Consider the following 57671-nt stretch of genomic DNA (forward strand, 5'->3'; position numbering starts at 1 on the left):
CCCGCCGCCCGCTATGCGCGCGACGAAATCGGCGACCTGGCGCGCACCTTCGACGAGCTGATGGCGCAGCGCCATGTCAGCGAGCTGAGCCTGGCGCACAGCGAGGCGCAGGTGCGCACCATTGCCGACAGCATTCCGGCCATGGTCTCGCACGTGGACGCGTCGCTGCGCTACACCTTCGTGAACGAGCGCATCCGCGCGCTGCACCACCACGCACCGCTGGTGGGGCGCCTGATGCCCGAGGTGCGCGGCGCCGACTTCGCCGTGGTGGAGCCGTATTTCCAGCGCGCGCTGGCCGGCGAAACCGTCATCCTCGAGAAAACCGGCGACCCCGCGCTGGGCATCGGCGAGCGCACTTTCCAGGCGCACTACATCCCCGACGTCGACGCCGACGGCCAGGTGCGCGGCGTGTTCGCCATGACCTTCGACATCACCGACGAAGTGAACATTCGCAAGGCCGTGGCCGAGCAGGAGAAGCGCCTGCGCGACGTGACCGACAGCATTCCGGCGGTGGTGGGCTACTTCGACCGCAACCAGAACTGCCTGTTCGGCAATGTTCGAACGCGGCAGATGGCGGCGGTGGGGGCCGGCCTGGGCGACAAGCCCATCGAGGGCAGCACCCTGCGCGAGGTGCTGGGCGAGGCCATCTACGAGCAGCACCGGCCCTACCTGCCGGTGATGCTGTCGGGCAAGAAGGTGCGCTTTCCGGTGCGCGCGCCGGTGCACGGCAAGCAGGGCTACTTTCAGGTCAACCTGATCCCCGACACCAACGCGCGCGGCGAGGTGGTGGGCTTCTACCTGATGAGCTTCAACATCACCGCCCTGAAAGAAGCCGAGCTGCGCCAGGCCGAGAGCGAGCTGCGCCTGCGCACCATCACCGACAACCTGCCGGCGCTCATCACCTACATCGACCGCGACGAAAAAATCACCTTCGCCAATGCCACCAGCCGCGAATGGCTCGGGCTCGACCCCATGCAACTGCTGGGGCGCCACCTGCAGGACGTGGCAGGGCGCGACGTGTACCTGTCGCGCCGGCCCATGCTGGCGCGCGCGCTGGCCGGAGAAAGGGTGGAGTTCGAAGCGCGCACGCAGCGCAAGGGCTTCGAGCGCATCACCCAGGTCATCTACGTGCCCGACGTGCGCGCCGACGGGCTCACGCACGGCATCTTCTCGCTGGCGCTGGACATCACGGCGCTGAAGCTGGTGGAGCACAAGCTCATCGAACTGGCGCGCATGGACACGCTCACCGGCCTGCCCAACCGGTTGGCCTTCAACGAGCACCTGCCCGACGCCGTGCTGCGCGTGCGGCTCACAGGCAATGCCATGGCGCTGATGTTTCTGGACATCGACCATTTCAAGACCATCAACGACACCTTCGGCCACGCGGTGGGCGACGCGGTGCTGGTCGAGTACGCGCGCCGGCTGCTGGGCAGCGTGCGCGGCACCGACAAGGTGGCGCGGCTGGCGGGCGACGAATTTGTGCTGGTGCTGGAAAACCTGGGCACGCCCAGGGCGGCGGCCACCGTGGCGGAGAAGATCGTCGAGCGCATCGGTTGCACGCCGTTCGTGGTGGAAGGCCAGACGATCGCCGTCACGACCAGCATCGGCGTGACCTTTCATTGGGCCGCCGACGCGGCCGCCACGGCCGAAGAGCTGCTGGCACGGGCCGATGCGGCGCTCTACAACGCCAAGGCAGCGGGGCGCAACCGGTTCGAATTTTTCATGTCGGCAGGCGTGCCTAAAGACCCGCTGCTGCTGGGCGGCGCGCTGGCAGGCCCGGCAACGCCCGAAGAAGAGTGACGCTGCCCGGCCGGGTGGGTCAGGTGCTTCGGGTGCGCCAGCTTCAGGCCGGCTCCGAAAGCTCCGCGCGATTCCGCCCGTTGGCCTTGGCCTGGTAGAGCGCCTTGTCGGCCCGGCGCAGCGCCACGTCCACGTTGTCGTCTTCCATCGTCATCTGCGACACACCGCAGCTGATGGTGATCTGGCCCACGGTATCGAACGCCGTGCCAGCCACGGCCTTGACCAGCGCCGTGGCCATGCGCATGGCCTCCATCGCGCTGGCGCCCGGCATCATCAGCACAAACTCCTCGCCGCCCAGGCGCGCAGCAATGTCCGACTTGCGCAGCATCGAGCGCAGCACCGTGGCCACCGCGCGCAAGGCGATGTCGCCCGTGGCATGGCCGAAGCGGTCGTTGATGCGCTTGAAGTGATCGATGTCGACCATCACCATGCCCAGCGGCATGGCGTCGGGGTGCGTGGCGGGCAGCGTCTGCAGCAGGCGCTCTTCCATGCCGTGGCGGTTCAGCAGGCCGGTGAGCGCGTCGAAGCGGGCCTGCCGGTCGAGCTCGGCGTTGGCGGTTTCCAGGGCCGACGTGCGCTCCTTCACGCGCGCCTCCAGCTCGGCGTTGGCGCTGACCAGCCGGGCCGTCATGCCGGCCAGCGCGACCGACAACTGCTTGACCTCCGAGCTGCCCGCGTTGGTCGGAATGCCGGCATCGAGCCGCCCCGCGCCAATGGCCTTGGCCACCGAGGCAATCTGGCGCAACGGCCGCGTGAGCCGCTCCGCCAGCAGCCAGCCCAGAAAGAAGGCGAGGGCGGCGGCCAGCATGCCCAGCGTGAGCGCCTTGCGCACACCTTCACGCGAGGCGGCGCGCGCCACCTCGGCCGGTTCGCGCGCCACCACCGTCCAGCCCAGGTCGATGGCACGGCCCGTGGCTTGCGTGGCGCCGACCGCGGCGCTGGCTACGAGAAATTCGCCACCCGATGCTTCGCGCGCAAACTTCACCGCCGCGTTCGGGTTCACGCCCGACATGCTCAGCGTGGCCGCCTGGTCCAGGTTGGCGTCGGACGCGTAGATGACGCGGTCCTGCGCGTCGAGCACCAGCACCTCTAGCCGGCGCGACACGGCGTCGTCGGGGAACAGCGATTCGACGACGCTGCGCGTCCACTCCCAGCTGCCGTGCATGCCCAGCACGCCGATCAGCTCGCCATTGCGCTTGATGGGCGACGCAAAGTCCACAAAGCGCTGCGGCCCGCCGTCGCTGCCCTTGGGCAGCAGCGAGGCCAGCAGCTTCGCGGGGTGCACGTCGCCCACGTGGGTGCCGCGCAAGCCGTCCTGAAACCAGGGGCGCTCGGCCACGTTCACGCCAATCAGCAGCTTGCCGGTGGACATCTGCACGATGCCGTCGGGCGACACCACGCCGATCCAGGCGCTGTAGGGCGTGAGCGTCTGCGTGCGAGAGATGGTCTGCACCACGCGGTCGGAAGCCAGGCCGTCCTGCCAGAGCGAGGGCGAGGCGGCGAGCAGCTCGATCTCGCGGGTGCGCGAGGTGAGCCCGTCGGACAGCGCCTTGGCGGCATTCTTCGCGATGGTGCGCAGCGCGGCGGATTCGTCGGCCTCGCTCTTGCGCGCGAACATGGAACCCAGCGCCAGCGACAGCGTGACGACCAGCACCGCAGCCAGAAAGCCGAAGCCCAGCGCAACCTGCGTGCGGAAACTGCGCAGCACGTGGCGCAGCCAGCCGCGCAGGTGAGAAGTCGAGGGGGCGTCAGGCGGTGCGGGGAGGGCGGGGGGTGGGGGAGACATCAGGGGAGCGCCGTGTTCGGTCAGGGTCCGGGGGAGCGCCGATTGTCGGGGGTGCGGCCCCGGGGCCGACCGACGATGTTGTTTCGAATCAGGCCCGCGCCGACGCACACTCCGCAAGGCGCGGCTCACGCCGTTCGAGCGAGCGGCTCCACAGCGCGATCGCCAGGCCCACCAGCGTGAGCAGCGCCGCCACCCAGCCCAGCGCGCGCAGCCCCGGGCCGTGGTCGATCACCACGCCGCCCACCCATGCGCCCAGCGCGTTGCCGAGGTTGAAGGCCGCGATGTTCAGGCTCGACGCCAGGTTCTGGCCCGCGCCCGAGGCCTTCTCCAGCACCCGCAACTGCATCGGCGCCACGGTCGCGAAAGAGGCCACGCCCAGCAGGCCGACGAACACCACCGCGGTGAACGGCGTGCCGATGGTGAACTGCATGGCGCCGAGCACCACGGCCAGTACCGCCAGCGTGCCCAGAATGGCCGCCATCGGCGCGCGGTCGGCCAGCTTGCCGCCCAGGATGTTGCCCACGGCCAGCCCGCCGCCGAACACCAGCAGGATGGGCGACACGGCCGATTCCGACAGCCCCGTCAGTTGCGTGAGCAGCGGCTGGATGTAGGTGAACACCACGAACACGCCGGCAAAGCCGAGCACCGTCATCGCCAGGCCGAGCAGCACCTGCGGGCGCGCCAGCACAGCCAGCTCTTCACGCAGCGGCGCGGGCTGGGCCTCGCCCTTCACGCGGGGCACGAACAGGGCCAGCACGGCCAGCGCGAGCACGCCGATCAGCGTGACCGCCCAGAAGGCCGCGCGCCAGCCGAAGTGCAAACCCAGCCACGCGCCGAAGGGCACGCCCAGCAGCGTGGCGGCGGTCAGCCCGGTGAACATGATGGCGATGGCCGAGGCGCGGCGCTCCGGTGCCACCAAGCCGGTGGCCACCACCGAGCCCACGCCGAAGAAGGTGCCGTGCGCCAGCGAGGTAACGACACGCGCGGCCATCAGCATCTCGTAGTTGGGCGCCAACGCACAGGCGAGGTTGCCCAGCGTGAAGATGGCCATCAGCGCCAGCAGCACGGTCTTGCGCGGCAGCTTGCGGGTGGCGATGGTGAGCACGGGCGCGCCCACCGCAACCCCGAGCGCATAGCCCGAGATCAGCAGCCCGGCGGCCGTGATGGAGACTTGAAGGTCCGTCGAAACCTGCATCAGCAGGCCCATGATGACGAACTCGGTGGTGCCTATTCCGAAGGCACCGGCGGTGAGGGCGAGTAGAGCGATTGGCATGATGCCCTGTACTGTGAAGACATTCGGCTTCGATGACTAGAATGCCGCCAGTACACAGACCTGTGAGTTGAACTCACAAATAGAGGAGGCACGCCGCCATGCCGCGCATCGACGTCAACCGCTCCGGCGAGATGGAAGCCTTTGTGCAGGTGGTGGAGTCCGGCGGGTTCTCATCCGCCGCCCGCCTGCTGGGCATGACGCCTTCGGCGGTGAGCAAGCTGGTGGCGCGGCTGGAGCTGCGCCTGGGCATTCAGCTGGTGCACCGCTCCACGCGCAAGCTGCAGCTCACGCCCGAGGGCACCGAGTTCTACGAGCGCAGCACGCGCGTGCTGGCCGACATGGACGAGGCCGAGCGCTGCGCCGCCGCCGGGGCCGCGCCGCGCGGGCGGGTGAGCATCAACGCCAGCGTGTCCTTCGGCCAGCACAAGCTGGTGCCGCTGGTGCCGCGCCTGCTGGAGCAGCATCCGCAGATCACGCTCGACATTGCCCTGACCGACCGCATCGTCGACCTGATGGACGAGCGCGCGGACATTGCGATTCGCTGGGGTCAGTTGCCGTCGTCGGACCTGGTGGCGCGCCGTCTGGGCGAGACCAGCCAGGCCATCGTTGCGGCGCCTTCGTACCTTGAGAAGTACGGCACGCCGCGCACGCCGCAGGAGCTGGAGGCGCACAACCGGCTGGGCTGGACCCACCGGCGCAGCGCGCCCGACTGGCCGCTGCGCGTGGACGCTCGCACGGTGTGGCTGCCGGTGGCCGGACCGGTGCGCGCGGGCGACGGTGAAACGCTGCGCCAGTTGGCCCTTGCGGGAGCGGGCGTGGCGCGGCTGTCGCTGTATCACATTCAGCAAGACATCGATGCGGGCCGGCTGGTGCCGTTGCTCGAGGAGTTCAACCCGTGCGAGGTGGAGCCGATCCATGCGGTGTACATCGGCAAGGCCGGCACGCTGCCCGCGCGGGTGCGGGCGGTGCTGGACTTTCTGGTGGCGTGTTCGGGCGTGGGTGGCGGGCGTTACACGCTCAAGCGCACCACGCCGATGCCGGGGAAAGCCGCGGTCACCTGATCGCCGCGGCGGCAGGGCAGCACGCCGACCCATGAGCCGGTGGTGACGACGGTGCTCTTGGGGGCCGTGCGGCCGTGGCGTGTGATGTGGCGCAGCCAGAGGGGCAGCAGCCATGCGGGGTCGCCCAGCGGATGGGCGCCTTCGCGCACGACGGTCTCTGCGTTGCCGACTTTGGTTTCGCAGCGTTGGGCGGCCCAGTCGATGGCGGCAAGGTCGGCGGCGGTGCAGGGCACCCATTCGCCGAGCACGAGTGCGCCGTGCACTTGGGAGTCGGACAGGCGAAGCAGGGCGTGCGTAGCGGCCAGGTCTTGCCAACGCGCATCGACTATTTCGACGGAGACGGTGAGGGCGTCGATGAGCGACGTGGCGTTGTCGTGGGTGACCTGGGCGGCTTGTTCGGGGGTGACGTCCTGGCCTAGGCGCAGGGCAATTTCTGCTTCGATGCCGGGGGTGTGGAGCACCAGGTCGCTGAAGTCGGCCGAGTTCGGTCGTACGCCTAATGGCGGCAGCGGCGCATGGGTAAGGGTGGCGTTGCGCGAGCCGCCGCCGGACTTCCAGGTACGGGGCACGGGCTGGTCGTCGAACCAGCCCAGTGCTGCGGCCACGGCGTCCTGCACCTCGTAGGCTTGGGTGTCGGAGGCGAGCGCATCGGTCCAGGGCGAGGCATCGAGGGTGCGGTTGCCGCGGCGGGCGGCTACCAGGGCGTCTGTGAGGGCTGTCTGGGAGGGGGTCATGTTTTGGATCTTCTCAGGTTGCTTTTGCAACTTCGGTTCTTGGGGTGTTTGGGGGGCGTTCGTGGCGTTGTGGGCTCGGCTGTTCAGGGCGTGTGCACAGGCCGCCGGGTACTCCCCTCCGCGAATGTCCCCCGCTTCGCGCTATCGCCTCTCCTCCTTTGTTTCGCTGCGTGGAGTACCCGACGCCCTGTGCACTTGGGCACGCTCTGTGTGCTCGCCGATCAACCCTGACTCTGAACAACAACCACGGTGTTGGTGTGCGGCCAATCAACCAGTGCTCTGAACTCGCTCACGCCGATGGGGTGCTCCCCGCAGCGAAATAAAGGAGGAGGCCGCAGGCCGGGGGACATTCGCGGAGGGGAGCACCCCGTCGGCGTGAGCGCCGCCCTGAACGCCCCCGACAGCCCTCAAACAACAAACACAGTCAACTCTCTACGTGAACGTTCCCGTCTTTCACGACCTTCGCCCACTTGGCGATCTCCGTACTGATGAACTGCTTGAACTTTTCCTGCGAGCCACCACCGTCCTCCGCGCCATAGGTGTCCAGCCGCTCCTGCACGTCAGGCATGGCCAGCACGGTGTTGACGTCACGGTTGACCTTCTGCGCAATGGAAGCAGGCAATTTGCCCGGCCCCGCAAGCCCGTACCACGTCGTTGCCTCGAAACCCTGAAAGCCCTGCTCCTGCATCGTCGGAACGTTGGGGTGACCCTTGGCGCGCTTGGTGCGGGTTTGTGCCACCGCAATCACGCGGCCGTTCTTCACGTGAGGCGTTGCGGCCGTCATCGTCTCGAAGCTGTATTGAATCTGCCCGCCCATCAGGTCGGCCAGCAACGGGCCGCTGCCCTTGTACGGCACATGCAGTGCATCGATGCCGCCCTGCAGTTTGAACATTTCCAGCGCCAGATGCTGAGCCGACCCCGCACCCGCGGAACCGAAGCTCACCGTGCCCGGCGCGGCCTTGCATGCGGCCACGATGTCCTTCACGGTCAGCGCCTTCTGGCCCGGGTTGGCAATCAGCAGGTTGGGCGTGACGCCCACCAGCACGATGGGCACGAAGTCGCGCTCCACGTTGTAGCGCAGTTTGGGCTGCAGGCTGGGCGCGAGCGCATGGCTGTTGATGTGGGCCATCAACAGGGTGCTGCCGTCGGCGGGCTGTTGCGCCACGTAGTCGGCCGCCAGCACGCCGGCCACGCCGCCCTTGTTGTCGACGATCACCTGCTGGCCCCACATGATCGTGAGCTTCTGCGCGACCACACGGGCCAGCGCGTCGGTGCCGCCACCGGGCGGAAAACCGACCACGATGCGCACCGGCCCCGACGGCCACTCCTGCGCGAAAAGCCGGGGCACGCCCAGCGTGGCGGCCGCGCCTGCGGCAGCTTGAATGAGGGAACGTCTTTGCATCGTGCTTGTCTCCGTTGTGCTGATATCGGAATAAGGACTCCAACTGCGATCCCGCGAGCCTGCGATCTCGCATGCCCCGCCACACGTCACCTCCACCGTTCGGGCTGAGCTTGTCGAAGCCGGGCCCTGGCTTCGACAAGCTCAGCCCGAACGGTCAGGGGATGCTTTCGAACCTGCAAGAAGAAGAAAGCGCAGGCGCGCCACGCAGCCGTTCGCTACGCAGCCTGTCTCTACGCAGCCTTCTTCAGCGCGGCCGGTGCCGCATGGTTCGCGAAATGGTCCATCGCCGCGTGCACGCCGCTGCCGGCCAGCTTGATGCCCGTGAGCTTCATGCCCATCTCCACGCCCGCGACCATGGCCACCAGCGTCAGGTCGTTGCTGTCGCCCAGGTGGCCCATGCGGAACATGCGGCCCTTGAGCTTGCCCAGGCCGGTGCCCAGCGACAGGTCGAAGCGCTGGTGAATGAGCCGGCGCAGCGCATCGGCATCCACACCCTCGGGCGTGATCACGCCGGTGAGCACCGGCGAGTAAACGGCTGGGTCGGCGCACTGAATCGGCAGGCCCCACGCATTGACGGCCGCGCGCACGCCGGCGGCCCAACGCTGGTGGCGGGCGAACACGTTGTCCAGGCCTTCGCCCAGCAGCATGTCCAGCGACTCCGACAGGCCGTACAGCAGGTTGGTGTTGGGCGTGTAGGGCCAGTAGCCGTCCTTGTTCATCTCGACGATCTCGTCCCAGGCCCAGAAGGCGCGCGGCAGTTTGGCGTGTTTGGCGGCTTCCAGCGCGCGCGGCGAGAGCGCGTTGAAGCTGATGCCCGGCGGCAGCATCAGGCCCTTCTGCGAGCCGCTGACGGTCACGTCCACGCCCCATTCGTCATGCCTGAAATCGGCACTGGCCAGGCCGGAGATGCTGTCGACCAGCAGCAATGCGGGGTGGCCCGCCGCGTCGATGGCCTTGCGCACGGAGGCGATGTCGGAGGTGGCGCCGGTGGAGGTTTCGTTGTGCACCACGCACACGGCCTTGATCTTTTTCTCGGTGTCCTTGCGCAGACGGGCTTCGATGAGTTCGGCCTGCACGCCGTGGCGCCAGCCGGGCGCGTTGGGCAATTGCGCGTCGGTGCCCGGCCATGCGAGGAACTCGGTCGACAGGCCCAGGCGCGTGGCCATCTTCTGCCACAGCGAGGCGAAGTGGCCGGTCTCGTACATGAGCACATGGTCGCCGGGGCTCAGCGTGTTGGCCAGCGCGGCCTCCCAGGCGCCGGTGCCCGAGGCGGGGTAGATGGCGACCGGGTGCTTCGTCTTGAACACCTGCTGGATGCCGGCCAGCACCTTCAGCCCGAGCGCGCCGAACTCGGGCCCGCGGTGGTCGATGGTGGGCAGGCTCATGGCCCGCAGGATGCGGTCAGGCACCGGGCTGGGGCCTGGAATCTGGAGGAAGTGGCGACCGGTAGGGTGGATGTCGAGTTGAAGCATGGACTGTCCTTTCGCTTTTTAGTTTTGCATTCAAAATGCATTTTTGTTTGATGGTTTTCCCTGAGGCGCTGGTGTTGTGACGTCCATTTTTTGCATTCAAAATGCATTCAAGGGAAAAACCATGACCGCAGAAATCATCGAGATATCCAGGCTCGCCTTGCACGACCAGGTGGCCTCGCGCCTGCGCACCATGCTGGTCGAAGGGCACATCGCGCCCGGCGCCAAGCTCAACGAGCGCGAGCTGTGCCTGCAGCTCAACGTGTCGCGCACGCCGCTGCGCGAGGCCATCAAGCTGCTGGCGGCCGAAGGGCTGGTCGACCTGCTGCCCAACCGCGGCGCGGTGGCGGTGAAGCTCACCGAGGCCGATGTGCTCAACACCTTCGAGGTGCTGGCGATGCTGGAAGGCATGTCGGGCGAGCTGGCGGCCAAGCGCATCACCAACGAAGAGCTGGCCGAGGTGCGCGCGCTGCACTACGAAATGATGGCCTGCTTCTCGCGGCGCGACCTGTCGGGCTACTACCGGCTGAACGCGCGCATTCACACGGCCATCAACGAGGCGGCGGCCAACCCGGTGCTGTCGGGCACCTACCGCTCCATCAACGCGCGCGTGCAGTCGCTGCGCTTTCGCACCAACCAGAACGAGGCGAAGTGGAAGCACGCCGTGCAGGAGCACGAACAGATGATCGACGCGCTGGCCGCGCGCGACGCGCTCGCCATGCGCAAGGTGCTGGTGGCGCATGTGCTGCGCAAGCGCGACACGGTGCTGGAGCTGCTGCGCGCGGGCGAGATCTATCCCTCGGCCAAGTCCAGCTGAGCCAAGCTGAGCCCTCAAAAAAACAAACCCCCACCATGCGCATCGACCCCGCCAGCCACATGCAGCCAGCCGGAACCGTTCTTCCGCCCAACGACACCTGCGAGCTGCTTGCGCGCCGGCTGCGCGCCGACACGCAGGGCGAGGTGCTGTTCGACGACGGTTCGCGCGGGCGCTACGCCACCGACGCGTCCATCTACCAGATCACACCGGTCGGCGCCTTCGTGCCGACCCACGAGCGCGACATTGCCACCGCCATCGACATTGCCCGCGACCTGAAGGTGCCGGTGCTCGCGCGCGGCGGCGGCACCAGCCAGTGCGGGCAGACCACGGGCGCGGCGCTGGTCATCGACAACAGCAAGCACTTCAGGCGCGTGCTGGAGCTGAACGTGGAAGAGGGCACCGCCACCGTGGAGCCCGGCCTGGTGCTCGACCACCTGAACGCGCAGCTCAAGCCGCACGGGCTCTGGTATCCGGTGGACGTGTCGACCAGCGCGCAGGCCACGCTGGGTGGCATGGCGGGCAACAACTCCTGCGGCTCGCGCTCCATCGCCTACGGCAACATGGTGCACAACGTGCTGGGCGCGAGCGCATGGTTGTCGAACGGGGAGCTGGTCGACTTTGGTCCGGTCGGCACGCTGGGCGTGCGCGCGGCGGGCATTGCGCAGTTTGTGCGCGGCCTTGCGCGCCAGCAGCAGGAGCAGATGGCCGCGCACTGGCCCAAGGTGATGCGCCGCGTGGGCGGCTACAACCTGGACATCTTCGACAACCAGAGCGAGAAGCCGTACACCGCCGACGGCTCGGTGAACCTGGCGCACCTGCTCATCGGTTCCGAAGGCACGCTGGCCTACACGCGCAGCCTGAAGCTCAAGCTGGCGCCGCTGCCGCGTGCCAAGGTGCTGGGCATCGTCAACTTTCCGACCTTTCGCGCGGCCATGGATGCGGCGCAGCACATCGTCAAGCTGGGGCCGACGGCGGTGGAGCTGGTCGACCGCACCATGATCGAGCTGAGCCTGTCCAACCCGGCCTTCAGGCCCACGGTGGAAACCGCGCTCATCGGCAAGCCGGCGGCCATTCTGCTGGTGGAGTTCTCGGGCGCGGACAAGGCCACGCTGTTGCCGCAACTCAAGCAGCTCGTGGAACTGATGGGCGACTTGGGCCTGCCGAAGAGCGTGGTCGAAATGCCCGACGACGCGCGCCAGAAAAACCTGTGGGAGGTGCGCAAGGCGGGCCTCAACATCATGATGAGCCTGAAGGGCGACGGCAAACCCGTGAGCTTCATCGAAGACTGCGCGGTGCCGCTCGAACACCTGGCCGAGTACACGGACGCGCTGACTGAGGTGTTCGCCCGGCACGGCAGCCGCGGCACCTGGTACGCGCATGCGTCGGTCGGCACGCTGCATGTGCGGCCCATTCTGGACATGCGCGTGGACGGTGCCGCCAGGATGCGCGCCATTGCCGAAGAAGCCAGCGCGCTGGTGCGCAAGTACAAGGGCGCCTTCAGCGGCGAGCATGGCGACGGCCTGTGCCGCGGGGAATGGATCGAATGGCAGTTTGGTCCGGCCATCAACGAGGCCTTTCGCGCCATCAAGCGCAAGCTCGACCCCATCGACCTGTTCAACCCCGGCAAGATCATCGACCCGCCGCGCATGGACGACGGCGCGCTGTTTCGCTTTGCGCCGCCCACGGCGCCCAGGCCCTACCGCCGCATCGAACTGAAGCCGGTGCTCGACTGGTCGGGCTGGAACGTCAACGCCGACCCCGTCACCGAGGTCACCACCGCGCACGGCACCGGCGGCGACAGCACCGGCGGCCTGGCCAAGGCGGTGGAGATGTGCAACAACAACGGCCACTGCCGCAAGTTCGACGCCGGCACCATGTGCCCCAGCTACCGCGTGACGCGCGACGAGCAGCACCTGACGCGCGGGCGTGCCAACACGCTGCGCCTGGCGCTGTCGGGCCAGCTCGGCCCCGACGCCTTCACCAGCGAAGCCATGCACGACACCATGGACCTGTGCGTCGGCTGCAAGGGCTGCAAGCGCGACTGCCCCACGGGCGTGGACATGGCGAAGATGAAGGTCGAGTTTCTGGACCACTACAAAAAGCGCCACGGCCACACCCTGAAAGACAGGCTGGTGGCCCACCTGCCGGACTACGCGCACAAGGCCAGCCGCATGCCGTGGCTGCTGAACCTGCGCAACAGCGTGCCCGGCGCGGCCTGGCTGGGTGAGAAGCTGCTGGGCTTTTCCGCCAGGCGCTCGCTGCCCGCCTGGCGCAGCGACACCTTCTGGCGCGCCAAGGCCAACGAGCCGGGCCTGTTCGTGGAGCGCGACGTGGCGCTGGCCATTGCGCGGCGCGGCGGCAAGGCGGCGGTGCTGTTCGTCGACACCTTCAACGGCACCTTCGAGAGCGAGAACGCCTTTGCCGCGGCGCGCGTGCTGCAGGCGGCCGGCTACGTGCTGCACACGGTGGAAAAGCGCGGCGGGCACCACTGCTGCGGGCGCACCTTTCTGGCCAGCGGCATGGTCGACGAGGCCAAGAAAAAGGCCGAGGCGCTCATCGACGCGCTGCTGCCGCTGGCGCGCGCGGGCGTGCCCATCGTCGGGCTGGAGCCGTCGTGCCTGCTCACGCTGCGCGACGAGACGCTGGTGATGGGCTTCGGCGAGAAGGCCGAGCTGGTGGCCCGGCATGCGCTGCTGTTCGAGGAGTTCATTGCGCGCGAGATCAAGCAGGGCCGCTTTGCGCTGGCGCTGAAGCCGGCCACGCAACCCATCCTGCTGCACGGCCACTGCCACCAGAAGGCCTTTGGCGCGGTGAGCCCGGTGATGGAGGTGCTCAAGCTGATTCCGGGCGCGCAGCCCGAGCTCATCGAAAGCTCCTGCTGCGGCATGGCCGGCAGCTTCGGCTACGAGGCCAGCCATTACGAGGTGTCGATGCAGATGGCCGAGGCCAGCCTGCTGCCCGCCATTCGCAAGCAGCCGAACGCCGTCGTGGTGGCCGACGGCATCAGCTGCCGGCACCAGATCGGCGACGGCGCGCAGCGCGAGGCGGTGCATGTGGCGGTGCTGCTGGAGCGGCATCTGCTGCACGGCGACACGGTCGGTGCGGCAGACGCGATCTGATGCGGTCTGAAGGGGCCGCATCAGGCGCGGGCAGGATCGGGCAGGCTGCCGCAGAATAGCCCGCGCGTCACCCGCCGCCCGTTCCGATGTCGACTCCCTTCCCATCCTCCATCCCCACGCCGCCCGTGCTGCGGCTCGCCTTCGCGCTGTCGATGGGTGCGGCCGTGTCGCTGGGCATCACGCGCTTCGCCTACGGGCTGCTGCTGCCGCCGATGCGCGCCGACCTGGGCTGGAGCTATGCGCTGGCCGGTGGCATGAACACCGCCAACGCGGTGGGCTACCTGATCGGCGCGCTGGTCACGCCGGCGCTGATGCGGCGCTTCGGCGTCACGCGGCTGCTGGTGGTGGGCGCGGTGCTTGCCAGTGTGTTCATGGCGGGCAGCGGCTTTGTCACCGCCGCGCCGGCCTTGCTGCTGCAGCGGCTGCTGGCGGGCGTGGCAAGTGCGTGGGTGTTCGTGGCGGGCGGGCTGCTGGCGGCGCGGCTCGGCGAGGTCGATGCGGCCCGCGGATCGCAACGAAGCGGCCTGTTGCTCGGCATCTACTACGGCGGCACGGGCTTCGGCATTGCGTTGTCCGCAGTGCTGGTGCCGCAGGTGCTGCGCGCTGCGGCCGACGTGCCGCACGGCTGGGCCTGGGCCTGGTGGGCGCTGGCGGTATCGAGCGCCGCGGCCACCGTGCTGCTGGCCTGGGCGGGCCGTGCGATGCCGGAGCGGCCGGTGCACGCGGCCTCCAAGGCGGCAGCCACCACGGCACCGCCGGTCGCGCTGCGCAGTTTCGGCTGGGCGCTGGCGGGCTATGCCTTGTTCGGCATGGGCTACATCGGGTACATGACTTTCGTGATCGCGCTGCTGCGCGAGCAGGGCGCCAGCGGTGGGTTCGTCACGCTGTTCTATGCCTTGCTGGGCGTTGCCTGCGTGGCCTCTTCGCGGCTGTGGGCCGGGCTGCTCGACCGCTACCGCGGCGGGCAGCCGCAGGCGCTGCTGAACGGGCTGCTGGGCGTGGCCACGCTGCTGCCGGTGCTGAGCCCTTCGGCGCCGGTGGCGCTGGTGTCGGGCGTGTTGTTCGGCGGGGTGTTTCTGTCCGTGGTGGCCTCGACCACCGCGCTGGTGCGCCACAACCTGCCACCGGCGCGCTGGGCGCAGGGCATCAGCGTGTTCACCATCGTCTTTGCGGCGGGGCAGATCGTTGGGCCGACCGTTACGGGCTGGATTTCCGACGGCCCCGGCGGGCTTGCGCGGGGCCTGGTGGCCTCGGCGATGGCGCTTTGGCTGGGCGCGGTGCTGGCGTCGCGCCAGCATGCGCTGCAGGAGCCGCAGGAGCCAAAGTGATGGGCTTTGCGCTGTTCGACACCGCCATCGGCAAGTGCGCTCTGGCGTGGGGACCGCAGGGGCTGGCAGGTGTGCAACTGCCGGCAGACGACGGCGAGCAGGCCACGCGTGCGTGCATGCGACAGCGCTTTACGCAACTGCAAGAAGCCCCGCCCGACGAAATGGCCCAGCAGGCCATTGCCGCAATTCAGGGCCTGCTGCAGGGCGTGCGCGACGACCTGAGCCACATCGCGCTCGACATGCGCGGCGTGTCGGCGTTTCATCAGCGCGTCTACGCCATCGCCCGGCGCATTCCGCCGGGGCAGACGCGCACCTACGGCGACATCGCCCAGGAGCTTGGCGACAAGGGCCTGTCGCGCGCCGTGGGGCAGGCGATGGGGCACAACCCCTTCGCGCCGGTGGTGCCGTGCCACCGTGTGCTGGCGGCGGGCAACAAGCCGGGCGGGTTTTCCGCGGGCGGCGGTGCCTTGACCAAGCTGCGCATGCTCGCCATCGAGGATGCGCGGCCGAACGGGATGGCCTCGCTGTTCTAGCGGCTTGCCTGCAGGCGGCTGCGAACACGCAGCCCTTCGCCTGGGTCCGCCGGGTGAGACCGAAAACGTAAATTTTTCACACTTAGCCGGCCGAGATCAGGCCTGCGGCGGGGTCGCGCCGGTTTTAGGAGTGCTCCTATGTTTGTTAACTAAGGCAAATTTTAAATTCGCGTCCAGCAAACGAAGGGTTCTGTTTGCAGGCCGAAGTCGCATGGTGCGGTGTCGGTTTTCGGAAGTTCTTTTCCATCCCGAACCTGAACATTCTTCGCACCAAGAGATCATGAATCACGTTTACCGCCTCGTCTGGAACTACACCACCCGCATGTGGGCGCCGGCCGCCGAAAGTGCACGCGGACGCGGAAAGTCCGGCACGCGCCGCAACGCCGTCGTGGTGGCTGCCGGCCTTGTGGTTGCTGTGTTGACCTCGCTGGCTGGCGTCGACGCCAACGCTTCCGGCCTCATGCTGTGCGGCCCCGACTACAAACAGACCGGCCGCGCCTTCGGCCACGCCACGGACTCTGCTGCTCTCGACTGCTCGGGCGGTCTCGCCTACGCGTTGTCGAGTGGATCGAACCCCAATGGCGGGGCCAGCAGTGACTGGGGCGACAAGGGGTATGTTCGAACCTGGATGAGCGGTCTGACGGAGTTGGGGGGCGCGTTGAAGGTCGATATCCAGTCCAGTGCGGGCTCGGTTGCAATCAACGGCAGGACGGGTGTGAACATCAACACGTCGATGAACAGCCGCACGACCATCGGCGGCAACGGCCTGGTCGACATGAGCGGCCAGAAGATCGGCGGCGTGCAGGCCGGGCTTGTCAGTTCGTCCAGCACCGAGGCGATCAACGGTTCGCAACTGCAGGCACTGGACACGCGCCTCACCGATTCGACAGCAACCGCCGCCAAGGACGCCGCTGCGGCCAAGGCTGCTGCGAGCGCGGCGCAAACGACGGCTGGTGCGGCGAACACGGCTGCTGGCAAGGCACAGACCACGGCCGACTCTGCGAACACCGCTGCTGGCAAGGCGCAGTCCTCGGCTGATTCTGCAAACACGGCTGCTGGCAAGGCACAGACCACGGCTGACTCTGCAAACACGGCTGCTGGCAAGGCACAGACCACGGCTGACTCTGCGAACACGGCTGCTGGCAAGGCACAGACCACGGCTGACTCTGCGAACACGGCTGCTGGCAAGGCACAGACCTCGGCCGATTCTGCGAACACGGCTGCTGGCAAGGCACAGACGACGGCTGATGCTGCGAGCATGGCTGCCGGCAAGGCACAGACCACGGCTGACTCTGCGAACACGGCTGCTGGCAAGGCACAGACGGCGGCTGACTCGGCGAACACGGCCGCTGGCAAGGCACAGACGACGGCTGATTCTGCGAACACGGCTGCTGGCAAGGCACAGACCACGGCTGACTCTGCGAACACGGCTGCTGGCAAGGCACAGACCACGGCTGATGCTGCGAGCACGGCTGCTGGCAAGGCACAGACCACGGCCGATAGCGCAATGACCACCGCCAGTGCCGCAAAAACCGCTGCTAGCAACGCGCAACGGACCGCCGACGGCGCAACGACCGCCGCTGGCACGGCACAGACCACTGCTGATGCCGCGAACACGGCTGCCGGCAAGGCACAGACGACGGCTGACTCCGCGAGCAGGGCTGCTGGCAAAGCGCAGACCACGGCTGACTCTGCGAACACGGCCGCTGCCAAAGCGCAGACCACGGCCGATAGCGCAATGACCACCGCCACTACCGCAAACACCGCTGCTAGCAACGCGCAACGGACCGCCGACGGCGCAACGACCGCCGCTGGCACGGCACAGAGCACTGCTGATTTCGCGAACACCGCTGCTGGCAAAGCGCAGACCACGGCTGACTCTGCGAACACGGCCGCTTCCAAAGCGCAGACCACGGCCGATAGCGCAATGACCACCGCCAGTACCGCAAACACCGCTGCTAGCAACGCGCAACGGACCGCCGACGGCGCAACGACCGCCGCTGGCACGGCACAGACCACTGCTGATTCCGCGAACACCGCAGCTGGCAAGGCGCAGACCACTGCTGACTCCGCGAGCACGGCTGCTGGCAAGGCACAGACCTCGGCTGATTCGGCGAACACCGCCGCTGCCAAGGCGCAGACCACTGCCGATAGCGCAATGACCACCGCCAGTACCGCAAACATCGCTGCTAGCAACGCGCAACGGACCGCCGACGGCGCAACGACCGCCACTGGCACGGCACAGACCACCGCTGATTTCGCTAGCGCCGCAGCTGGCAAAGCACAGACCACGGCCGATTCTGCGAACACCGCTGCTGGCAAGGCACAGACCACGGCCGATAGCGCAATGACCACCGCCAGTGCCGCAACCACCGCTGCTGGCAAGGCGCAGACCACGGCTGATGGCGCAATGACCGCCGCCGGTAGCGCAAACACCGCTGCTAGCAACGCGCAACGGACCGCCGACGGCGCAACGACCGCCGCTGGCACGGCACAGAGCACTGCTGATTTCGCTAGCGCCGCAGCTGGCAAAGCACAGACTACGGCCGACTCTGCGAGCACGGCTGCTGGCAAGGCACAGACGACAGCTGACTCTGCAACCACCGCTGCTGGCATGGCGCAGACCACGGCTGATGGCGCAATGACCGCCGCCAGTAGCGCAAACACCGCGGCTAGCACCGCGCAACGGACCGCCGACGGCGCAGCGACCGCCGCTGGCAAGGCACAGACCACGGCTGATTCGGCGAACACCGCCGCTGGCAAGGCACAGACCACCGCCGATAGCGCAATGACCACCGCCAGTACCGCAAACATCGCTGCTAGCAACGCGCAACGGACCGCCGACGGCGCAACGACCGTCGCTGGCAACGCGCAAACCACAGCCAATACCGCAAGCGCGGCAGCTGGCAATGCGCAGAGCACCGCAGATCGCGCTGCAACCGCTGCTGGCAATGCACAAACGACAGCGAATGCCGCCAACACCGCAGCTGGCAACGCCCAGCAAACCGCCGACGGCGCAACGACCGCTGCAGGCAATGCACAAACCACGGCCAACACCGCAAGCACCGCTGCCAGCAACGCCCAAAAAACCGCTGACGGCGCAACGACCGCTGCAGGCAATGCACAAGCCACGGCCAACACCGCAAGCACCGCTGCTGGCAACGCCCAAAAAACCGCTGACGGCGCAACGACTGCTGCAGGCAATGCACAAGCCACGGCCAACACCGCAAGCACCGCTGCCGGCAACGCCCAACGAACCGCTGACGGCGCAACGACTGCTGCAGGCAATGCACAAGCCACGGCCAACACCGCAAGCACCGCTGCCGGCAACGCCCAAAAAACCGCCGATGGCGCAACGACCGCTGCAGGCAATGCCCAAACCACGGCCAACACCGCGAACACCGCCGCTGGTGCTGCCCAAACCACCGCCGACGGCGCAGCAACCACCGCCAGCAACGCCCAATCCACCGCCGATTCCGCAAGCACCGCAGCCGTCAAGGCCCAGCGCACCGCCGACTCGGCAAAGGCCGATGTGTCCGCGGTCGACAAGCGTGTCCAAACCATCGCAACCGCAGGTTCATCCGTCGCATCCGACGCCGCCAAGGACGGCCGCGAGGCCGCCAGCGTGAAGAGCGGCAGCAAGGGCGTGGCCATTGGCGCGCAGGCCGCCACGCAAGGGCAGCGCGCGGTGGCGATCGGTGCCGGTGCCCGGGCTTCGGCCGACGGCAGCGTGGCGCTGGGTGCCCATGCCGTGGCCAGCGCACCGGGTGCGGTCGCCATCGGCGAAGGCTCCACAGCCGACCGCGCCAACACGGTGTCCGTCGGCGCGCAAGGCGCGGAGCGCCAGATCACCAACGTGGCGCCGGGCACGCAGCCGACCGACGCCGTCAACCTCGGCCAGGCGATGGACCTGTCTCGTCAAGCGATTGGCCAGGCGGTCGGCCAGGCCGTGCAGCAAGCCAACGCCTACACCGACCAGAAGGTGAACGAGGTGCGCCAGGACGCCAACGCCGGCACCGCCGCCGCCATGGCCATGGCCGGCTTGACCACCAGCGCGCAGCCCGGAAAAAACATGGTCTCCGCCGCCGCCTCCACCTACGAAGGTCAGACGGCGCTGGCCATCGGCGTGTCGACCATGTCCGACGACGGCCGCCGGGTCTACAAGGTCTCGGGCTCCAGCACGTCGCGTGGCAGCGTGGGTGCGACCGTGGCGGTGGGCTTCAGCTGGTAAGGCATCGCCGGTGCTGGAGCTGTCAGGCCGGCGCCACCATGCGGTGGCGCAACTGGTCGGCCACCACGGCCACGATCAGCAGCACGCCCAGCACCACCATCTGCAGGTAAGAGCCCACGCTGGCCAGGTTCATGCCGTTCTGCACCAGCCCGATGAAGATGGCGCCCATCACCACGTTGGGCACACGGCCGATGCCGCCGCGCAGGCTCACGCCGGCAATCACGCAGGCGGCAATGGACTCCAGCGCCACGCTGCCGCCCAGGTTGGCCTCGCCGGTCTCCACGCGCGCCGTCAGCAGCAGCCCGCTCACGGCGGCCAGGCCGGCGCACAGCAGGTAGGCCATCAGCAGCACGCGGCGCGTGTCGATGCCCGAAAGCGCCGCGGCCTTGGCATTGCCGCCCACGGCCAGCAGGTGCGTGCCGGTTGGCATGCGCGCCATGAGCACGCCCATGCCCGCCACGCACACGGCGGTGACCAGAATGGGTATCGGAATGCCCAGCAAGGTGCCAAAGCCGAACAGCTCGCTGAACTGGCTGGGCATGCCCGACACCGGCACGCCGCCCGTGAGGTACAGCGCAAAGCCGAAGCCGATCGACTGCACACCCAGCGTCACGATGAAGGGCGACACGCCGATGAACGCCACGCCAATGCCGTTGACCAGACCCACGCTCAGCCCCGCGAGCAGCCCGCACACGCAGCCGGCAATCACCACCACCCAGGTCGCGTCTGGCAGGGCGGCGCCAAAGGCCTGCATGGCCAGCGCCGACACCACCGACGTAATGGCCATCACCGTGCCCACCGACAGGTCGAACCCGCCCGTGACCAGCGCCAGCATCTGCCCCATCGACACCAGAATCAGGTAGACCGACTGGCGCAGCAGATTCACCAGGTTCTGCACCGTAAGGAACTGGTCCGACAGCGTGCTGAACACGATGAAGGCAATCACCAGCATGAAGGGCAGCACGCCCAGGCGCAGGAACAGGTTGCGCAGCAGCCCGAGGGCACGGCCGCCCAGGCCGGGAGGGGTTGCTGGCGCAACGGCGCTGGTGGAAGACGCGGTCATGGTTTTCTTTCGCTGGAACCGAAGAACAGGTTGAGCACGGCGCTCTCTTGAATGGCGTCGCCCTGCAGCTCGCCGGCCATCTGGCCGCGGCACATCACGTACACGCGGTGGCTCAGGTGCAGCACCTCGGGCAGGTCGGACGAAATGACGACCACCGCCGCGCCGCCTTCGCAGAGCTTCTGAATCACCTGGTACAGCGCGCTGCGCGTGCCGATGTCCACGCCCACCGTGGGCTCGTCGAACACATACAACGCGGCCTCGCGCGTCATGCCCTTGCCGAACAGCACCTTCTGCTGGTTGCCGCCCGAGAGCAGGCCCACGGGCCTGTCAAGGTTGCGCGGCGCCAGCTCCACACGCTCGGCGGCAGTGGCCGACAGCCGCCGGCCCAGGCGATTGCGCAGCCAGCCGCCACGGCCGCGCAACGGTCCGTGCACCAGCGGCAGCGTGATGTTGGCGCGCGAGCTGAAGCCCAGCACCAGCCCTTCGCCCTTGCGGTCGGGCGGCAGGTAGAACAGGCCTTCGTCGAGCAACTGGCGCACCTTGGCACCGGTGCGCGGCTGGCCCTTGAACAGCACACGGCCTTCGCTCACCGCATCGAGCCCGTAGACCGCGCGAAACAGCTCCGACTTGCCACAGCCCACCAGCCCCGCCAGCCCGACCACTTCACCACGCCGCACCGTGAGGCTGGCGTTGCGCACGCCGTTGGGCGAGCTCAGCCCGTCCACCTGCAGCACCACCTCGCCGGGACGGCAGGCAATGCGTGGGTAGATCTGTTCGATGGCGCGCCCGCTCATCAGCTCTATCAGCCGGTCGGCGCTGGTTTCGCTGGCCTGCACCGTGGTCACCTTGCGTCCGTCGCGCAGCACCGTGATGCGGTCGGCAATCTGCGCAATTTCCTGCATGCGGTGCGAGATGTAGACGATGCCCACGCCGCGCGCCTTGAGCCGCGCGACCAGCGCGAACAGGCGCTGCGTTTCGGTGTCGGTGAGCGAGGCGGTGGGCTCGTCCAGTATCAGCACCGACACCTCGCCGCGCAGGCCCTTCGCAATTTCCACCATCTGCTGCTGCGCCCGCGAGAGGCCGGAAACGGACGCGTCGCAGTCGATGTCGAACCCCAGGTCGGCCAGCATTGCGCGGGCCCGTTCGCGCAATGCGGCACGGTCGAGCAGGCCCCGCTTGCACGGCTCTTCGCCCAGGCTCAGGTTCTGCGCCACCGACAGCGTGGGAATCAGCGAGAACTCCTGAAACACCGCGCTGATGCCGTGGCGCCGCGCGTCGTGCACGTTGGAGAACTTCACAGGCTCGCCGTGCAGGCGGATCTCGCCGGTCGAGGGCTGGTTGGCCCCGGCCAGCAGCGAGATCAGCGTCGACTTGCCGGCCCCGTTCTCGCCGAACAGCACATGCACCTCGCCGGCGCGCAATTCGAAGTCGACGCCGTCCAGCGCCAGCACGCCGGGGTAGCGCTTGCCCAGGCCCAGGGTTTGCAGCAGCAGGGGAGGCATGAAGCGGGCTTACTTGACTTCGAACACCGGCTTGAAGCCCGGCGGCGGAAGAATGTCGTCGAGCTTCACGCTCTTGATGTTGCTGCTGTCGACCACAAAGATCTTCGGGCCGACGTGCTTCACCAGCTCCTTGTTCTCCAGCAGGCGCACGGCCTGGTCGACTGCGATGCGGCCCTGAATGACCATGGAGTCCGCCGGCGAGGCAACGATGCGGCCCTTCTGAATGCCCTCGTACACGCCCGGCGTCATGTAGAACGACAGCACCTGCACCTTCTTGTCGAGCCCGCGCGAACGCAGGATGCCGGTGGCGGCCTCGGCAGTCACGGCCGTGCCGGCCACGTAGGCCAGGTCGGGGTTGCCCTGCAGCACGTCTTCGACCAGTTTGCTCTGCGCCTCCTTGCCGGTGTCGCCGTACTTGGGGTCGAGCGCCACCACGGCGCTGCCCTTGATGGCGTCCATGAAGCCCTTGTGCGCGGCCTCGACCCAGCCCGCGCCGGCCGGGCCGGGGAACCAGCCGACCTTCACCGCCGGCGAACCTGCGGGGTGCTTCTTGGCCAGGTAGTCGCCGGTGGTATGGCCCATTGTGTAGAACGACACCAGTGACTTGGCCGACAGCTCGGGCGAGCTGATGCCGTTGACCAGGTCGATCACCGGCACCTTCTTCGCGGCCGTCGCCTTGATGACGTTGTTGAGCCCGTCGCCCGAAATGGCGCCGATGATCACCGCGTTGGCGCCGCGCGCCACGCAGTCCTCGATCTGCGAGACCTGCTTGCTCAGGTTGGTGTAGCCGCCCGCGTCGAGCACCTGCAGCTTCACGCCCTGGCGCTTCGCCTCTTCGATCACGCCGTAGTCCACGCCGAGCCAGTAGGCGTCTTTCATGTGCGGGAAGGACACGCAGATGTCCCATTTCTTCGACGCCTTGGCGAGCGGCGTGTAGTCGATGGGCTTTTTCGTGCCCTCGGCCGAGAAGGCCGGCTCGGTGGCCTCGGCCTTGTAAGGGAACCAGTCGGCGGCAGCGGCATGGCCGTGCCACAGCAGGGCAGCGGCGAGCGAGACGGCGGTCAATGAAACGCGCAGGGACGAGCTGTTCATGAAGAACTCCTTGGGTGAGGGCAGAAAAGGTGGATGGAAACGGGGGACTGACACAAACCGTTCGGGCTCGGCTCTCAACCGTCCGGGCTGAGCTTGTCGAAGCCTCGCGCGGCGCTTCGACAAGCTCAGCGTGAACGGTTTCTTGGCTCCGCGCGAACGGTCTCTTGGGCCTCAGCCCGCAATTGCGGCCCGCAGCCGGTCGATGCGTTGTCGTCGTTCGGCGCGCGCTTCCAGCGCCTGCGCCATGTCGACCTCCACAAAGCGCGCCTTGTGGTTGGGCTGCATCTGCGCGATCAGGTCCATGTCGGCGCTGATGACCGTTCCGACCATGGCGTACCCGCCGCCCGAGACCGCATCGCGGTGCAGGATGATCGGCTCGCGCCCACCGGGCACCTGAATCGATCCGTACGGGTAGCCCGCGTCCACGATGTTCGACGGGTCGTCGCCCGCGCCGAACGGCGGTGTGCGCGCATTGAATTGCAGCGGCGTGCCGTTCTTGTATCGATAGCCGATGCGGTCGGCCTCGGAGCCCACGGTCCAGGTGTCGGCGAAGAAGCTGCGCACCGACACCTCCTGCAGCCGATGAAAGTAGATGCCCGGCAACACGCGCAGCGCCACCTCCTTGCCCAGCACGGGCAGAAGATCGGCAGGCGCGCGCCTGCCCGCCTGCGCAGTTGCTGCTGGCGTGCCCACCGGCAGTCGGTCGCCCGCCAGCAGCTTGCGGCCGTTGAAGCCGCCGAACGCGCCCAGCCCGTAGGTCGAGCGGCTGCCCAGCACCACCGGCACGTCGATGCCGCCGGCCACCGCAATGCACATGCGCGCGCCCAGCTTCATGAAGTCGAAGCCGAGCACGTCGCCGGCCTGCACCGCAAAGGCTTCGTTGCGCGGCACCTCTGCGCCGTTGAGCTTCACCTTGGCCTCGGCGCCGGTGACGGCAACGAGGGCCGGCGCGTCGAAGCGCAGCTCGGGTCCGAGCAGCGTGCTTTCGATGACGGCCGCGCCTTCGTCATTGCCCACCAGCAGATTGGCCAGCAACAGGCTTTGCTGGTCGAGCGCGCCCGACAGCGGAATGCCCAGGTGGTAGTAGCCGGGGCGCCCGGCGTCCTGCACGCTGGTGGCCAGACCGGGCTTGAGCACTTCAATGGCCATGGAGCACCTTCAGCAGTTGTTGGTTGTAGCCGTCCGGGTCGGCCAGAAAGTCGTTCAGCGAGAACGACACCGGCGCCATGTGCAGCGTGTAGGTGCCGGCTTCCACCTGCGCAACCTGGCGGTCGTACTCCGCGCGGTCGATGGGTTTCCACTTCACGATGTCGCCGGGCCGGAAGAACACCATCAGCTCCTTCAGGTACGACAGGCGCTGCGCCGGGTCGAAGATGGGCGCGGGCGTCACGCCAAACATCTGGTAGCCGCCCGCGCCGCGCACCGAGTAGATGCAGCTGAAGCAGCCGCCATGGCCCAGCGTGTGCTTGGGCGTGTCGGTGCGCGGGCTCAGGTACTTGGGCACCTGAATCTGCCGCTCGCGCTCGACCATCTGGAACAGAAAAGGCAGGCCCGCCACGAAGCCGACCATCGACACGAACCACGGCGCGCCCGAATGCGCCGCAATGAAGGCGTCGACAGAGGCATGGCCGTTGATGCGCGTGGCGTATTCGATGTCGGTGCTCGACGGGTCCTGGTGGCGTTCGCGAAAACGCATGAGCGTTTCGTGCGTCCACGGGTCGTTGTAGAGCACGGGCACCTCGACGATGCGGGTCTGCAACTGCAGGTCGGCATCTCCGAGGTTGGCTTCGATTTGCTTCAGCGTGGCGAGCAGCACGTCGGGCACGATCAGGTCGGGGTCGAAGCGCACCAGGTAGGCGGCGTTGGCCGGGCAGATTTCGGTGACACCGGCGATCTCTCCGGCGTCCACGCGGCGGCGCAGTTCATTGCAGATGGCCATGCCCTTGAAGAAGGCGGGCAGCGACATTTCTTCGCTGATCTCGACGAACAGGTGTTCGTCGCCGCCAAAGCTGTAGCGGGCCTGGGCGGGGAGGGTGGTGGTGGTCATGCGGGCACCTTCGAGGGAGAGGGAGCGGCGTCCGCCAACGGGTTCTGCGCCAGCCATGTTTCCAGAAAGCCGGTGTGGAAGGCGGCCTTGGCAACGTCCGCGTCGTCGCATAGCGCGCGGTGCAATGGAATGGTCGTGTGGATGCCCTCGACCCGCAGCTCGCCGAGTGCGCGGCGCATGCGACTCAGCGCACTGGCGCGGTCGGTGTCGTGCACGATGAGCTTGCCCAGCAGCGAGTCGTAGTAGGCCGGCACGGTGTAGCCGGGGAACAGCATCGTGTCGAACCGCACGCCGGGGCCGCCCGGCACCACCAGCTGGGACACCAGGCCGGGGCTGGGCATGAAATTTTTCGCAGCGTTCTCGGCGTTGATGCGCACCTCGATGGCCGCACCGGTCAGGCGAATGTCTTCCTGCTTCAGCCGCAGCGGCTGGCCCAGCGCGATGCGCAGCATCTCTTTCACCAGGTCCACGCCGGTCACCATCTCGGTGATCGGGTGCTCGACCTGAATGCGCGTGTTCATCTCGATGAAGAAAAACTCGCGCGTGTCGTCGTCATACAGGTATTCGAGCGTGCCCGCGCCGCGGTAGGCCACGGCGTTGGCCAGGCGCAGTGCCGATTCGCACAGCGCGGCGCGCGTGGCCTCGCTGATGGCGGCCGAGGGCGCCTCTTCCCACACCTTCTGGCGGCGGCGCTGCAGCGAGCATTCGCGCTCGAAGCAATGCACCACGCGATGCCCGTCGCCGAGTATCTGAACCTCGATGTGGCGCGCCTGGCGGATGAAGCGCTCCAGGTACACCTCGCCGTTGCCGAAAGCGGCCAGGGCTTCGGCCGTGGCGGTGGCGAACTGCTGGCGCAGCTCGGAATCGTCTTGCGCCACGCGAATGCCGCGCCCGCCGCCGCCGGCGGAGGCCTTGATCATGATCGGGTAGCCGATGTCTTTCGCCACCTCGACGGCCGTGTCGGGGTCGGTCACCACGCCGGCGCTGCCGGGCACGGTGGGCACGCCCGCCTTCATGGCGGCGGCGCGCGCGGCGGCCTTGTCGCCCATGGTGCGGATGGCGTGCGGCGTCGGGCCGACGAACACCAGGCCCGCGGCTTCTATGCGTTCGGCGAAGGCGGCGTTTTCTGACAGAAAACCGTAGCCGGGGTGCACCGCACCGGCGCCGCTGTCGGCGGCGGCCTGCAGGATGGCGTCGGCGTTCAGATAGCTTTTGGCGGCGTGCGCCGGACCGATGCGCATGGCCTCGTCGGCCATCTGCACGGGCAGGCTCTGGGCGTCGGCGTCGCTGTACACGGCCACGGTTTTCAGGCCCAGCTCTTTCGCGGCGCGGATGATGCGCACCGCAATCTCGCCGCGGTTGGCGATCAGCAGTTTGTCGAATGCGGCGGGGGAGGCGGCGGGGGAGGCGGCGGTGGATGCGGCGGTGGATGCGGCGGTGGTCATGAGCTCACGCGGTTTCGATGACGGCCAGCACCTGCCCCGGATCGACCGGGTCGGCGTTCTCGACCATGAAGCGCACCAGCCGGCCGGCCGCATCAGCCGTCACCTCGCTGAACTGCTTCATCACCTCGACCAGGCCCAGCACGTCGCCCACGGCCACGGTGTCGCCTTCGGACTTGAAGAGCGGCGCGTCGGGCGCCGCGCGGCGGTAGAAGGTGCCCGGCAGCGGGCTCAGAACTTCATGGGTAGCGGACATCGGGGCACTCCTGGAACGGGACCAACAAGAACTAAAACGAAGAACTCAAGCTGTTTCAGCCAGCCCGGCAATCTGGATGCCGTGCGCTGCCAGCACGCGCCGCGTGGTCTGCACCAGCGCCAGCGCACCGGGCGTGTCGCTGTGGATGCAGACCGAATCGAAACCGATAGCAACATCCTTGCCTTCGACCGTGCGCACCACGCCCTCGGTGCAGGCGCGCAGCACCTTGGCGGCCACGGCGTCGGGGTCGAGCGCGCCCACGCGGCGGGTGAAGACGATGGCGCCGCTCAAGTCGTAGTCGCGGTCGGCATACAGCTCGCGCACCACCGGCTGGCCCATGTCGCGCGCCACTTGAAAGGTGAGCGAGGCTTCCATGCAGAACAGCTTCAGCGTGGGCTCGATGCGTTGCAGCGCCGTAACCAGCGCGCGCGACAGCGCCTCGTCGCGCGCCGCATGCATGTACAGCGCACCGTGCGGCTTGATGTGCTGCAGCTGCAGTCCTTCGAGCCGGGCAAATTCGCGCAGCGCGCCCAGCTGGTAGACCATGTCGTTCACCAGCTCGTCGGCCGGCGCGACGATGTGGCGGCGGCCAAAGCCGACCAGGTCGCGAAACCCCGGGTGCGCGCCAATGGCCACGCCGTGTTCACGCGCCAGCCCGACCATTCTTCGCATGATGTTCGGGTCGCCGGCATGAAAGCCGGTGGCAATGTTGGCCGAGCTGATGAGCGGCATGAGCTGCGCGTCGACACCGTCGCCGATGGTCCAGGGGCCGAAGCCTTCGCCCATGTCGGAGTTCAGATCGATCAGCGTTTTCTTCACGGGTCTCAGCCTTTGGTGGGTGTGCAGCGCCGAAGGGCGTTGCAGGACGAAGCGAAGATTAGTGAGCCGCAATCAGACTGAAAAGCATTGTTTTCAGGCGGTGCGGTATCTGAAAAACAGATGCTGCGGTGCAACGGGTTGGGCGCTACGCTGGAGGGGTTCGGGCTTGCGGTATCGGGTTTTCGCCTGCCGAAGGTCTTTCGAATGCCTGTGCACGCGCCGTGTGCACCACCCTGAAAAACCGCCACCATGTCCCTGACCCTTCGCCAGCTCAAGTACTTCTCGGCCGTGGCCGAGGCGGGGCGCATTTCGCATGCGGCGCTGCAGCTCAACATTTCGCAGTCGGCCGTCACCACGGCCATCCGCGAGCTCGAAGAACTGATGGGGCAGCAGCTGTTCGACCGGCATCCGCACGGGGTGGAGCTCACCAAGGCGGGGCGGCGCTTTCTGAGCCATGCGTATGCGGTGCTGGGCGCTGCCGACGAGGCGCTGCGCATGCCGCACGAGGGCGCCAACGTGGAGGGATCGATCACCGTGGCCGCCAGCTACACGGTGCTGGGCTACTTTCTGCCGCACCACCTGCAGCGCTTCGAGCAGCTGCATCCGCAGGTGACGGTGAAGGTGCACGAGGTGGCGCGCGAGGCCATCGAGGAGGGGCTGATCACGCAGCGCTACGACATTGGCGTGATGCTCACGTCGAACGTGGTGCTGCGCGAGCTGTCGCTCGAAACCTTCTTCGGCTCGCAGCGCCGGCTGTGGGTGCCGGCCAAGCATCCGCTGCTCGACAAGGCCGAGGTCACGCTGGCCGACGTGGCGGCCGAGCCCTACATCATGCTCACGGTGGACGAGGCCGCGGCCACCGCGCTGAAGTACTGGAGCAAGACGCCGCTGCAGCCCAAGGTGCGGCTGCGCACCAGTTCGGTGGAGGCGGTGCGCAGCACGGTGGCCAACGGGCTGGGCGTGACGGTGCTGTCGGACATGGTGTACCGGCCCTGGTCGCTGGAGGGCAAGCGCATCGAAACCATCAACCTGCGCGACGCCGTGCCCACCATGAACATCGGGCTGGGGTGGAAGCAGGGCGTGGCCTTTTCGCCGGCGATGACGGCGTTCAGGGAGTACTTTCGCCAGCTGTTCCTGGAGCCGGCGTCGGCGCGGCAGGTGCGAAGCCGTGGGGCGGAACGCTAGGCAGTGGGCTGCACGGTGTGCAGCGGGGAATCAGTGGGAAATGAAGAGGGGAAGGGGGGCAGCAGCTGAAACGCCTCGCCGCCCTCGCCGCCCTCGCCGGTTTTCCGTTTTTACGGGCAGCGGCAGCGTGTCAGTGCAGCTCGATGGTGTGGCGGATCTTGAACAGCCCGTTGTTCGACGTCACGCCCAGCTTGCGAAAGGCGGCCGCCTTCTGCGTGCTGATGGTCTTGATGCTGCGGTTGAACTTCTCGGCGATCTCGGTCACGGTCATGCCGGCAAGGTAGCACCGGATGACCTCCTGCTCGCGCACCGACAGCGATGCGATATGCAGGCCGCTGTCGCCGCCCGTGCCGTCCTCCGTTGCGTGGTCGGTGGTCGCGTCCGCCACGCGGTAGGACATGTCCGGGCTCAGGTAGACGGCGCCCGTGGCCACGGTGCGAATTGCCTTCACCAGTTCGGCCGTGTCCTGGGCCTTGCCGACAAAGCCGCGTGCGCCCATGCGCAACGCCAATGCCACCGTGGCGGACTCGTGGTGGGCCGACAGCATGAGCAGGAGGCAATCCGGGAACTTGACGCGCAAGGCCCGGATGAGCGAAACGCCGTCGAGGTCGTCCGCGCCCAGGGTGAAGTCGAGCAGCAAAAGGTCTGCCGGGTTCTTGCCCAGGCCCGCGATGGCATCGCGGCTGGTGCTGTAGGTGCCGACCAATTCGAAGTCGACTTCGATCTGAAGGCGGCTGACAAGGCCGTGCCGCACGATCGCGTGATCGTCGAGCAGGGCAATACGCAATCGTTTCATGGGTGAGGTACCGTGGACGGTTGGTTGCGCAAGCCCTGAGGCCTGCAGTCGTGCGACAAGAGCCCGGTCAATTGAGTCGAACGGCGGCGGGTTCGAACGGCACCGAGAAAAGCTGGTAGCCACGCCCATACACGGCGCGCAATACAAAGCCGTTTTCTTCGCGCAAGTCGAGTTTGCGTCGCACATTCGATGCACAGACGTCGATGGTGCGTGAGCCGCGTGCAATCTGGGTTTCGCCGCCCCACAACCGAAAAAGGCGGTCGCGCGTCACGACGCAGCCGACATTCCTGAACAAGGCCAGCGCAAACAGAAACTGGCGGCGCTGCAGCCGAATTTCCTGGTCGTCTTGGACAACGACGGTGTTGAGCGCATCGATGAAACGATAGTTTCCCCAGACGAATTCTCCGGAATCGGGCGCAACCTGCTCTTTTTTTGACGCCTTTTGCAGCAGCGATTTGATGCGCCACATCAATTCGTCGTATTTGTCCTCGGCGTACGAAAAAACGTCGCGAACAGAAGCGCTTGCCGACATGGAAGACACCTCGTCCCATTGATTTTCCTGAACCAGGAAAATTGCGGGAATTGAAGCCGCCGAGCATATTTTTTCCAGAAAGCGCCAATCAATTTCGGAGCTGATTGGAAGCAAAAGCAATGAAACCTTCTGCCCGCCCGCAAAAGCCGTGACAAATTCTTCGGCATTGCTGAAATCAATGGCCGAATAGCCGGTGCCGGAAACTTCGTTCAGCAATGAAATACGCTGAGAGAAATTGCTGCCGACGACGCAGATGGGGGGCATTTCCTGGATGGTGTTCACGGTTTTATCTCCGAAAAAGTCGAGGGGGGTGTTACTGCGACAAGCAGAACTTGTTGAAAAAAACATCCGCTTCCAGCGGGCGGGACAGCAGGTAGCCCTGTCCCGTGCGGCAGCCAAGGGCAACCAGGAGCGACGCCGTGGCTTCGTCCTCGATACCTTCGGCCACCAATCGAAGAGAGAGTCGATCGGCGAGATCGATGATTTGCTTCACGGTGTCGCATTCCGACGCCGAGCGCGAAATGCCTTGCACCAGCGCGGCATCGATCTTCATTTCGTCCAGCGGCAAGCTGGAGAGCGTTTCCAGCGTGGCCCAGCCGCTGCCGAAGTCGTCGAGCGACACCGCAAAACCCTTCGAGCGGAAAGCGGCGAGCGAGGCCGACAGCGCAAGCTGGCAAGGGGGCTGCACGTCTTCCGTCAATTCGAGCTTCAGCAGTCGTGTCGGCAGCCCGACCGAGCGCATCTGGTCGCTCAATTGATCGGCCAGCCAGGGCGTGCACAGCGTTCTGGCGCAGGCATTCACGGCATTGGGAATTTGAATGCCCATTTGGTCGAGCGAGAGCAGCATGTCGACGGTTTGGCGTTGCACCAACCTGAACAGAAGCAAGCCCAGCCCGAGTTGGTTCACAAGGGGGATCAGCACGCTGGGCGACACCTCTCCGTGTTGCGGGTGCGTCCAGCGAACGAGGGCTTCGGCGCTCACGATGCGTCCGGTGCGAAGGTCATGCTGCGGCTGAAACACGACCCTCAGGCCGTCGCCGGAGGCCACTGCGGCCACCACTTCTTGTGGGGTCGGCGTGACGGTTGAGTGGCCTGCGGGAGCTGAGGGAGCCGTGGGCCCCAGCTTGGCGCGTTGCTGGGCCGCGGTGTGCGCGCGGAGCTTGGCATTGAGGCCATCAAGGTAATCAAAGCCACTGACGCGTGGGGCGTGCCGAGTGTCACCACCTTGCGTACGCGTTGCGAATGCATTGACGCTTGCATGCGTGGACGGCGGATTGGCGGTGAAGACGATTGCACGCGAATTTGTAAATTCTTCGGCATGTCGGTTTGCAGATTCAATCAATTTTTCACTCGGCCTGTTGGACTGGGTGCGATCTTTATCGATGATTGAAAACAGAAAAATAGGAGAAAGACTAAAAAACAAACGAGCGAAGAATTCGGAATTACGTCACGAATTCATCGCTTGAGTTGATTTTTTAGGATAAATCCTATTTTTGGCGCACTGCGCTGGAAACGCCTGAAGAACAGGCTTGCACCCAGCACGTGGGCGCGACGCATCGCCCGGTCGCCCACCGCAATGGCCGCTTCGCGCTTGCTGAAGTGGCATATGCCATCCGGCCTACACGCATTTGGGGTGTTTCCATTCCTGCGGCAACGGCTTACATTGCGCTGCGTTGCCTGTCCCAGTTGCACCAGAGTTCACTGCTTTGTATCCAAAGCCCAGCTACAAGCTGCCGGCCTGATCTCAAGGGAGTCCAGCAAGCGCCGTTCATCGGCGCTGCGGTCGAGCCTGAAAGAAGGGTGACGGTATGAACAAGGTTTTTCGCAGCAATTGGAATTCGTCGCTGGGCGCCTGGGTGGCGGTTCCGGAAACCAGCGTGGCGCGAGGCAAGCCGGGGCGCGCCGGGCGGCGTCACCCAGTCCTTTTTGCGGTGGCGGCGGCCGCACTGGTCGTGATGCAGGCGTGGCCCAAATCGGCCCTGGCCGACCTCATCCTGATGAGCACGACCTGCACGACGGGTGGCAGCGCGACACCGGGGCGGATCAATCCCGGCTCGACAGTCGACGGACCTTCCGGCGTCGGTTCTCCCGCGCAAGACGGGTCGGGCTCCTATTCGGTGGTTGCGGGCTGCAGTGCGAGCGGCGGTGGTAACAATGCGGCGGTGGTGTACGGTACCTTTGCCAAGGTCACGGGCATCGGAGGCGCGGCCTTCGGCTTTCTTGCAACGGCAGGGCATTGGAGTTCGGCCTACGGCCTCGAATCGTCGGCCGGCGGCATATCGAGCATTGCCATGGGTTTCGGGGCCAACGCCTCGGCGCTGAACTCGGTCGCGATTGGCGGGTCCGGCGGGGACGGCACCACGCCGCTGAGCGTGGCGAACTCCACCACGGCTTCGGGCGCCGGGGCCGTTGCGATCGGCAGCAATGCGGTCAAGGGCGCGCAAGCGGCTGCGAGCGACTCCATCGCCATTGGCGGCCAGTCCAGCGTGACCGCCGCCGCGGCTGGTGGCATTGCCATTGGCCTGAGCGCGAATGTCAGCGCACAGAATGGCGTTGCTCTTGGCAATTCCTCCAACGCCCTGTCAACCAACGACATTGCGCTGGGCGTAAGTGCAACCGCCGGTTCGGCAGGTTCCTCGGCGGCCGGGCGAAATGTCGCGATTGGTTCAGGCGCAAACGCCACCGGCGGTGAAGCTACCGCAGTCGGCCGGCTGGCGAACGCCAGTGCAACGGGCTCCACGGCGATCGGCGGCAATTCGGTCAACGGGGCGCAAGCGGCTGCGAGCGACGCCATCGCCATTGGCGGGGAGTCCAGCGTGGCCGCGGCGGCGACCTCCGGCATTGCCGTCGGCCGCGGTGCGACCGTGAATGGTGCCTTCGGCATTGCGCAGGGCGATGGCGTTGTCAGTGGCGCGACTGGCCAGAACGTGGCCATCGGTTCGAGCGGAACCATCGCCAACAGCGGCACGGCCACAGGCGGCGCCGTGGCCATTGGGCGCAAGCAGACGGCCACCGGCGACGGCGCCGTTGCCATCGGCGACCCCGACACCGCCACCGGCACCGGTGCGGTGGCGGTGGGGGCGAACAACACCGCCACCGGCAATGGCGCGGTCGCCCTGGGCAACAACTCGCAGGCGCTGGGCAACAGCGCGGTGGCGCTCGGCGACACCGCCACGGCGCAGACCACGAATGCGATTGCCATCGGCGCCAACGCCAATGCGCAGTACGCGAACAGCGTGGCCATCGGGTCCGGGTCGGTCACGGGCGCTGCGGCACCCACGGGCACGGGCTTTCTGACGGGCACGGCCGCGCCGACATCTGAAGTCTCGGTGGGTGCGCCGGGGGCACTGCGCCGCATCACCAACGTGGCCGACGGCTCCGCGCCGCAGGACGCGGTGAGCGTGGCGCAGCTGAGCACCAGCGGCACGAGCCTGTCGACGGCGATCAGCACGGTGTCGAGCAATGTGACGAGCTTGTCGACCTCGACTTCGACGGGGTTGAGTACTGCGACGAGTGGCATCACGAGCCTGTCGACCGGGCTGAGCACGACCAACAGCAGTGTGGTCAGCTTGTCGACCTCTACATCGACGGGACTGAGCACGACGAACAGCAACGTCGGCAGCTTGTCGACCTCGACTTCGACAGGGTTGAGTACTGCGACGAGTGGCATCACGAGCCTATCGACTGGGCTGAGCACGACGAACAGCAACGTCGGCAGCCTGTCGACCTCGACATCGACAGGCTTGAGCACTGCGACGAGTGGCATCACGAGTCTGTCGACGGGCCTGAGCACGACGAACAGCAACGTCGGCAGTTTGTCGACCTCGACATCGACGGGCTTGAGCACTGTGACGAGCGGCATCACCAGTCTCTCTACGGGCCTGAGTACGACCAGCAGCAACGTTGGCAGTTTGTCCACAGGCTTGAGTACGACCAACAGCAACGTCGACAGCCTCTCAACCTCGACATCGACGGGGCTGAGCACAACCAACAGCAACGTCGGCAGTTTGTCCACGGGGCTGAGCACGACGAATAGCAATGTCGGCAGCTTGTCGACGGGCTTGAGCACCGCGACGAGCGGCATCACGAGTCTGTCGACTGGGCTGAGCACGACGAACAGCAACGTCGGTAGTTTGTCTACGGGCTTGAGTACGACCAACAGCAACGTCGACAGCCTCTCAACCTCGACTTCAACGGGGCTGAGCACGACGAACAGCACTGTCGGTAGCTTGTCTACCGGGCTGAGCACAACCAACAGCAGCGTGGGTAGCTTATCGACCTCGACGTCGACGGGCCTGAGCACAACGAACAGCAACGTCGGTAGTCTGTCCACGGGCCTGAGCACAACGAACAGCAACGTCGGTAGTCTGTCCACGGGCCTGAGCACAACGAACAGCAACGTCGGTAGTTTGTCTACGGGCCTGAGCACAACGAACAGCAACGTTGGCAGCTTGTCCACGGGCTTGAGCACGACCACCAGCAACGTCGGCAGTCTGTCCACTGGCCTGAGCACGACCAACAGCAACGTTGGCAGCTTGTCCACTGGCCTGAGCACGACCAACAGCAACGTTGGCAGCTTGTCCACTGGCTTGAGCACAACCACCAGCAACGTCGGCAGTCTCTCCACAGGCCTGAGCACGACGAACAGCAACGTTGGCAGCTTGTCCACGGGCTTGAGCACAACCACCAGCAGCGTCGGCAGTCTGTCCACAGGCTTGAGCACGACAAACAGCAGCGTCGGCAGTCTTTCCACAGGCTTGAGCACGACAAACAGCAACGTCGGCAGCCTGTCCACTGGCTTGAGCACAAACACCAGCAACGTCAGCAGCCTCTCCACCGGCTTGAGCACCACCAACAGCAGCCTCAGCAGCCTCTCCACCAGCGTCATCGGCGCGACCACCGGGTACAACAGCCTGTCGACCGGCCTGAGCACCGTGAGCAGCAACGTCGGCGATGTGACCAGCACGGTCAACAACATCAACAACAACGGCACCAAGTACTTCCACGCCAATTCGACCTTGCCCGATGCCACGGCCACCGGGCAGGCGGCGGTGGCGATCGGGCCGCAGTCGCTGGCCAGCGGGGCCAACTCCTTTGCGGCCGGCACGGGCGCGCAGGCCACGGCGGACGGTGCGGTGGCCGTGGGCTTCGGCGCGCAGGCGACCGGCACCAATGCCATTGCCATCGGCTCGGGCGCGCTGGCCACGGGCTCGCAGGCCATTGGCGCCAACGCGCGCGCGGGCGGCGGCGGCGTGGCGCTGGGCGACAACGCAGATGCGGGCGGCACGCCGCTGAGCAAGGCGAGCGGTGTGTCGCAGGGCACGGCCATCGGCTTTGGCGCGGTGGTGCAGCAGACGGGCGGCGTGGCACTGGGCGCGAACGCGGTGGCGTCCACCGCGGCGGGCGTGGCCAGCTATGTGCCGACCAGCGCCACGCCGCAGCAGGCGGCGTCCATTCGAGCGACCAACAGCACGCAGGCTGCGGTGTCGGTGGGCGACCCGGCGAGCGGGCAGTTCCGCCAGATCACCGGGGTTGCGGGCGGCACGGCCGACAGCGACGCGGCCAACATCTCGCAGCTGAAAGCGACGGCCAATGCGGTGGTGGCCGGTGGCGTGCAGTACGCCACCAACCCCGACGGCTCCATCAACTACAACCAGGTGACGCTGGGCAACGGCCAGGCGCCCAACGGCACGCGGCTGAGCAACGTGGCGCCGGGCGTGCTGCCCAACGACGCCGCAACCGTCGGCCAGGTGCAGGGCATCCAGAGCCAGTTGCAGGGGCAGATCGGCGACCTTGCGCGCATTGCCTACTCGGGCGTGGCGATGGCCACGGCCATGAGCTCGCTGCCGCAGTCGATGACGCCCGGCAAGAGCCTGATGTCGGTGGGCGTGGGCTACTACTCGGGCTACAGCGCGCTGGCCATCGGGTTCTCGCAGCGCTCCGACGACGGCAAGTGGGTTTACAAGATCAACGCGGGCATGAGCGCGCAGCGCTTCAACGTCGGGCTGGGCGTGGGCTACGAGTTCTGAACGAGCGAGCGGGTGGGTGAGCGGATGAGCGAGCGGCCGGGTGGGTGATCGAGCGAGCCGGCCGGCCAGCCAGCACCTCCCTTCAAGCCGCCGCCACCGGCAGCCTGTGCAGCGTTGCGATGCGCGACGCGAAGATGATCGCGGCCTGCAGCACGAAGCCGGCCAGCGCCAGCAGCAGGCAGGCCGGCTCGCCCCATGCCGCGCCCACCGCGCCGCCCAGTGCGGCGCCAAGGGGTCGGGCGCCCGCGTTCACGGTGAGGAACACGGCCGACACGCGGCCCAGCATGTGCGAGGGCGTCATGCTCTGGCGCAGCGTGGTCGACGTGATGACCCACACCATCGGCCCCGCGCCGAACAAGAAGAACGACAGCGCGGCCAGCCAGGCGCTCGGCACGCGCAGCGTGGCCACCATGGTCGCGGCTGCCAGCACCGCAACCGCGGGCCCGACCTGAATCGCCCGGCCGAACGGCAGGCGCGCCACCACGCGCGCGGTAAGCAGCGCGCCAACGACCATGCCCGCGCCATACATCGCCAGCGTGAAGCCGACCGCCTGCGCGCCCAGCCCCAGCACGCGCACCGCATACGACACATAGCCGGCCTGCAGCACGAACCACGCGATGTTGAAGACCGCGCCGGTCATCAGCATGGGGCTCAGCAAGTCGCTGTGCCAGACGAAGCGCGCGCCGTCGCGCACCTCGCGCCACGGCTGGCGGTCCGATGCTGATGCTGATGCTGATGCCGAGAGGGCTGCACGCGGTGCCTCGACAAGTCGCAGCAGCAAGCCCACCGCCACCACCGACAGCACAGCGGCCAGCACGAAAGCGGCCGGTGCGCCGGCCCATGCCACCAGCGCGCCCGCCAGCGCGGGGCCGGCGGTGAAGGCCGCGCTGCGCGCCAGCTCCAGCCGCGCGTTGGCCCGGGCCAGCGCGTCGCGCGGCACCAGGGTCGGCACCAGCGCGGGCGCCGCCACGCTGAACCCCACGGTGCCCACCGCGCCCAGAAACCCGAGCACCGCCAGCCACGCCATGCCGAGCGTCGATGCGCACACCATGCCCAGCAGCACCAGCAGAGAAACCGCCCGCAACCCTTCGGCCCAGAGCATCAGCTTGCGGCGCGACATGCGGTCGGCCAGCACGCCCAACGGCATCGACACCAGCAGGAAGGGCAGCGTCTGCACCGCGGCCAGCAAGCCGATGTCCCCAGGGCCCGCGCCCAGCGCCAGCACGGCGACCAGCGGCACGGCCGCAAGGCTCAACTGCTCGGCGGACTGGGCCGCCAGATTCGACCAGGCAAGGTGAATGAAGGGGCGTGGAAGTGTGGCGTGGGGAGGGGGCGAAAGCATGGGGCCAGCGTCGAGTGAAAACCCCATCTTGCGAGCCCACAGCCCGCGGCGCTGGCCGTTTACGGACCTTCGATCACGCCTCAGCGCGCTGGCTTGCCGTTGCCTTTGGGCCGACGCTTTGGCACGGCCGCAGGCGCGATCGCGTCCATCACGAAGTCGATCAACGCGCGCACCTTCGCCGCCGGCAGGTGCCGCGACGGGTACAGCGCGTACAGAGGCAGGCGCTCGTCGGGCCAGTCGGGAAACAAGTCGACCAGCGCGCCGCTGTCCAGCTGCGGCTGAATGCCCACGGCCTTGATCTGCGCCACGCAGATGCCGGCCAGCGTGGTCTCCAGGATAGTGCCGGGGTCGCTCAGCAGCAGCCGTCCGCCGGTCGGCACTTTGGCCAGCTTGCGCCCGCGCTGAAACTCCCACGCAAAGGGCTGCCCCGTGACGGGGTTGCGCACCTGCAGGCAGGCGTGGCCGATCAGGTCCACCGGGTTGGCAGGCCGCCCGTGTCGCGCGATGTAGGCCGGTGTGGCCACGGTGACCACGCGCGAATCCATCAGCTTGCGCGCCACCAGCGAAGACGAGGGCGGCTCACCGAAGCGCAGCGCGATGTCGAAGCCCTCGGCCACCAGGTCGCCGAGCTGCTCGCGCGCGATCAGCTCCAGCGTGAGCTCCGGGTGCAGCGCCAGAAAGCGCGGCAGGTGCGGCGCCAGCAGCAGCCGCGAAGTGAAGGCGTCGGTGTTCACGCGCAGCCGGCCGCGCACCACGCCGGACGCGCCCGAGGCGATGGTCACCGCGTCTTCGATGCCCAGCACCAGCGGGTTGATGTTGGCGTAGAGCAGCCGGCCTTCGTCGGTGAGGTTGAGCGAGCGGGTGGTGCGGTTGAACAGCCGCACGCCGATGCGTGCCTCCAGCCGGGCGATGGCGCGGCTCACGCCGGAGGGGGTGAGGCCCAGCGCGGTGGCGGCGCTGGCAAAGCTGCCGCCTTCGACCACTGCGGCCAGCACGCTGACGTTGGAGAGCAGGCGTCCGTCGAGAGTCATGTTGTTCTTCGTGATTTGGTGTCATGAATGATATGCATTGAGGTCGCTTTACTCAAAGGTGATGCGTTTCTACGATTCGCTCCATCGGATCAATAACGCACTGAAAAAAGGACAAGCTCATGTACGCCATCACCGGAATCACAGGCCAGGTCGGGGGCGCCGCGGCGCGGGCCCTGCTGTCGGCCGGGCGGCCCGTTCGCGCCATTGTTCGCAGCGCAGACAAGGGGTGGCCGTGGGCCGAACTCGGCTGCGAAGTGGCGGTGGCCGAGATGACCGACGCGCCAGCCTTGGCGCGCGCCTTCGCGGACACGGCCGGTGTCTTCGTGCTGCCGCCGCCCAACTTCGACCCCGCGCCGGGCTTTCCCGAAGCCAGGGCCGAGAACGCCGCGTTGCGCCAGGCGCTGGAAGCGGCGCGGCCGGCGCGCGTGGTGTGCCTGTCGACCGTGGGCGCGCAGGCCGCGCAACCCAACCTGCTGAGCCAGCGCACGCTGATGGAAGCCGCACTGCGCACGCTGCCCTTGGCCATCACCTTCTTGCGGCCCGCGTGGTTCCTGGAGAACCTGCGCTGGGACCTGGCGCAGGCGCGTTCGCAGGGCGTGCTCTCCAGCTATCTGCAGCCGCTGGAGCGCGCCTTGCCGATGGTGGCGACGGCCGACGTGGGCCGGGTGGCGGCCGAGCTGCTGATGCAGCCCGAGGACGTTCGACCAGAGGTGCCGCACATCGTCGAGCTCGAAGGCCCCGAGCGCCTGACCCAGCACGCGATTGCCGCTGCGTTGTCGCAGGTGCTGGGCCGGCCGGTGCACGCCGAGGCGGTGCCGCGCGAGACCTGGGGCGCCATCTTTCGTGCGCAGGGCATGCGCGACCCGGTGCCGCGCATTCAGATGCTCGATGGTTTCAACGAAGGTTGGTTGTGCTTCGAGGGCGCGGACGCCAGCGTGCGCAAGGGCACGGTGGGCGTGCTCGACGTGATCCGCTCGCTGCGCGACTGAGCCGCTTGCCGCCAACTGCTGGCCGCCCGCTGCTAGCTGGCCTCGGCCCGCATCTGCTCGAACCACTCCGCCACATACGCCGCCTCCGGCGCGGCGTCGGGCGCCAGGCCGTAGTAGTAGCGGTCGAGCGTCATGCGCAGCGTAGGCAGCGGCGACTGCAACCGGCCGGAGGCCAGGTCGTGCGACACCAGCGAGGTCGGGGCCAGCGCAATGCCCAGGCCGTCGACCGCGGCCTGCAGCACGAAGTGCAAGTGGTCGAACTGCAAGCGCCCGGCGGGCTTGGTGCGCGGCGCGCCGACCTGCTTCTTCCACGCGTCCCAGTCGTCCTTGCGCGTGCGGGCCGACAGCAGCACATGCGAGGCGAGCGCGCGCAGGTCGCCCAGCGGATGCACCTGGAACAGCGCGGGCGCGCCGACCACCAGCACCTCGTCTTTCAGGAAGGGCCGCAGCTTGATGGAAGGCGGCCAGCCGTCGCGCCCGCGTCGCACCGCGATGTCGAAGCTGTCGACGGCCTGCTCGGGCATCACCGTGCTGGTGACGACCTGCGGCTCAATGTCCGGAAAGCGCTCGACAAAAGAGGGCAGCCGCGGAATGAGCCAGCGCACCGCAAAGGAAGGGCGCACGTTGATGCGCACCGCGCGCGCCGGGCCTTGGGCCTGCAGCGCCCGCGCCGCAGTGCCGATTTGCGCCAGCGCGGGCTCCACCTCTGCAAAGAACTGTTGGCCTTCGGCCGTCAACGCGACCTGGCGGATGCGCCGCTCGAACAGCGCCACGCCAAGGAAGGCTTCCAGGCTCTTGATCTGCCGGCTCACCGCGCTGTGCGTCACATGCAGCTCCAGCGCGGCCCGCGTGAAGCTCAGGTGGCGGGCGGCTGCGGCAAAGGCGCGCACGGCGTTCAGGGGAGGCTCTCGAAGCGGCATGCGTGCAATTTTCTCACGCATGGCCGGTCGTTAATGTCGTTTGTCGGTGCGCGAGAGGGCGGCGCACCATCGGGGCGCGATGCACCCCAGCCCCGACCCCACCCCAAAGCCCACCGACCTCGACTCGCGCCACGCCGCCATCGCGCTGGGCCTTTCGTTGCCCGCCGACGTGGTGCTCTACCTGCTGCTGCCGATGTACGCCAGCCAGTTCGGCGTGACGCTGGCCGAGGCCGGCCTGCTGCTCGCGGCCAACCGGCTGGTGCGCATTGCCGGCTACGGCCATGTGGCGCGCTTCTATGCGCGCCATGGCGACCGGCTCACCTGCGGCATCGCGGTGGTCGCGGCGGCGGTGTGCGGGCTGGGCTATGCCACGCTGTCGGGCTTCTGGGCGCTGCTGCCGCTGCGGCTGGTGTGGGGCCTGTGCTTTGCGGCACTGAACCTGTCGACACAAGCGCTGGCCACGGCCGACCCACTGGGCGCCGCGCGGCGCAGCGGTCGCTCGCGTGCCTTCATCGCGCTGGGGCCGGTGCTGGCGTTGCCGCTGGGCGCGCTGCTGGCGCACTGGAGCGGGCCGCGTGCGGTCTTCGGCATCCTGGCGGTGTGCTCGCTGCTGGCGTGGTTCGTCACGCGGCGGTTGCCGGCCGCTCCGCACGCATTGGGCAAGCCCACGCGCCGCTTCAAGTGGCCCAACAGCCTGGACAGCTGGTCGTTCATGGAAGGGCTGACGCTCGACGGGCTCTTCATCGTCGGCCTGGCCTACCTGGGCAAAGACCTGATGCCCGGCGGCGCGGTGATCGTGGCCGGCCTGCTGATGGCGCTGCGCTACCTGGCGGAAATTGTGCTGAGCCCCGTGGGTGGCCGCATGGCGGAGCGCTTTGGGGCGGAGCGGCTGCTGGTGGGGCTGTCATTGGTGACGGCCATTGCGCTGGTCGGCTTCGGGCTGGGCTGGCTGTGGAGCTGCGCGGCGCTCATCGTGGTGCTGCGTGCGCTGCAACTGCCGCTGATGCCGCCCATCGTGGCGCGCCGCACACCCGGGCCCGAGCGCTTGCAGGCGCTGGCCGCGCGATCGGTGTGGCGCGACATCGGCGCGGGCACCGGCCCGTTGATCGCAGGGCTGTTGCTGCCCGTGGCGTCGCCGGCCTGGATCTACGGCGTGGCCGCGTTGCTGCTGGGGCTGGCGGCGCTGGCCTGCGGCTGGAACGCGGCACCCACTGCCGACGCTGTGAGACCGGCTGGCTGAAGCGCCGAGAATTTTTTCGAACCCAGGAGCCATCGCCCATGACCACACCGCACGCCATCGACACGCTGGCGCAGCTCGAAGCCCTGTTCGGCCAACCCGGCGAGGCTTCGCTGAAGAAGGAGGTGCCGTACCTGCACCCGGCCTACCAGGCGCTGATTGCTGCCTCGCCCTTCGCGGCGCTGGCCACGCTAGGCCCCGGCGGGCTGGACGTTTCGCCGCGCGGAGACCCGCCGGGCTTTGTGGCGGTGCAGGACGAGAAGACGCTGCTCATGCCCGAGCGGCGCGGCAACAACCGCATCGACAGCCTGCGCAACATCGTGGCGGATCCGCGCGTGGCGCTGCTGTTTCTGATTCCCGGCGTGGGCGAAACGCTGCGGGTGAACGGCAGGGCACAGATCACCGTGGAGCCGGAGCTGCTGGCGCGCTTTGCCATGGACGGCAAGCCGCCGCAGTGCGTGATTCGAATCGCCGTGGAGACGGTGTTTTTTCAGTGCGCCCGCGCCATTCAGCGATCGAAGCTGTGGGCGCCGTTGCCGGCCGATGCAAAGCGCGAGGTGCCGACGCCGGGCGCGATTCTGTCGGCGCTGACCGAAGCGGCCTTCGACGGCGCCGCCTACGACAAGGAACTGCCCGCCCGGCAGCGCGCCACCCTGTACTGACCATTGAAAAAGCCCGCTTGCGCGGGCTCCTGGAGGGCGGTTGCCGGGGCGATCAACGCACCCAGTGGCACACGCGGTGGTGATGGCGTGCGTCCCACTTGCACACCTTGTGTGCGCGGTGGTTGGGCGCTGCCGAGGCAATGCTGGGGGCCAGCACGGCAAGGCCGGCAAAAGCGAGGATGCTGGAGAGGATGAGCTGCTTGGTCTTCATGTGTTTCTTTCTAAGCAATGGCATCGAAGAGATGGAATGCGTCGTTCAAGGGCGCCCTGTGAGAACGGGCAGGGCACGCGTTCGGATGACGTCTTGCAACATCTTCGTGTGTAAAGACGTCAGGTGGCTGCAACGCCACGGAAGGCCCGGCTCGATATGGCCACCGAGTTGCCGTCCGGGTCCTTCGCATTGGCAAAGGCATAGCCGTTGGCCTGGTGCGTGGCACCGAAGGCCAGGCCCTGCGCCGCGGCCTTCTGCTTAAAGCCTTCGATGTCCTGCACGTCGAACATCAGCTTCACGCCCACCTGGCCCAGCTTCACGCTGCTGGCGGCCTGGTGAATGAGCAGGCTGGCACCGCCGCTGCTCGACCTCAGTTCGATCAGCCCCTCGACCACCTCCAGGCTCGACGCAAAACCGAAGTGCGTGCAATAGAACGCGGCGGTGGCGCGCGTGTTCCGGGCGTAGAGGATGAGGGTCTGCAGTGATGAGGTCATGGGCGGGATTTTGCTTCGGTCGGCATCAAGCTCTTCCCGTGGCCGCCGCCTGCTCGGTGCGCGCGTCGTGGCCGATGATCAGCACCAGCGCAAACGCCACCACCGACAGCAGCGCCAGAAACACCACCGCATACACGTCGTTGCCCATGCGGTCCTTCAGCGCGCCGAAGATCGTCGGGCCGATGTAGCCGCCCAGGTTGCCGATGGAGTTGATCCATGCAATGCCGGCCGCCGCCGCCGTGCCGCTCAGCATGGCCGTGGGCAGCGTCCAGAAGGTGGGCAGGGCGCTGAAGATGCCGAAGGCCGCAAGGGTAACGGCGGCCATCTTCGGCACCGGCGCGCTGGTCTGCGACGCCAGCACCAGCCCCACGAAGATGCAGGCCAGCGGAATCAGCAGGAACCACTTGCGCTCCTTGCGGGCGTCGGAGGCGCGGGTCCAGAACAGCATGGCAATGGCGCCCACCAAATAAGGAAAGGCGTTGATGAAACCGATCTGCACATTGCTCAGCCCGCCAAAGCCCTTGATGATCTGCGGCAGAAAAAAGCTCAGGCCGTACAGCGGCACGGTGATGCCCATGTACACGAAGCCCAGGCCGATGACGCGCGGGTTCAGCAGCGACTGCTTCCACGAAATCTTGTGGATGGACTCGCGGTTGCGGCGCTCTGCGCTGAGCGTGTGCTGCAGCCAGTTGCGCTCTTCGTCGGTGAGCCACTTGGCGTCCTTGGGGCCGTCGGGCAGGTACGCCAGGATGAAGAAGGTCAGGAACAGCGCGGGCACCGCCTCCAGAATGAACAGCCACTGCCAGCCGTGCATGCCGCCCATGCCGTCCATGTTGAGGATGTAGCCCGAAATGGGCGAGCCGATGACGGTCGAGATGGGAATGGCGAACATGAACCACCCCACGATGCGCGCGCGGTACGCCGCCGGGAACCACAGCGTGATGTAGAAGATCACGCCCGGAAAGAACCCCGCCTCCGCAATGCCGAGCAGAAAGCGCACAGCGTTGAAGCTGGTCGCGCCGCCCACCCAGGCCTGCGCCGCCGACAGAATGCCCCAGCTGAACATGATGCGAGCAATCCAGCGGCGCGCGCCAAAGCGCTCCAGCGCCATGTTGCTGGGCACCTCGAACAGAAAGTACGCCAGAAAGAAGATGCCGGCCGCGCTGCCGAACACGGCGGCGGTGAAGCCCAGGTCCTTGGACATGGCCGCGCCGGCAAAGCCGAGGTTCACGCGGTCGAGGTAGGCGATGAAGTAGCTGATCATCAGCAGCGGCAAAAGCCGCCAGCTCATCTTCGAGATGGTTCTCTGTTCGACGGGGTTCATGGGTTGTCTCCGGTGTTGGATGGTTTTATGGAGTTGTCGGAAAGGTCGGGCCGGTCAAGCCTTGCAGCGCACCGACCTGCCGCTGAGCAAGGTCATCTTTATTGCGTCGTTCCACCCCCGTGGCGGCGGTATAGCCTTTGCGTTGCGCGCCTTCGCCCGAGGCATGGACCGCCGGCACCGCACCGGTCGGCTTCACCCTCCGGCATCAACCTTCTTGAGGAGTCAAACCGCATGAGCGTGGGACCGAATGGCCAGATGCTGGCAGCAACGCTGCCCGGAGTGGAGGCCGAGCTGAACTATCTGAAGGCCGCGACTGGAGATGCGGCGCAGGCCCGCCCGGTGCGCTACACCTTCGAGCCGCCGCCCGGCACGCCGTGGGACAGTGGTGCGCTGGCGCCGCGCCGCGTCACCATCCGCGACGGCCGTCCGCTGGTGGCGCTGAACGAGCTGTCGCTGGAGCGCAGCGGCTTCACGCAGATTTCGCACCGCAGCGTGCTGGCCGACTTTTCGCACGACGCGACCATCCGCGACATCTACTACCGCGAGTGCGAAGCCTTGCTGCGCGACGTCACCGGGGCCGAGAAGATCGTGGTGCTCGACCACACGCTGCGCGACAGCCCGCAGGGCGCGCGCGGAGCTCCCGAGCCCCTGCCGCCACTCCCGCCGTTGCAGCGCGTGCACAACGACCAGACAGCGCACGCCGCCGAGCGCCGCGTGCGCGAGCACCTGCCGCCCGAGGAGGCCGAGCAGCGCCTCGCGCACCGCTTTGCCATCGTCAACCTGTGGCGCCCGCTGGCCACGGTGGAGCGCCTGCCGCTGGCCCTGTGCGACGCCCGCTCCATCGCGCCCGAAGACGTGGTGCCCACCGACCTTGTCTACCCCGACACAGTGCGCGAGACCTGCCTGTTCACCTACAACCCGCGGCACAGCTGGTACTGGTTTCCGCGCCTGCGCCCGGACGAGGCGGTGCTGTTGAAAACACACGACTCGCGCCAGAGCGGCGTGGCCCGCTTCTGCGCGCACACCGCCTTCGAAGACCCGACCGGCACCCGCGAAGCGCCCGCGCGCCGCAGCATCGAGCTGCGGGCGCTGGTGTTCTGGCCCGCGGGCAAATAGGGGGTGGCTGCGCATCGCAGCCTTGTTCTAACGCCTCGCGGGGCGCGATTCTTTCGCCAGAATTAGCGTCGCTCCTTCGGCCTCCCTCGCACGCCCTCGCTCCCGACCCCACGCGGGCAGCGATCGCCCGGCTTGGCGACAATCGGGCCAATGCGTTCTTCTCCTTTCTTCAAGATGGCCCTGTTGCTGGGCCTGCTCTCGGCCATCGGGCCTTTCGCCATCGACATGTATCTGCCGGCCTTGCCGGCCATCGGGCAGAGCCTGCATGCCGACATCGGCGCGGTGCAATTGAGCCTCACGGCGTTCTTTCTTTCACTTGGCGCGGGGCAACTGCTCTACGGCCCGGTGTCCGACATGGTCGGGCGCAAGCCGCCGCTGTATGTCGGGCTTGTGCTGTTCGCGCTGGCCAGCGTGGGCTGTGCGATGGCCACCGACATCCACACGCTGATCGTGCTGCGCTTCGTGCAAGGCCTGGGCGCGGCGGCCGGCATGGCCATTCCGCGCGCGGTGGTGCGCGACCTGCACACCGGCACCGACGCGGCCCGGCTCATGTCGCTGCTGATGCTGGTGTTCAGCGTGTCGCCCATCCTGGCGCCGCTGGTGGGCAGCGTGGTGATTTCCTTTGCGGGCTGGCGCGGCGTGTTCTGGGCCGTGACCATTGCCGCGGTGGCGGGCCTGGCCATGACGGTCAAGCTGCTCGACGAAACCCGCCCCGCCTCGCAGCGCGTCGAAAGCAGCCTGGGCAGTGCGCTCGCGGCCTACGGCCTGCTGCTGCGCGACCGGCACTACCTGGGTCTGGTGTTCATCGGCAGCTTTGCCATGGCGGGCTTTTTCACCTACCTGGCCAATTCGTCGTTCGTGATGATCGACCACTACGGCCTGTCGCCCGCCATGTACAGCGTGGCCTTCGGCGTGAACGCGGCGGCCTTCATTGCGGCCTCGCAGTTCACCGGTGCGCTGGGCGAGCGCTATGGGCTGGTCAATCTGGTCAAGTTTGGCGTGGTGTGCTGCGGGCTGGCCATGGTCGCGATGTTCGTGTACTTCGCGGCGGGCGGCGACAGCATGTGGGTGCTCATCGTTCTGTACTTCATTGCCTCGGGCTTCATGGGCCTGGTGATTCCGACCACCGGTGTGCTGGCGCTCGAAATGCACGGCGCCATTGCCGGCACCGCTTCGGCGCTGCTGGGCACGCTGCAGATGCTCACGGGCGCGCTGGCCATGGCGGTGGTGGGCCTGTTCACCGACGGCCGCCCGCTGCCGATGGTGGCCGGCATGGCCGCCGGGGCGCTGATTGCGCTGGTGCTCACCTGGCTCACGCTGGGCAGCGTGCGCTCCGAGCCCACCAGAAAACCCCAACGCACCCAACAAGCCTGATGAACACGGCACGCGCAGGCGCCACGCTCCCGGTGGCCGCAGACAACAACCCGGCCCCGCAACCGCTCGACGGGCTGGCCCAGCCAGAGCGTGCCTGGGCGATGCTGGTGATCATCCTCGGGCTGATCGTGGCGGTGCTGGACGGCACCATCGTCAACCTGGCGCTGCCGGGCATTGCGCGCGAGCTGCAGGCCAGCCCGTCGCAGGCGATCTGGGTGGTCAACGCTTACCAGATCGCCACGCTGGTGATGCTGCTGCCGTTGGCCTCATTGGGCGACCTGGTGGGCTACCGGCGCGTGTACCTGGTGGGCATGGCGGTGTTCACGTTGTCGTCGCTGGCGGCCACCTTCGCCAATTCGCTGGGCACCTTGATTGCGGCGCGCGCCTTCCAGGGGCTGGGCGCGGCCGGCATCATGAGCGTGAACGCGGCGCTGGTGCGGCTGACCTATCCGTCGTCGCAACTGGGCAAGGGCATGGCGGTCAATTCGCTGGTGGTGGCCACGTCGTCAGTCGCCGGGCCTTCGGTGGCGGCGGCCATTCTGTCGGTGGCCTCGTGGCCGTGGCTCTTTGCCATCAACGTGCCGCTGGGCATCATCACCTTTGCGCTGGGCATGAAGGCGCTGCCGTTCAACCGCGTGGCGCCGGCGGCCGGGCTGCGGTTTTCTCCGGTGGACGTGGCGCTCAACATCCTGATGTTCTCGCTGGTGTTCCTGGGCGTGGACCGGCTGGGTGTGCGCGAAGGCCCGGTGCAGGGCGCCGCGGGCTCGCAGGCTTCGGCCTGGGGCATTCTGCTGGCGGGGGTGGCGGTCGGCTTCGTCTACCTGAGGCGCCAGCGCAAGCAGGCGCTGCCGCTGTTTCCCATCGACCTGCTGCGCATTCCGGTGTTCGCGCTGTCAATGAGCACGTCGGTGGCGGCGTTCTGCGCGCAGATGCTGGCGTACATCGCGCTGCCGTTTCTGCTGCTGGAGGTGTACGGGCGCAGCCACATCGAGGCCGGCCTGCTCATCACGGCCTGGCCGCTGGCCATTGTGGTGATGGCTCCCATTGCCGGGCGGCTCATCGGCCGCTACCCCGACGGCCTTCTCGGCGGCATCGGCCTGGCGCTGATGGCGGCCGGCCTGGGGCTGCTGGCGGCGCTGCCGGCGCACCCGGGCAATGCCGACATCGCCTGGCGCATGGCGCTGTGCGGCCTGGGCTTCGGGCTGTTCCAGTCGCCCAACAACCACACCATCGTGACCTCGCCGCCGGCGCACCGCAGCGGTGCGGCCAGCGGCATGCTGGGCACGGCCCGCCTCACCGGGCAGACGCTGGGCGCGGTGGTGCTGGCGGCGGTTTTCAGCTTCTGGAGTCCGCATGGCGGGCAGGGGCCGGTCGTGGCCCTGGTGCTGGCCGCGAGCTGCGCGGCGGTGGCGGCGGTTTTCAGCACGCTGCGGCTCAGGACGACAGGCCACGGCGGCTGAATGAGGTAGGGTACTTGGCTATGCAAGAAGTACCCGACACCGTGGTCTGCACGGGCTGCGACGCGCTCTACAGCCGTGCCCCGCTGCACCCGCGCGACGTGGCGCGCTGCCCGCGCTGCGGCACGGAGCTCGACCGCCACCCCGGTCAGCAAGAGCGCCGCATCCTGCCGCTCACGGTGGCCAGCCTGATCATGTTCGCCATTGCCAACCTGTTTCCCATCGTGGAGATCGAGCTGCGCGGCCTTACCAGCCAGACCACGCTGGCCGGCGCGGTGATGGCGCTGAGCGCGGAGGGCATGTCGCTGGTGGCGCTGCTGGTGCTGGCCACCACCATTCTGTTTCCGCTGCTGCAGCTGTGCATCCTGGCGTACCTGCTGGTGCCGCTGAGCCGCGAACATCGCCCGGTGGGCTTTGCGCTGCTGGTGCGCTCGATGCAGTCGCTGCGGCCCTGGGGAATGATCGAGGTGTTCTTGCTGGGCGTGCTGGTGGCCATCGTGAAGCTGTCGAGCATGGCCACCGTGGTGCCGGGGCCGGCGCTCTGGGCCTTCGTGGCGCTCACGGTGCTGCTCACCGCGGTGCTGTCGTTCAACCCCGGCGCATTCTGGGAAATGAAGTTTCGCCCGAAGGAAGAGGGCGCCGACAGCGGGCGTGACACCGACCGCGACGGAGAAAGCGAAGCCGAGGCCTCCGCATGAAGCTGTTCGGCCTTCTGCGCAAGCGCGAAGCGCCCGTGCACGACGACAACTACGAGGACGAAGAAGACGCCCCCGTCCCCACCGCCGCCTCGCTCGGCCTCATGGCATGCCCACATTGCGCCGCGGTGTGGCAAGACGCGCAGGAAGGCGACGCCTGCGGGCGCTGCGGCACGCGCCTGCACACGCGCAAGCCGCAGAGCCTCACGCGCACCTGGGCGTTTCTGATTGCGGCCTGCGTGATGTACATCCCGGCCAACCTGCTGCCGGTGATGATCACGCGCACGCTGTTCGGCGCGCAGTACGACACCATCCTGAGCGGGGTGATCTATTTCTGGGTGTCGGGCGCCTACGGCCTGGCGGCCATCGTTTTCATTGCAAGCTTTCTGGTGCCGCTGTTCAAGCTGGCAGTGCTTTTCTTGCTTGTGCTGCTGGCGCAGCGCCGCAGCAGCTGGCGCCAGCGGGAGCGCTCCAAGCTTTATCACATCATCGAAATCATCGGCCGCTGGTCGATGCTCGACGTTTTCGTGGTGTCGCTGCTGACCGGGCTGGTGCAGATCCAGGGCTTTGCGGTGATCACCGCGGGCGTGGGCATTGCAGCCTTCGGGTCGGTGGTGGTGCTGACGATGCTGGCCTCGCTGAGCTTCGACCCCAAGCTCACCTGGGACAGCCAACCGGCGCAAGCCACCCTGCAAGACAACGAGATGGCGCAGGCACATGACAACAGGGACCGGAAACCAGCATGAGTGACGAAGACCAACCCCAGCACAAACCGGCGCAGGCGCCCCCGTCGAGCGCGTCTGCCCCTGCTGCGCTGCCCAAGCCGCGCGTGGTGCGACGGCGCGAGTGGCTGCCCTCGCTCATCTGGCTCATCCCCATCGTGGCGGCGCTGGTCGGCATCACGCTGGTGGCGCGCATCCTGATGGAGCGCGGCCCCGAGGTCGTGCTCACCTTCAAGACCGCCGAAGGCCTGGAGGCCGGCAAGACGACCGTCAAATACAAAGACGTGCAAATCGGCCTGGTCACCCACCTGCGACTGGCGCGCGACCGCTCGCATGTGCGCGTGCTGGTGCAGTTCAACAAGGACGCCGAAGGCTTCACCGCCTCCGACTCGCGCTTCTGGGTCGTGCGCCCGCGGCTGGACACCTCGGGCATCTCGGGCCTGAACACCTTGCTTTCGGGTGCCTACATTGGCGCCGACGCGGGTGTGTCCAAGGAAACATCGGGCGAGTTCACCGGGCTGGAAACCCCGCCCATCGTCACGCGCGACGACTCGGGCAAGCAGTTTCTGCTGCGCGCCACCGACGTAGGCTCGCTCGACGTGGGCTCGCCGGTGTACTTCCGGCGCATCAAGGTCGGCCAGGTGGCGGCCTACGAGCTCGACGGCGACGGGCGCGGCGTGACCATGCGCGTGTTCGTCAATGCGCCCTACGACAAGTTCGTGGGCATGAACACCCGCTTCTGGCAGGCCAGCGGCATCGATGCGCAACTGAGCGCCAGCGGCTTCACGCTGCGCACCCAGTCGCTGGCCACCATCCTGCTGGGCGGCATCGCCTTCCAGGCATCGGAAAACGCCATGGGCCCGGTCGCCACGGAGAACGCTTCCTTCGCGCTGGCGCAGGACGAGGCCACCGCCATGAAGGAGCCCGACGGCCCTTCGCAAACGCTGCTGATGTACTTCAACCAGTCGCTGCGCGGCCTGACGCCGGGCGCGCCGGTCGACTTCCGCGGCGTGGTGATCGGCGAGGTCAAGTCCATTGGCGTGGAGTTCGACCGTGCCGAGCGCGAGTTCCGCATGCCGGTGCTGGTGCAGGTATACCCAGACCGCCTGCGCCGCCGCGAAACGCCGGGCGCAAGCCAGCCCGAGTCGCGCGCCACGCAGCAGGAGCGGCTGCGCTTCCTGGCGGAAAAGGGCCTGCGCGCCCAGCTGCGCAACGGCAACCTGCTGACCGGGCAGGTGTATGTGGCGCTCGACTTCTTCCCCAAGGCGCCGGCGGTCAAGGTCGACGTGACCAAGAACCCGATCGAGCTGCCCACGGTGGCCAACAGCCTGGACGAGATCCAGTCGCAGGTGCAGGAAATTGCGACCAAGCTCAACAAGGTGCCCTACGAGCAGATTGCGAACGACCTGCGCACCACGCTGGCCACGCTCAACAAGACGCTGACGGCCGCCGAGCAAACGGTCAACCGCATCAACACCGACGTCACGCCGGAGCTGGCCGCGGCCATGAAGGACGTGCGCAAGACCGTCAACACGGCCGAGCGCACGCTGGCCGACGACTCGCCCCTGCAGCAGGACATGCGCCAGACGCTGCAGGAGCTCACGCGCGCCGCCGGCTCGGTGCGCGTGCTGACCGACTACCTGGAGCGCCACCCCGAGTCGCTGTTGCGCGGCAAACCGGACGACAAGAAATGAAGACGAACAACGCACTCCTGGCACCCTTGGCCTCCTTGCTTTTGGTGGCAGGGCTGGTCGGCTGCGCCAGCAAGCCCGACAGCTACTACACGCTGGCCAGCCCGGTGGCGGCAGCCGATGCGGCGCCCTCCACCTTGGGCAGCGCCGCTCCGCTGTACATCGAGCTGGCACCCGTGGCCGTGCCGGAACGTTTTGCGCGCCCGCAGATGTTGGTGCGCCAGCCCAACGGCAGCGTGCAGGTGGAGGTGCTCGAGCAGCACCGCTGGGCTTCGTCTTTCGAGAACGAGCTGCGCGATGCGCTGTCCAGCGGCATATCGGGCCGGCTGGGTGCGCTCGACGTGACCAAGGGCGGTCGGCAGACCTCGCAGCCGGTGTGGCGCATCGCGGTGCAACTGCGGCAGTTCGACGCGGTCGACGGCGGGCGGGTCGATGCCAGCTTCAGCTGGACGCTGCGCCGCTCCGACGAGGCGCGCACTGTCGTGTGCCAGATGAACTTCGGCGAGGCCGTGGGCGGCGGCATGGACGCGGTGGCGCAGGGCGCGCAGCGCGTGACATCAGCAGCGGCTGCGGCGATGGCGCGCAGTGTGAGCGCGGCGCGGGCGAACCCCACGGCCACTGCCTGCGCGACGTGAGTATTTTTCCCTCCCCCGCTGGGGGAGGGCCGGGGTGGGGGCACGGCGGCGCTTGAACGGGCACGGCGTATGGTGCGGGGGCAGCCCCCATCCCAACCTTCCCCCAAAGGTGGAAGGAGCAATACAGGAATCCCATCGCAAGGAGACCCCCAATGGCACAGATCGGCACCACGCCCGGCGCTTGCCCTGAAGCCTCCAAACCCTGGGTGCTGGCCGCGGCCATCGTCGGCTCCAGCATGGCCTTCATCGACGGCACCGTGGTCAACGTGGCGCTGCCAGCCATCCAGGCCGACCTGCGCGCCACCGCCTTCCAGGCGCAATGGGTGGTCGAGTCGTATGCCTTGCTGCTCGCGGCGCTGTTGCTGGTGGGCGGCGCACTGGGCGACCACTACGGGCGGCGGCGCATCTTTGCCATTGGCGTGGGCATCTTCGCCGTGTCGTCCGTGGGCTGCGCGCTCGCGGGCAGCGTGCAGCAGCTCATTGCGGCGCGCGCAGTGCAGGGCGTGGGCGCGGCGCTGCTGGTGCCGGGCAGCCTGGCGCTCATCAGCGCGTCGTTCCCGGAAAAAGAGCGCGGCAAGGCCATCGGCACCTGGTCGGGCTTCAGCGGCATCACCGCGGCCATAGGGCCGGTGCTGGGCGGCTTTTTGGTCGATCACTTCTCGTGGACCTGGGCCTTCCTCATCAACGTTCCGATGGCCTTGCTGGTGCTGTGGATCGTGTGGCGCCATGTGCCCGAAAGCCGCGGCGCCTCGGCCGGCGGCGGGCTGGACGCGTGGGGCGCGCTGCTGGCGACCGCCGGGCTCGGCGGCATCGTCTACGCATTCATCGAGGCACCGACGCAGGGCTGGGGGGCGCCGGCTGTGCTCGCGGCCGTGGCCATCGGCGTGGCGGGCAGCGTGGGCTTCGTGGTGGCCGAGCGCAACGTGCGCTCGCCGATGCTGCCGCTCGGGCTGCTGCGCATCGGCAACTTCAGCGGGGCCAACCTGCTGACGCTGCTGCTGTATGCGGCGCTGGGCGGCGGGCTGTACTTTTTTCCGCTCAACCTGATTCAGGTGCAGGGCTACTCGGCCACGGTCGCGGGCGCGGCGCTGCTGCCGTTCATCTTCATCATGTTCGCGCTGTCGGGCTGGGCCGGGCAGTTGGTCGACCGCTTCGGGCCACGCATACCGCTGGTGGCGGGCCCGTCCATTGCGGCGGTGGGCTTCGCGCTGTTCGCGGTGCCCGGCGTGGGGGCGAGCTACTGGAGCGGCTTTCTGCCCGCGGTGGTGGTGCTGGGCCTGGGCATGGCGGTAACGGTGGCGCCGCTCACCACCACGGTGATGAACGCGGTCGGGCCCGACATGGCGGGCGTGGCCTCGGGCGTGAACAACGCGGTGTCGCGCGCGGCGGCGGTGCTGGCGATTGCGGTGTTCGGCGCCATCATGGCCTGGGCCTTCGACACCGCGCTGGCCGGCCACCTGCGCGACATGGGCGCGTCGGCGCAGCTCACGGCCTTTCTGCAAGGCGAGCGCAGCAAGCTGGCCGGCGCGGTGGTGCCACCGGGGCTGGACGCCGCCACCGCAGCGGCGGTGAAGAAGGCCGTGGCAGAGTCCTTCGTGGCGGGCTTTCGCTGGGTGATGCTGCTGGGCGCGGGGCTGGCGGTGCTGAGCGCGGCCAGCGCGTGGCTGATGATTCGCGGCGGGCCTGCCGCCGCACGCGGGCCCGGCCCGACATAAGCATCGGGGCCGAGCCCGACTCAAGGAGACGACATGCCCCAGCCGCAAGAAGAACACGTCGATGTGCTGATCGTCGGTGCCGGCCTTTCGGGCATCGGCGCGGCGTGTCACCTGCAGGCGAAATGCCCCGGGCGCAGCTACCTCATCTTCGAAGGGCGCGAGCGCAGCGGCGGCACCTGGGACCTGTTTCGCTACCCCGGCGTGCGCTCCGACTCCGACATGTACACCCTGGGCTACCGCTTCCGCCCATGGACCCAGGCCAAGTCGATTGCCGACGGCCCGGCCATCCTCGACTACCTGCGCGAGACGGCGGCACAGCATGGCGTGAATGAAAAGACGCGCTTCAACCACCGCGTGGTGCGCGCCGCCTGGTCCACGGCCGACGCCTGCTGGACGGTCGATGCAGAGCACGGCCCCAACCGGCTGCCGGTGCGCGTGCGCTGCAACTTTCTTTTTCTGTGCAGCGGCTACTACCGTTACGACGCGGGCTACACGCCCCCATTCAAAGGCACCGCCGACTACACCGGCCGCATCGTGCACCCGCAGCACTGGCCCGACGGCTTGGACGTGAGCGGCCAGCGCGTGGTCGTCATCGGCAGTGGCGCCACCGCCATGACGCTCGTGCCCGCGCTGGCAAAGACGGCCGCGCACGTCACGCTGCTGCAGCGCTCGCCCACCTATGTGGTGGCGCGCCCGGCCGAAGACCCGATTGCCAATCGGCTGCGCCGCGTGCTGCCCGCAAGGCTGGCGTACGGCCTCACGCGCTGGAAGAACGTGTTGCTGGCCATGTTCTTCTTTCGCCTAGCGCGGCGCCGGCCGGAGCGGGTGAAGCGGCTCATCGTCGGTGGCGTGCGGCATGCGATGGGCCCGGGCTACGACGTGGCCACGCATTTCACGCCGCGCTACAACCCGTGGGACCAGCGCGTGTGCTTGGTGCCCGACGGCGACCTGTTCGCCGCGCTCAAGTCTGGCCGCGCCGAGATGGTGACGGACCACATCGACACCTTCACGCCGCGCGGCATTCGGCTGCAATCCGGCAAGGAGCTGGAGGCCGATCTGGTGGTGACCGCCACGGGCCTCGAACTCGAAGTGCTGGGCGGCGTGCAGATCGAGGTGGACGGCCGCCGCGTCGAGCCCGCCAGCACTTTCAACTACAAGGGAATGATGTTCAGCGACGTGCCCAACCTGGCATCGTCCTTCGGCTACACCAACGCCTCATGGACGCTGAAGAGCGACCTGACCTGCGCGTATGTCTGCCGGCTGCTCAACCACATGCACAAGCACGGCTGGGCGCAGTGCACGCCTCGCAACGACGACCCCACGCTGGCGCCCGAACCGTGGCTCGACTTTTCATCGGGCTACGTGACGCGCGCGGTCGGCAAGTTTCCCAAGCAGGGCGCGCGCACGCCGTGGCGGGTGCATCAGAACTACGCGCGCGACTTGCTGAGCCTGCGCTTCGGCGCGGTGGATGACGGGGTGATGGTGTTTTCGAACCCCTTGCCGAAGGGGCGCACCGCTTAGGCCGATGCGTTGTCCGGCGCGTTGACCGGAGAGAGCAGCGTGTCCAGCTCCGCCCACAGCGGGTCGCATTGCCCGGGTCGGAACGCCGCCGCGCGAAAGGTCGGCTGCTCGCCGTGGTACGTGTCCCAGAGCCTGCGGTGCCCGTCGGCCACGCAGGCGCGCACATTGGCCAGCCGGTCGGCCGCCTTGACCACCAGCGCCAGTTCTTCGTCGCCGGTTACCAGCGCCAAGGCCGCATAGGTCTTGGCCTTGCGCTCTTTGCGGGTGTCGCCGGGCGCATCGGTCAGCAGCGCCACGCAGCGCGCGACCAGGTCGCCAAAACGTTCCTGAACCTGCGAGACCGTGGCATCGGTGTCTTCCACCACGTCGTGCAGGTAGCCGATGACCTGGGCCGTGCGGTCATAGGGCTGGAGCAGGGCGACGACGGCGTCCAGGTGGTGAACGTAAGGGTGGGGGCCGTACTTCTGGTCGCCGTGCATCGCGATGGCATAAGTGCGTGCGAGAGCGCGAGCGTCTTCGGGTGGGGTTGAAGTGGTCATGCTGACGACATTCTGAATGCGGTCGAGCAAAAGTGCGCGGAGGCAGGCCGTGCGTCCGCGCACAAGACCGCACGCGATGGCGGTCTTTGGGTGGAAAGAATTAATTTTCAAAAATCATTGCATTTTTCTTGAATATTTCAACAAAGTCTTCAATGCTGATTTCGGAAACAAGGCAATGCTTCGGCGCGCCGGGAAGCGCATTGCTTTCTATTTTTGCACCTGCTTTCTTCAAGATTGCCATGTCGACCGCCGTGATCTTGCTGTGCGCGCAGCCCTTGGCAATTTCCCAAACCGGCCCCGGCGTTCTTTTGTCGAGGCTTTTGACCTCTCCGCAATAGACACTGAGCGAGGTCGCCTTGCCGCCGGTTGTGTATTCATTGGGACGGCTTTGAATGGAAGCCACGGTGATATTGCCACCGCGTATGACGATTTGTTTGGCCATGGTCAGATCCGGCCTTATCAATTATTCGGCCGCTGGCCGTGCTTTTCCTGGTACGCGCGGCATTGCGTCAAGAGCCGGCCCGCAGCCTCCCGGATTTCTTCCTTGAACTCCTCGCCGATGCCGACCATGACCCGGGTTGTTTCGGTTTCGGTCTTGAGGACGCCAATTCGAGAAATTTCTTCCTTCAGTTGGTTCTTTGCCTTTTCAATGTCGACGTGAGAGCCAGCGACCGTGTGCGAAGGTGTTCGAATTTTTCTCGGTGCAGGTTGAGTTGAAAATTAGAATGCCATGAAAGTATTCACCCGTCTCGATGCTGAAAATTAATTCTCGAGACCGCGCTACGGTATGCAGAATCTCTAAATTGTGAAATAACCGAAAACTGTTAGACGAAGATATTTCGACGGCCTTGAGTAATTTTGTTTTCACCCAGCACTGCGCAATTGAAAAGGCGGCGCCCATGCAAATGGCCGCCTGTGTGCCCATAGGAATGCGCGAAACCCGCCAAGCCCGGGCAAGAACGCAGGGATAATCCCGGCTTCCCGTTTTCTGAATCGCATCAGGTCAGCCACGCCGTGTCGAAGCCAACCTGCCCCTGGACTTCGACCCGCCTTCTGCGGCGGTGGTGCACCTGTGTTCGAACGCTATTACCGCGAACTGCTGAGTTTTCTTTCCCGCAAGGTGTCCGACCGCGCCACGGCGGCCGACCTGGCGCAGGAGAGTTACGCCCGCGTGTACGAGGCGCAGCGCACCGGCAGCGTGGTGCGCGACCCGCGGGCGCTGCTGTACCGCACCGCCCGCAACCTGGTCACCGACCACCATCGCCGCACCAGCGTGCGCGCGGGCGGCGAGGTAGCCGGTGCGGACGAAGCGCCGGTCGAGCTCGACGACTTTATCGGCCCCGAGACCTTCGAGCCCGACACCATCCTGTCGTCCAGCCAGGGGCTGGCGGCCATGGTGGAAACCATCGACAAGCTGCCCCTGCGCTGCCGCGAAGCCTTCGTGCTCTACAAGTTCGACGGCCTCTCGTATGCCGAGGTGGCCGAGCGCATGGGCATTTCGGTGCGCACGGTGGAGATGCAGCTGCGCATCGCCATGGACGCTTGCTGGGCGTGCCAGGAGCGCACGCATGGCCCGCAAGGCCCCCGATGAACAAGAAGCGAGAACGCGCGCTACCGGGTTTTGCACCGCTCGCGCGTCTACATCCATAGGAGCGCTCGCCGAGCATGACCCCACCATTG

46 protein-coding genes and 3 pseudogenes (2 of these 49 running past the window's edge) are annotated in these 57671 nt (G+C 67.4%); 25 read left to right on the plus strand and 24 right to left on the minus strand.

Going from position 1 to position 57671, the window contains the following annotated elements; all coding sequences use genetic code 11:
* Positions 1–1800: the 3' portion of a diguanylate cyclase domain-containing protein gene (locus tag VLK31_RS08545; RefSeq protein ID WP_409167944.1), read on the plus strand. The gene continues 1020 nt to the left of window position 1, outside the view; only the last 1800 of its 2820 coding nucleotides appear in the window; its start codon lies beyond the left edge, outside the window; the stop codon is at positions 1798–1800.
* Positions 1801–1843: 43 nt separating this feature from the next.
* Here VLK31_RS08545 and VLK31_RS08550 read toward each other — a convergent pair whose 3' ends face one another.
* Entirely contained in the window at positions 1844–3586 is a 1743-nt protein-coding gene (locus VLK31_RS08550) for a diguanylate cyclase (RefSeq protein WP_409167945.1), read from the minus strand.
* An 88-nt stretch (positions 3587–3674) separates the two neighbouring features.
* A complete protein-coding gene (locus VLK31_RS08555; protein WP_409167946.1) occupies positions 3675–4859 on the minus strand; it encodes an MFS transporter in 1185 nt (394 codons plus the stop codon).
* Positions 4860–4957: 98 nt separating this feature from the next.
* On the opposite strand from VLK31_RS08555, the gene VLK31_RS08560 reads away from it, so the two are divergent.
* On the plus strand, positions 4958–5920 hold the full coding sequence (locus tag VLK31_RS08560; protein WP_409167947.1) for a LysR substrate-binding domain-containing protein: 963 nt from the start codon (positions 4958–4960) through the stop codon (positions 5918–5920).
* Here VLK31_RS08560 and VLK31_RS08565 read toward each other — a convergent pair.
* From VLK31_RS08565 to VLK31_RS08575, 3 genes are all read right to left on the minus strand, one after another.
* Positions 5869–6654 (minus strand): fumarylacetoacetate hydrolase family protein, encoded by a 786-nt coding sequence (locus VLK31_RS08565; protein ID WP_409167948.1) that lies wholly within the window; start codon positions 6652–6654, stop codon positions 5869–5871. The two genes, VLK31_RS08560 and VLK31_RS08565, sit on opposite strands and share 52 nt — an antisense overlap.
* A gap of 424 nt (positions 6655–7078) precedes the next feature.
* Entirely contained in the window at positions 7079–8056 is a 978-nt protein-coding gene (locus tag VLK31_RS08570) for a tripartite tricarboxylate transporter substrate binding protein (RefSeq protein WP_409167949.1), read from the minus strand.
* A 230-nt stretch (positions 8057–8286) separates the two neighbouring features.
* A complete protein-coding gene (locus tag VLK31_RS08575) occupies positions 8287–9528 on the minus strand; it encodes a pyridoxal-phosphate-dependent aminotransferase family protein (RefSeq protein ID WP_409167950.1) in 1242 nt (413 codons plus the stop codon).
* Between the two features lie 121 nt (positions 9529–9649).
* On the opposite strand from VLK31_RS08575, the gene VLK31_RS08580 reads away from it, so the two are divergent.
* From VLK31_RS08580 to VLK31_RS08600, 5 genes are all read left to right on the plus strand, one after another.
* Positions 9650–10342: a GntR family transcriptional regulator gene (locus tag VLK31_RS08580; protein WP_409167951.1), complete on the plus strand. Its 693-nt coding sequence runs from the start codon at positions 9650–9652 to the stop codon at positions 10340–10342.
* 35 nt (positions 10343–10377) lie between these two features.
* On the plus strand, positions 10378–13461 hold the full coding sequence (locus VLK31_RS08585) for an FAD-binding and (Fe-S)-binding domain-containing protein (protein WP_409167952.1): 3084 nt from the start codon (positions 10378–10380) through the stop codon (positions 13459–13461).
* Between the two features lie 86 nt (positions 13462–13547).
* Positions 13548–14789, plus strand: coding sequence for a YbfB/YjiJ family MFS transporter (locus VLK31_RS08590; protein WP_409167953.1), 1242 nt, complete (start codon positions 13548–13550; stop codon positions 14787–14789).
* Positions 14789–15322 (plus strand): methylated-DNA--[protein]-cysteine S-methyltransferase, encoded by a 534-nt coding sequence (locus VLK31_RS08595; RefSeq protein WP_409167954.1) that lies wholly within the window; start codon positions 14789–14791, stop codon positions 15320–15322. The genes VLK31_RS08590 and VLK31_RS08595 overlap by 1 nt, the downstream gene beginning before the upstream one ends.
* A 280-nt stretch (positions 15323–15602) precedes the next feature.
* A complete protein-coding gene (locus VLK31_RS08600; RefSeq protein WP_409167955.1) occupies positions 15603–19553 on the plus strand; it encodes an ESPR-type extended signal peptide-containing protein in 3951 nt (1316 codons plus the stop codon).
* Between the two features lie 22 nt (positions 19554–19575).
* Here the strand turns inward: VLK31_RS08600 and VLK31_RS08605 are convergent, their stop codons facing one another.
* The 8 genes from VLK31_RS08605 to VLK31_RS08640 form a co-directional block, all read right to left on the minus strand.
* Positions 19576–20616 (minus strand): ABC transporter permease, encoded by a 1041-nt coding sequence (locus tag VLK31_RS08605; protein ID WP_409167956.1) that lies wholly within the window; start codon positions 20614–20616, stop codon positions 19576–19578.
* Positions 20613–22118, minus strand: coding sequence for a sugar ABC transporter ATP-binding protein (locus VLK31_RS08610; protein ID WP_409167957.1), 1506 nt, complete (start codon positions 22116–22118; stop codon positions 20613–20615). Before VLK31_RS08610 ends, VLK31_RS08605 begins: the two co-directional genes overlap by 4 nt.
* A gap of 9 nt (positions 22119–22127) precedes the next feature.
* Positions 22128–23210, minus strand: coding sequence for a TMAO reductase system periplasmic protein TorT (gene torT / locus VLK31_RS08615; RefSeq protein ID WP_409167958.1), 1083 nt, complete (start codon positions 23208–23210; stop codon positions 22128–22130).
* A gap of 171 nt (positions 23211–23381) precedes the next feature.
* Entirely contained in the window at positions 23382–24359 is a 978-nt protein-coding gene (locus tag VLK31_RS08620; RefSeq protein WP_409167959.1) for a biotin-dependent carboxyltransferase family protein, read from the minus strand.
* Positions 24349–25257 (minus strand): 5-oxoprolinase subunit B family protein, encoded by a 909-nt coding sequence (locus tag VLK31_RS08625; RefSeq protein ID WP_409167960.1) that lies wholly within the window; start codon positions 25255–25257, stop codon positions 24349–24351. The genes VLK31_RS08620 and VLK31_RS08625 overlap by 11 nt, the downstream gene beginning before the upstream one ends.
* Entirely contained in the window at positions 25254–26702 is a 1449-nt protein-coding gene (locus tag VLK31_RS08630; RefSeq protein WP_409167961.1) for an acetyl-CoA carboxylase biotin carboxylase subunit, read from the minus strand. The genes VLK31_RS08625 and VLK31_RS08630 overlap by 4 nt, the downstream gene beginning before the upstream one ends.
* A gap of 4 nt (positions 26703–26706) precedes the next feature.
* Entirely contained in the window at positions 26707–26955 is a 249-nt protein-coding gene (locus VLK31_RS08635) for an acetyl-CoA carboxylase (RefSeq protein ID WP_409167962.1), read from the minus strand.
* Between the two features lie 45 nt (positions 26956–27000).
* On the minus strand, positions 27001–27774 hold the full coding sequence (locus VLK31_RS08640) for a 5-oxoprolinase subunit PxpA (RefSeq protein ID WP_409167963.1): 774 nt from the start codon (positions 27772–27774) through the stop codon (positions 27001–27003).
* A 249-nt stretch (positions 27775–28023) separates the two neighbouring features.
* On the opposite strand from VLK31_RS08640, the gene VLK31_RS08645 reads away from it, so the two are divergent.
* Positions 28024–28959, plus strand: a complete 936-nt coding sequence (locus VLK31_RS08645) for a LysR family transcriptional regulator (protein ID WP_409167964.1) — start codon at positions 28024–28026, stop codon at positions 28957–28959.
* 130 nt (positions 28960–29089) lie between these two features.
* Here VLK31_RS08645 and VLK31_RS08650 read toward each other — a convergent pair whose 3' ends face one another.
* The 3 genes from VLK31_RS08650 to VLK31_RS08660 all read right to left on the minus strand — a co-directional run bounded on the left by VLK31_RS08650 (position 29090) and on the right by VLK31_RS08660 (position 31629).
* A complete protein-coding gene (locus tag VLK31_RS08650) occupies positions 29090–29755 on the minus strand; it encodes a response regulator (RefSeq protein ID WP_409167965.1) in 666 nt (221 codons plus the stop codon).
* A 67-nt stretch (positions 29756–29822) separates the two neighbouring features.
* On the minus strand, positions 29823–30569 hold the full coding sequence (locus tag VLK31_RS08655; protein ID WP_409167966.1) for a helix-turn-helix domain-containing protein: 747 nt from the start codon (positions 30567–30569) through the stop codon (positions 29823–29825).
* A gap of 31 nt (positions 30570–30600) precedes the next feature.
* Positions 30601–31629: an EAL domain-containing protein gene (locus VLK31_RS08660; protein ID WP_409167967.1), complete on the minus strand. Its 1029-nt coding sequence runs from the start codon at positions 31627–31629 to the stop codon at positions 30601–30603.
* A gap of 466 nt (positions 31630–32095) precedes the next feature.
* Here VLK31_RS08660 and VLK31_RS08665 point away from each other — a divergent pair.
* From VLK31_RS08665 to VLK31_RS08675, 3 pseudogenes are all read left to right on the plus strand, one after another.
* Positions 32096–32224 (plus strand): annotated as a pseudogene (locus tag VLK31_RS08665) (ESPR-type extended signal peptide-containing protein); the annotation flags it as partial.
* A 258-nt stretch (positions 32225–32482) separates the two neighbouring features.
* Positions 32483–35668 (plus strand): annotated as a pseudogene (locus VLK31_RS08670) (beta strand repeat-containing protein); the annotation flags it as partial.
* Positions 35669–35818: 150 nt separating this feature from the next.
* Positions 35819–36316: pseudogene (locus VLK31_RS08675) on the plus strand (YadA-like family protein); the annotation flags it as partial.
* A gap of 82 nt (positions 36317–36398) precedes the next feature.
* Here VLK31_RS08675 and VLK31_RS08680 read toward each other — a convergent pair.
* The gene (locus tag VLK31_RS08680) at positions 36399–37658 is read right to left on the minus strand and encodes an MFS transporter (protein WP_409167968.1); all 1260 of its coding nucleotides are present in this window, start codon (positions 37656–37658) and stop codon (positions 36399–36401) included.
* Between the two features lie 80 nt (positions 37659–37738).
* On the minus strand, positions 37739–38689 hold the full coding sequence (locus VLK31_RS08685; protein ID WP_409167969.1) for a LysR substrate-binding domain-containing protein: 951 nt from the start codon (positions 38687–38689) through the stop codon (positions 37739–37741).
* 119 nt (positions 38690–38808) lie between these two features.
* On the opposite strand from VLK31_RS08685, the gene VLK31_RS08690 reads away from it, so the two are divergent.
* Complete coding sequence (locus VLK31_RS08690; RefSeq protein WP_409167970.1) at positions 38809–39678, plus strand: NAD(P)H-binding protein; 870 nt, start codon at positions 38809–38811, stop codon at positions 39676–39678.
* Between the two features lie 32 nt (positions 39679–39710).
* On the opposite strand, the gene VLK31_RS08695 is transcribed toward VLK31_RS08690, so the two are convergent.
* The gene (locus VLK31_RS08695; RefSeq protein WP_409168053.1) at positions 39711–40598 is read right to left on the minus strand and encodes a LysR substrate-binding domain-containing protein; all 888 of its coding nucleotides are present in this window, start codon (positions 40596–40598) and stop codon (positions 39711–39713) included.
* 79 nt (positions 40599–40677) lie between these two features.
* Between VLK31_RS08695 and VLK31_RS08700 the strand changes: the two genes are divergently transcribed.
* Together VLK31_RS08700 and VLK31_RS08705 are read left to right on the plus strand one after the other, a co-directional pair.
* A complete protein-coding gene (locus VLK31_RS08700) occupies positions 40678–41838 on the plus strand; it encodes an MFS transporter (protein ID WP_409167971.1) in 1161 nt (386 codons plus the stop codon).
* Positions 41839–41876: 38 nt separating this feature from the next.
* Positions 41877–42497, plus strand: a complete 621-nt coding sequence (locus VLK31_RS08705; RefSeq protein WP_409167972.1) for a pyridoxamine 5'-phosphate oxidase family protein — start codon at positions 41877–41879, stop codon at positions 42495–42497.
* Positions 42498–42549: 52 nt separating this feature from the next.
* On the opposite strand, the gene VLK31_RS08710 is transcribed toward VLK31_RS08705, so the two are convergent.
* From VLK31_RS08710 to VLK31_RS08720, 3 genes are all read right to left on the minus strand, one after another.
* Positions 42550–42708 carry an HHHH-motif protein gene (locus VLK31_RS08710; RefSeq protein ID WP_409167973.1) on the minus strand — a complete coding sequence of 53 codons (159 nt, stop codon included), beginning with the start codon at positions 42706–42708 and terminating at the stop codon, positions 42550–42552.
* A gap of 119 nt (positions 42709–42827) precedes the next feature.
* Positions 42828–43202 carry a VOC family protein gene (locus tag VLK31_RS08715; protein ID WP_409167974.1) on the minus strand — a complete coding sequence of 125 codons (375 nt, stop codon included), beginning with the start codon at positions 43200–43202 and terminating at the stop codon, positions 42828–42830.
* 25 nt (positions 43203–43227) lie between these two features.
* A complete protein-coding gene (locus VLK31_RS08720) occupies positions 43228–44526 on the minus strand; it encodes an MFS transporter (RefSeq protein WP_409167975.1) in 1299 nt (432 codons plus the stop codon).
* A 231-nt stretch (positions 44527–44757) separates the two neighbouring features.
* On the opposite strand from VLK31_RS08720, the gene VLK31_RS08725 reads away from it, so the two are divergent.
* The 9 genes from VLK31_RS08725 to VLK31_RS08765 all read left to right on the plus strand — a co-directional run bounded on the left by VLK31_RS08725 (position 44758) and on the right by VLK31_RS08765 (position 55452).
* On the plus strand, positions 44758–45642 hold the full coding sequence (locus VLK31_RS08725) for a CmcJ/NvfI family oxidoreductase (RefSeq protein WP_409167976.1): 885 nt from the start codon (positions 44758–44760) through the stop codon (positions 45640–45642).
* Between the two features lie 150 nt (positions 45643–45792).
* Positions 45793–47016: a multidrug effflux MFS transporter gene (locus VLK31_RS08730; RefSeq protein WP_409167977.1), complete on the plus strand. Its 1224-nt coding sequence runs from the start codon at positions 45793–45795 to the stop codon at positions 47014–47016.
* Positions 47016–48476 (plus strand): MFS transporter, encoded by a 1461-nt coding sequence (locus VLK31_RS08735; RefSeq protein WP_409167978.1) that lies wholly within the window; start codon positions 47016–47018, stop codon positions 48474–48476. The genes VLK31_RS08730 and VLK31_RS08735 overlap by 1 nt, the downstream gene beginning before the upstream one ends.
* Positions 48477–48496: 20 nt before the next feature.
* Positions 48497–49171, plus strand: a complete 675-nt coding sequence (locus tag VLK31_RS08740; RefSeq protein WP_409167979.1) for a paraquat-inducible protein A — start codon at positions 48497–48499, stop codon at positions 49169–49171.
* The gene (locus VLK31_RS08745) at positions 49168–49914 is read left to right on the plus strand and encodes a paraquat-inducible protein A (protein ID WP_409167980.1); all 747 of its coding nucleotides are present in this window, start codon (positions 49168–49170) and stop codon (positions 49912–49914) included. Before VLK31_RS08740 ends, VLK31_RS08745 begins: the two co-directional genes overlap by 4 nt.
* A complete protein-coding gene (locus VLK31_RS08750) occupies positions 49911–51584 on the plus strand; it encodes an intermembrane transport protein PqiB (protein ID WP_409167981.1) in 1674 nt (557 codons plus the stop codon). The genes VLK31_RS08745 and VLK31_RS08750 overlap by 4 nt, the downstream gene beginning before the upstream one ends.
* Positions 51581–52216: a membrane integrity-associated transporter subunit PqiC gene (locus VLK31_RS08755; RefSeq protein WP_409167982.1), complete on the plus strand. Its 636-nt coding sequence runs from the start codon at positions 51581–51583 to the stop codon at positions 52214–52216. Before VLK31_RS08750 ends, VLK31_RS08755 begins: the two co-directional genes overlap by 4 nt.
* Before the next feature lie 152 nt (positions 52217–52368).
* The gene (locus VLK31_RS08760; protein WP_409167983.1) at positions 52369–53931 is read left to right on the plus strand and encodes an MFS transporter; all 1563 of its coding nucleotides are present in this window, start codon (positions 52369–52371) and stop codon (positions 53929–53931) included.
* Between the two features lie 33 nt (positions 53932–53964).
* The gene (locus VLK31_RS08765; RefSeq protein WP_409167984.1) at positions 53965–55452 is read left to right on the plus strand and encodes a flavin-containing monooxygenase; all 1488 of its coding nucleotides are present in this window, start codon (positions 53965–53967) and stop codon (positions 55450–55452) included.
* Here the strand turns inward: VLK31_RS08765 and VLK31_RS08770 are convergent.
* Entirely contained in the window at positions 55449–55991 is a 543-nt protein-coding gene (locus tag VLK31_RS08770; RefSeq protein ID WP_409167985.1) for an HD domain-containing protein, read from the minus strand. The genes VLK31_RS08765 and VLK31_RS08770 overlap by 4 nt on opposite strands.
* A gap of 100 nt (positions 55992–56091) precedes the next feature.
* Positions 56092–56433 carry a hypothetical protein gene (locus VLK31_RS08775; RefSeq protein WP_409167986.1) on the minus strand — a complete coding sequence of 114 codons (342 nt, stop codon included), beginning with the start codon at positions 56431–56433 and terminating at the stop codon, positions 56092–56094.
* Positions 56434–57063: 630 nt separating this feature from the next.
* Between VLK31_RS08775 and VLK31_RS08780 the strand changes: the two genes are divergently transcribed.
* Together VLK31_RS08780 and VLK31_RS08785 are read left to right on the plus strand one after the other, a co-directional pair.
* Positions 57064–57582, plus strand: coding sequence for a sigma-70 family RNA polymerase sigma factor (locus tag VLK31_RS08780; RefSeq protein ID WP_409167987.1), 519 nt, complete (start codon positions 57064–57066; stop codon positions 57580–57582).
* Positions 57583–57656: 74 nt separating this feature from the next.
* Positions 57657–57671, plus strand: partial view of a FecR family protein gene (locus VLK31_RS08785; RefSeq protein WP_409167988.1) — the 5' portion only. It continues 1047 nt past the right edge of the window; the window shows 15 of its 1062 coding nt (coding positions 1–15); it begins with the start codon at positions 57657–57659; its stop codon lies off the right edge, out of view.

Source organism: Variovorax sp. H27-G14 (assembly GCF_046156345.1).
GTDB lineage: Bacteria > Pseudomonadota > Gammaproteobacteria > Burkholderiales > Burkholderiaceae_C > Variovorax.

Bases quoted from the DNA above. Each gene is read 5' to 3' on its own strand.
- VLK31_RS08760 (WP_409167983.1), top strand. From the start codon at position 52,369: ATGGCACAGATCGGCACCACGCCCGGCGCTTGCCCTGAAGCCTCCAAA.
- VLK31_RS08705 (WP_409167972.1), top strand. From the start codon at position 41,877: ATGACCACACCGCACGCCATCGACACGCTGGCGCAGCTCGAAGCCCTG.
- VLK31_RS08735 (WP_409167978.1), top strand. From the start codon at position 47,016: ATGAACACGGCACGCGCAGGCGCCACGCTCCCGGTGGCCGCAGACAAC.
- VLK31_RS08745 (WP_409167980.1), top strand. From the start codon at position 49,168: ATGAAGCTGTTCGGCCTTCTGCGCAAGCGCGAAGCGCCCGTGCACGAC.
- VLK31_RS08585 (WP_409167952.1), top strand. From the start codon at position 10,378: ATGCGCATCGACCCCGCCAGCCACATGCAGCCAGCCGGAACCGTTCTT.
- VLK31_RS08700 (WP_409167971.1), top strand. From the start codon at position 40,678: ATGCACCCCAGCCCCGACCCCACCCCAAAGCCCACCGACCTCGACTCG.
- VLK31_RS08730 (WP_409167977.1), top strand. From the start codon at position 45,793: ATGCGTTCTTCTCCTTTCTTCAAGATGGCCCTGTTGCTGGGCCTGCTC.
- VLK31_RS08590 (WP_409167953.1), top strand. From the start codon at position 13,548: ATGTCGACTCCCTTCCCATCCTCCATCCCCACGCCGCCCGTGCTGCGG.
- VLK31_RS08570 (WP_409167949.1), bottom strand. From the start codon at position 8,056: ATGCAAAGACGTTCCCTCATTCAAGCTGCCGCAGGCGCGGCCGCCACG.
- VLK31_RS08720 (WP_409167975.1), bottom strand. From the start codon at position 44,526: ATGAACCCCGTCGAACAGAGAACCATCTCGAAGATGAGCTGGCGGCTT.
- VLK31_RS08625 (WP_409167960.1), bottom strand. From the start codon at position 25,257: ATGACCACCACCACCCTCCCCGCCCAGGCCCGCTACAGCTTTGGCGGC.
- VLK31_RS08650 (WP_409167965.1), bottom strand. From the start codon at position 29,755: ATGAAACGATTGCGTATTGCCCTGCTCGACGATCACGCGATCGTGCGG.
- VLK31_RS08550 (WP_409167945.1), bottom strand. From the start codon at position 3,586: ATGTCTCCCCCACCCCCCGCCCTCCCCGCACCGCCTGACGCCCCCTCG.
- VLK31_RS08775 (WP_409167986.1), bottom strand. From the start codon at position 56,433: ATGGCCAAACAAATCGTCATACGCGGTGGCAATATCACCGTGGCTTCC.
- VLK31_RS08560 (WP_409167947.1), top strand. From the start codon at position 4,958: ATGCCGCGCATCGACGTCAACCGCTCCGGCGAGATGGAAGCCTTTGTG.
- VLK31_RS08725 (WP_409167976.1), top strand. From the start codon at position 44,758: ATGAGCGTGGGACCGAATGGCCAGATGCTGGCAGCAACGCTGCCCGGA.
- VLK31_RS08555 (WP_409167946.1), bottom strand. From the start codon at position 4,859: ATGCCAATCGCTCTACTCGCCCTCACCGCCGGTGCCTTCGGAATAGGC.
- torT (WP_409167958.1), bottom strand. From the start codon at position 23,210: ATGAACAGCTCGTCCCTGCGCGTTTCATTGACCGCCGTCTCGCTCGCC.
- VLK31_RS08770 (WP_409167985.1), bottom strand. From the start codon at position 55,991: ATGACCACTTCAACCCCACCCGAAGACGCTCGCGCTCTCGCACGCACT.
- VLK31_RS08710 (WP_409167973.1), bottom strand. From the start codon at position 42,708: ATGAAGACCAAGCAGCTCATCCTCTCCAGCATCCTCGCTTTTGCCGGC.
- VLK31_RS08575 (WP_409167950.1), bottom strand. From the start codon at position 9,528: ATGCTTCAACTCGACATCCACCCTACCGGTCGCCACTTCCTCCAGATT.
- VLK31_RS08595 (WP_409167954.1), top strand. From the start codon at position 14,789: ATGGGCTTTGCGCTGTTCGACACCGCCATCGGCAAGTGCGCTCTGGCG.
- VLK31_RS08715 (WP_409167974.1), bottom strand. From the start codon at position 43,202: ATGACCTCATCACTGCAGACCCTCATCCTCTACGCCCGGAACACGCGC.
- VLK31_RS08685 (WP_409167969.1), bottom strand. From the start codon at position 38,689: ATGACTCTCGACGGACGCCTGCTCTCCAACGTCAGCGTGCTGGCCGCA.
- VLK31_RS08635 (WP_409167962.1), bottom strand. From the start codon at position 26,955: ATGTCCGCTACCCATGAAGTTCTGAGCCCGCTGCCGGGCACCTTCTAC.
- VLK31_RS08645 (WP_409167964.1), top strand. From the start codon at position 28,024: ATGTCCCTGACCCTTCGCCAGCTCAAGTACTTCTCGGCCGTGGCCGAG.
- VLK31_RS08680 (WP_409167968.1), bottom strand. From the start codon at position 37,658: ATGCTTTCGCCCCCTCCCCACGCCACACTTCCACGCCCCTTCATTCAC.
- VLK31_RS08750 (WP_409167981.1), top strand. From the start codon at position 49,911: ATGAGTGACGAAGACCAACCCCAGCACAAACCGGCGCAGGCGCCCCCG.
- VLK31_RS08765 (WP_409167984.1), top strand. From the start codon at position 53,965: ATGCCCCAGCCGCAAGAAGAACACGTCGATGTGCTGATCGTCGGTGCC.
- VLK31_RS08620 (WP_409167959.1), bottom strand. From the start codon at position 24,359: ATGGCCATTGAAGTGCTCAAGCCCGGTCTGGCCACCAGCGTGCAGGAC.
- VLK31_RS08610 (WP_409167957.1), bottom strand. From the start codon at position 22,118: ATGCCTCCCCTGCTGCTGCAAACCCTGGGCCTGGGCAAGCGCTACCCC.
- VLK31_RS08605 (WP_409167956.1), bottom strand. From the start codon at position 20,616: ATGACCGCGTCTTCCACCAGCGCCGTTGCGCCAGCAACCCCTCCCGGC.
- VLK31_RS08755 (WP_409167982.1), top strand. From the start codon at position 51,581: ATGAAGACGAACAACGCACTCCTGGCACCCTTGGCCTCCTTGCTTTTG.
- VLK31_RS08690 (WP_409167970.1), top strand. From the start codon at position 38,809: ATGTACGCCATCACCGGAATCACAGGCCAGGTCGGGGGCGCCGCGGCG.
- VLK31_RS08580 (WP_409167951.1), top strand. From the start codon at position 9,650: ATGACCGCAGAAATCATCGAGATATCCAGGCTCGCCTTGCACGACCAG.
- VLK31_RS08740 (WP_409167979.1), top strand. From the start codon at position 48,497: ATGCAAGAAGTACCCGACACCGTGGTCTGCACGGGCTGCGACGCGCTC.
- VLK31_RS08565 (WP_409167948.1), bottom strand. From the start codon at position 6,654: ATGACCCCCTCCCAGACAGCCCTCACAGACGCCCTGGTAGCCGCCCGC.
- VLK31_RS08600 (WP_409167955.1), top strand. From the start codon at position 15,603: ATGAATCACGTTTACCGCCTCGTCTGGAACTACACCACCCGCATGTGG.
- VLK31_RS08695 (WP_409168053.1), bottom strand. From the start codon at position 40,598: ATGCCGCTTCGAGAGCCTCCCCTGAACGCCGTGCGCGCCTTTGCCGCA.
- VLK31_RS08630 (WP_409167961.1), bottom strand. From the start codon at position 26,702: ATGACCACCGCCGCATCCACCGCCGCATCCACCGCCGCCTCCCCCGCC.